Genomic DNA, 57,385 nt, shown 5'->3' with positions numbered 1-57,385 from the left:
ATCTTCGTGGATATGGACCGAGACTTGGATCATAACAGGTGATGATTTCTTCATCCGTAGCTTGAACCATCGATTGGCTCCATGGCGGCGTGGTCTCGCCTGGGCTGGCTGTGTTATTCGGTATGCGGATACCAAATCGACTTATTGTTTCAGACTCCACCGTCTCTGTTAATTGCTGCCCGAGTTGCAGACTTTGGCAAAACCATCCTTGCACGTTTGCATCGATTAACTGCTGTGCCTTAAGGGTACAGTTAGATCCTAGTAACGCAAGGAAGTATTCCTCTAATGGTTGACGTTCCTTTAATGCGATCTCCTCTAGGCTTTCAATAATCCCGGTAATATAGTGCAAAAAGAGCTCAGGGTGTTCGCTTGTGAAATATAGTAACTGTTTAAATACACGCGTTGCATATTTTGTGGCTTCTTGTGGTGCATAATCTGAACTTAGGTATTCGGAAGCGGAGTCGTGTGTCATGTACCGATGTTGGACAAACTCTGGTGGAACGGACAATGCACTCGCTGCAATTGGAATCGGAACATAGGGCGTAGTAACTGCTTGCGTGACAGCAACCCAAAGTGTTTGTAACTGTCGATGGGCATGTGGACGAATGTGGGCAACTTGACCGTAACCAGAATGGTCATTGGACCAGCGTGGATCCCGCACAAGTGCAAGCATATCCTCTAGACTAACGGGTGCCATTGCTTTGAGTTCTTCTTCACGTTCTGGTGGCACACGCCATGTTAAAAAGGGGTTCTCTTCTACGCTCACTCCCTCGCCCGGGAAAGGAGTTCCGTATACATCCTGTAGATTTAAAAAATCAGGGTTATCTCGATTTGGATCCCACCATCCTTGTTCCCTCGCAAATGAAACGATGTTATCGGATCCCAAATAATTGTTATTGTTCTTAAAATCAGCAGGGAACTGGTGAATGTAGCCGGGGTAGGAAACGCGTACCTCATCTGGTCCTAACCGTTCTGCTGCCCATAATCCCTGACCACCAGCATATTCAATCATTACCCATCCTTCATTTTTGTCAGCAAATAAATGCGAGTTACCTCCATAAGTTGTATAGCCATATTGGTTGATAAGATCCCCTATGATTTCAACGGCTTCACGAGCAGTTGTCGCACGTTCCATGGCAATACGAGCCAAGTCGCTGTAATTTGGCCCTCTCTGGGGTTCAGGAGTCATGCCCACTAGCTCCTGGCGTGAATCTGACCAAATATCACGTGCCCCAACCCCGTACTCATTCAAACCTCCATTGGTTAATGGTGGAGGAAAACCTTCAAATTCCGAGTAGGTGGAACTAATGTACTTAAATGTATGTGGAACCTGTGGTATTTCCATTAGTTCTCCGGGTATCACAGCGTCCTCCGTTGCCCCGACCGTTATGGTTGATCCTTGAGGATGATTTTGTGCTGGCACAATATCAACCCAGTGGCTGGAAGGCTCATGGCCAAATCCCCCTAATAAAGTTGAACCGTCCGCCGTTAAAGCATTGCCGACATAAAAACCGATACTCATTTCATCATTCCTTTACCCTATTTATTAGATTGATCCTTCTTCATTATATGGGCGGATAACGAGAATGTGATCGGCAGAAGAAGTTATCCATAAGATGATTGTTAGTTTGTCGTTTAGTATCAGGATAAGCAAAGGGTTCATTTGTAAAAAATTTCAACTATTTCTTTATTCGATTCTTTTTTGCTGCATGTTCCATTAACTGGTATAAGGTGTAAGCGTTATCAAATTCTGTCTAAAAATATTACAGATCTTCCGAACGAGAAAGCCCACTCCTTTAGGCGTGGGATGAGAGTGAGGTCGGGTACGGGATGCCAATGAAATCAGAATTTTTGTGGCACTTCAAGTATCCAAAAGTTTCTTTCTTTTAAATGATATATTTGTTGAATTTTATAACGGAAATTGATACAATTTGGATAAGAGCGAATATATGTTCCTGATTTTTGTCCTCCGTAGTAAATAGAAGGAGTGAAACCTATGCCAAGAAAGCGTACACCGACTTATACCATCGAATTTCCTCTGCATATCCCTATTTGGCAACAACACCGACTGGAAAAGAAATTCCATATCGCCCGCATGGTCTACAATGCTTGTCTGGGTGAAGCACTCAAACGGCATAAAACGGTGAAGGCGGATAAACGGTACCGCACATTGCTGCATGAACCCAAATCTAAAGAACGTAGCAAGGAGTTAATGGCTATTCGAACCAATCACGGCTTTTCCGAATATGGAATCCATCAGTTTGTCAAGGCAGTCCAACACAAATTCAAAGAACATATTGGCAGTTTTGAAGCTCAAAAACTGGCAACAAGGGCTTTTCAAACCGTGGAAAAGCTGCATTATGGAAAATCAAAAAGAGTACATTTCAAAAAATACAATGATGATATATCCGTAGAAAACAAATCAAATAAAACGGGCTTGAGATACATAGAAGGGACTATTATTTGGGGTGATAAACCAACCAAGAAAAATCCTAAACCGAAAAATCGGTTGTGCATGCCGATATCTCCTAAACCCGATGATGAATATGCACATGTGGCTTTATTGGACAAGACAAAGTATGTACGCATTTTAAAACGGGAGATTAGAGGGAAAATCCGTTATTTTGTTCAACTTATTCAGGAAGGCTATCCGCCTGAAAAAAGAAATCGCAACGTTGCTGATGAAGAAACAAAACGTATCGGATTAGACATAGGTACATCGACGATTGCGATCAGCAGTGAAAGTAAAGTGGAACTTCGTGAACTTGCCCCGGCGTGTCACCATGATGAAAAGGAAATAAGAAGCATTCAACGCAAAATGAACAGGTCTAAACGAAGTACCAACCCTACCAACTTTAAATCAAATGGAACCATCAAAAAAGGAAGATTAACTTGGAAATACTCCAAAAGATATGAAAGGCTGCGTCAAAAACGTAAAGAGCTCTACCGCAAAGTTGCTGTCGGGAGGAAAATGGCACATGAGAAACTAGCCAATGATATTCTTGCCCTGGGTTCCGATATACGAGTGGAAACGATGCGATTTCAATCGCTGCAAAAACGTGCAAAAAATACGAACCGAAACCATACCAACGGTAAAATCAATCGGAAAAAACGGTTTGGAAAATCAATCGCCAATCGAGCTCCCGCAATACTACTCACAATTATAGAGCGAAAACTGAATTATCAAGGCAAATCGATAAAGAAGATAGATACCTATGCCACAAAAGCTAGTCAGTTTAACCATATAACAGGAAAATACCATAAGAAACAGCTTTCAGAACGGTGGAATGATTTTGGGGAGTTTCGTATCCAACGTGATTTATATAGTGCCTTTTTAATAGCGAACACCAATGAAACCCTTAATTCTGTTGATATAGATTTATGCCATGCGAAATGGAATGACTTTATAGAACTGCACCATTGTGAAATTGCACGATTGAAACAGTCAACAAGTAAAACATTGCGTTGGTTTGTCGCGTGAAAACAAACCTGATTGGTCTTGATAACGCCCAAGAGAAGCGGAACGACAAGCACACAAGAGGTTCTTCAAGGGCTGGCTTGGAGAAGTGCCTTGCGATACGCAATACGTCCGTTAATGTTTTAAGAGAATATACACCAGTGTTTCAGTGGAAACTCTTTCTTCATAGAAAGATAAGGGCACTGTTAAGAAGTGTATGAGTACCTTGGAACCCCATTGCTTTAGCTGTGGGAGTTGTCAGAAGGACGATGTCACACCGCTTGCCGGGCGATTTGTCAAAGATTGTGATGTGGAAATTATCAAAATACTATCGAAGCAAAATCTCCTGTTTGATAAGGAGAAGTATCAACATAGTTATCCACACTGCTGGAGATGTGACAGTCCGCTGCTTTATTATGCGATGGAAGGTTGGTTTATTAAGACAATCGCAGTAAAAGAAAACATGCAATCCAATAATCAAGCGGTACAATGGTTCCCTTCCCACATGCAGGAGGGCAGGTTTGGAAACTTTTTGGATAACATGGTGGACTGGAATATTGGAAGAAACAGATATTGGGGAACACCGCTAAATGTATGGATTTGTCAAGATTGTGGGAAAGAAAAGGCTCCGCATTCCATTAACGAATTAAGAGAATTTGCTATTGAAGAATGGCCAGCAGATATCGAATTGCACAAGCCATATGTAGATAAGGTCCAGCTCCATTGCGCATGCGGCAGTACAATGACTCGAACAAGTGAAGTGATTGATGTATGGTTTGATAGTGGTGCCATGCCATTTGCACAGTATCATTATCCCTTTGAAAATAAAGATCTATTTCAGAAACAATTTCCGGCCGACGTAGTGATCGAGGGAGTTGACCAAACAAGAGGATGGTTCTACAGCTTATTAGCAGTTTCCACTCTGTTTACGGGGCAATCACCGTATAAACGCGTCCTTTCATTGGGGCATATTTTAGATGAAAATGGACATAAGATGTCAAAGAGCAAGGGAAATGCCTTGAATCCTACCGAACTTATTCATGAGTTTGGAGCTGATTCGTTAAGATGGGCGTTGTTAGCTGACAGTTCACCGTGGAATAATAAACGTTTTTCCAAAAAGACGGTCAGTCATGCCAAGTCTAAAGTGATGGATACGCTTTGGAACGTCTATTCTTTTTACTCGATGTATGCGGAAATCGATCAATTCCATCCAGATAATGATAGGGGTGGAGCGCAAACTACGCTTGATCAATGGATTCTTTCCAGGTTAAATACGGTAATTAGGGAAGTCATCCAAAGCTTAGAGGATTATGATATCACAAAAGGGGCAAGATCCATTGCCGCATTTGTTGATGAACTCAGTAATTGGTATGTAAGACGTTCTCGACAACGATTTTGGCGCAGTGGTATGACGGATGACAAAAAGGCTGCATTTAGCACTTTATTTGAGGTATTAAAGAAGTTATCACAGCTAATGGCTCCGTATACTCCTTTTATGACGGAAGAGATATACTCCAACTTAATGAAAGATAGTGTGCATGTATCTGATTATCCGCATCCGGATGGAGCACTGATTGATCAACGATTGGAAGAGGATATGGCTGCTGTTTTGCAAATCATAGAGCTGACCCGATCGCTGAGAAATACCGTTAGCATAAAAACAAAACAGCCATTAGCACAATTGGTGGTCGTCTCAACAGCAGAAATTAGTCTATCTTCGCTAGAAAAGTATGCGTCGATTATCAAAGAGGAAATGAATATCAAGGAAGTAACGTTCCAGAATGAAGTTCAAGGTTTGTTACAGTATGATTTTCAATTGAACTTTCCAGTAGCTGGACCAAAGTTAGGCAAATTAGTAGGCGAGGTAAAAAATAGGGTAGAGACGTTAAATGATGAGGAAAAGAATCAATTTCTTGATAACAGGGAAATACAGCTATTATTAAATACAGGAGAAACCACCACTCTTCATGCGGAGGATATTCTTGTTGAGAAGAAAGGGAAGAATGGTTTTGCCTTATTAGAAGGGAACCAGTTCACTGTCTTATTAGACACGAATTTGACGCAAGCGTTAAAAGAAGAAGGCGTCGTAAGGGAATTCATTCGAGCTGTTCAGACCTATCGGAAGGAATTAAATCTTCCAGTTGAATCACGCGTGGATCTGTTTGTTTATACGGATACGCAGCTTCAAAAAATATTGACGATATTTGATGATTTCGTGCAAAAAAATCTAATCCTCCGTAACATGTATTTTGCAAATAAAGCCGATATGACCAGCTTCCAAGTAGAAGGGTATGAGGTTCAATTATTTATTGAGTCGTGAGGGATGCACAAATACGATCGTTACCATGTAAATCACCTTGCTTATTTTCAAGTAAGGTGGTTTATATGGAGTCCTTTTATTGTAAGGGATGTTATGTAGCTTTTATTTACTTGTTAACAAAGATTGCATGGGAATAATTAGGTTGTTGTCAAGGGTTTTTAAAAAAGGAGGCGTACTCCATTTGCTCAAAGCAGTTATCTTCGACTTAGATGGCACGTTACTAAACAGAGATGCTTCGGTACAACAGTTCATAGGAAATCAATATGATAGATGGAAGGATGTACTCGGCTTTATCCCGAAAGAACACTACATATCAAGGTTTATTGAGCTAGATGCCCGAGGTTATGTCTGGAAGGATAAAGTGTACCAACAAATGGTTAAGGAATTCCACATTAGTGAACCCTCTTGGGAGCGGTTGCTGCAGGATTACATAGCAGAGTTTCACCATCGTTGTATTCCTTTTCCTCATCTAATCCACACCTTGGAAAGTTTAAGAACTCATTCCATTCGATTAGGCATGATCACCAACGGGAAAGGTTCGTTCCAAATGAATAATATCAGGGCTTTAGGGATTGAACATTTTTTTGATACCATTCTTGTGTCGGAATGGGAAGACATGAAAAAACCAGATCCTGACATTTTCAAAAAGGCCTTAAGTCAGCTGCAGGTTTCCGCAGAGGAGAGTATGTACGTAGGGGATCATCCTGAAAATGATGTCCAAGCTGCGAGGGATATAGGCATGTTTGGGGTGTGGAAAAAAGATGCACAATGGAGCCAGGTGGAAGCAGATTTCATTATCGAAGATTTGCAAGAACTACCTTTTATTATTCAAGCCATAAATTGAGCATTTCGTATTCATGCAGCCTACCATGGAAAGAAGCTGCTGCCTGATTATACAGACAACAGCTTTATCCGTCTTATCAAAAACACGTTAATTACTTAAAGAAAATGGATAATCTTCTTTGGCGTAGGTTCTTGGATGCGGCACAATACCTAAATCAAAGTGAAGCGTGCCACCTTTCATGATATCGGAATGCTTGAGGAAAAGCTTGGTATACGCTTCTTCATTCCGGTAAATTTGTTCGACAAATTGTTGTTGCGGATGATTAGGGCTGCTCGTTAATGTCAGTGTTTCCCCATTCGACAAATGCAACGCTGCTTTATCAAAGAGGGGAATCCCTAACACATATTCCTCGGTACCAGGTGTCACAGGATAAAAACCTAGGCTATTGAATAGATACCACCCCGACATACTTCCATTATCTTCATCGCCGGGGTATCCCATTGTACTTGCATGAAAGGTTTGTGTCATTAATTGTTTTAATAAGGGCTGTGCCATTTCAGGCTTGCCAATATAGCTGAACAAGAATGGGTAGTGAAAGCTTGGTTGGTTGGAAATGGCAAGCTGACCAAACTCCACCGCGGCCATTTCCGTCATTTCATGAATTTCAAAACCATAACCACCAACATCAAATATCGGTTTTTGATTACATAATTCAATTAACTTGCTTTCAAAGGCATTTGCTCCACCAAATTGCTGGATAAGGCCGCGAAAGTCTTGATATACAGCAAAACTACTTTGCCAAGCACTGCCTTCTGCGTAATCCCTTCCCCAGCGAATATCCAAGAAATCATTAATGAACTGACCATCTTTATCTTTGGCGACCATAAAGCCGAACTCTGGGTTGAAAATCGAACGATAATTTAATGCTTGTTTGCTATAGTATGCTTGATCATCGTCTTTGCCAAGCGTTTTCGCTACTTGACTGATGCAAAAGTCGCTGTATGCATAGTCCAATGTATGATTGACAGATTCATGGTAGTTGCTTGGTACATAGCCATACTTGAGATAGTCTAGTGTACCCTGGCGACCATAATTCGGATCCTCGCTTTGTGTCGTTGCTGCTGTTTTCATGGCTTCCAGAAATGGAGGCATTAAATCAGGACGAATATTTTTAACGGCTGCATCGGCAATGACGGCATCAATCAATGTTCCTGGCATTAGATTTCGTTCATCTGGAGACAACCATTTTGGCAAGAAGCCTGTTTCGTGATAGCTATTCAAGAATCCTTCTAACATTTCTTCGTATTTATCTTGAGCAATCAATGAAAACAATGGGTAAACGGTTTTGTACGTATCCCAAAAACCATTATTGGTATACAGCACACCAGGACGTACCTTCTTATTTAATGTATCATAATGGATCGCTTGATCATTTTCATCTCGTTCATAGAACGTCTGTGGGAATAAAAATAATCGATAAAAATTATGATAAAACGTCGCTATTTGTTCTTGGTCATGGTGTTCAATTTCAATTCGCGTCAGTAATTCATGCCATAATTGGCGGCTGTTTTCTAAATAATCGTCATAGGTTTGCGTTTTTTCTCGCTCCAAGTTTAATAAAGCTTGTGCGGGACTTATAAAGGAAGTGCCCATACGCACGATCTGCTTTTGCGTGTGAAAAGAAAGCAATATAGCACCATGTTCACCGGCTCCATTTTTTTCTGCTAATTCAAAAGCCGAATCAAAGGATAGAACGACATAGAAAGTAAAGTCAGGATCTTCGCAATCAGCGAAATTAATTATTTCAAGTGCTAACGTATGTTCATCCAAGGCTTTGTAGCTGTATCTCCCTGGTAAAGTCACTAAGAAACCGTTATTCGTTTGTTGATAATCAATGTCCATGATCCCACCATACATACTGGGCACCAATTTGGATTGTATTTGATAGCGTAATTGGTTAATAGAAAGATGCGTTGGGCGGAATTCACTATCTTCTGGCCGATAGCCACTTTGCGTGTGAAACAAGCTGGTTTCCGTTATATTTCCACTGACAGGTGTCAGCGTAAGGTAACTAAAGTCTCCCATCCAAGGACTTGGTTGATGGGTAATCCGATAGCCTTGGAATATCCGATCTTCGGGATGAAACCACCAGCTTCCTTTTTGATCAGTAGTTTGAGCAGCAAAATAGTTCATTCCAAAAGGAACCCCGGTATAGGGTAAGCAGTTTCCATTAGAAAAGCTATGTTGATTGGCCGTTCCATGGCGTGTGTCAATGGTTTGTGTAAGCATATGTCTTCTCCTTACTGTTTCACGTTTTTTGTAGATTCACGTTTGATAAAAGTGACAGGTACTTTGATATCCGATGGCATTTGGTCATTTTCAATCCATTCAATCAAGGTTTGACCAGCAATCTGACCAATTTTTTTAAAATCTTGTGCGACGGTTGTTAATGGTGGATCGACAAAACTAGAAGCTTGAATATTATCAAAACCAATAATGGAAAGATCTTCAGGGATAGTATAGTCAGCATGTTTCAACGAACGCATAGCTTCCATGGCGATTAAATCATTTTCACAAATGAATCCGGTCACTTGATGCTCCTTGATGTAACGCAAGAGAGCGCCGTCCTCGTTCTTAACATCTATTGCAGCCGTATAATCCGTTAGATCCGCGCGATGTAATGTCGTCAAATAACCGATATAACGATTGCGAACAGATTGAGGTAGATGGGAATGATTATATAAATAGGCAATGCGTGTATGTCCGTTGTCCATAAGAAATTGAGTGGCTAGCTGCCCGCCAGCAAAGTTATCGGATAGGATAGTTGGAAAATTTAATTCATAGTTTTTTTTATCCAAAGAAATGACAGGGTGTCCTTTTAATGATAATTCCACTAAGGAACTGAGGTATTGATCCGTATCCTCCGCATAATAAATCAAACCATCGTATTCCTCCATCAATTCATGTGGCTGTTTTTGTGTAAAGACCTCAAGTGTTCCCATTACCACTTCCATTTGGTGCTTTTGCATGACGGGTAATAAACCGTCGGTAAAGTTGCCAAGAGATAAATCATGTAAAAATGGGAGGAGGAATAAAATTCGCGACGTTTTTGTTGCATCCTTTTTGATGTTTGGAGAGGGCACTTCCTTAACGAAACTTCCTTTCCCACGAACACGATATATCAAATCTAAACGTTCTAATTCACTAAGTGCACGTTTGGATGTGATTCGACTTACTTTATATATCTCCGACAATTCTTTTTCCGTTGGTAACTGGCTATTTAGCGGTAAATTACCTGAAAAAATTTGCTTTTTTAAATCATCCAATATTTTTTTATATAGTGGTTCTTTCAATGTGTACCTCCTTGAAATGATATATCATATTATTGATAGTATCATAAGAGAACAGAAAAATAAATCGTTTTCTTAAAAAATATAGACATTTCAAACGAGAATAAGTATAATGATGAGTGTATAAGATATATCAAATAATCGGAGGTAAAAACAAATGGTTTATAATGATATACCAAATTCTGTTCAAAAGTTTATGGATGACATCACCAAAATGTGTGGAGAAAAGCATTCAGATTGGGCAAGAAATTTTAATGCAGCTTTTGCCAATACGTTATTAACGACGGTGAACCGTCACGAAGATGGTACAACGTTCTTATTAACCGGTGATATACCTGCCATGTGGTTGCGTGATTCAACCGCACAAGTACGACCTTATCTAGTAGTTGCAAAAGAAGACGAAGACTTAGCAGCGATGATTAGCGGCTTGGTCAAAAAGCAATTCTTCTATATTAATATTGATCCTTATGCAAACGCATTTAACGAAGAGGCGAATGGAGCTGGTCACCAGAATGACCATACCGAAATGAACGATTGGATTTGGGAGCGCAAATATGAAATCGATTCATTAGCTTATCCGGTTCAACTCGCTTACTTGTTATACAAAAATACAGGTCGTACCGATCAATTTAACGAAGATTTCGTTAACGGTGTGGAAAAAATCCTCCATGTCTTTCAAGTGGAGCAAGATCATAACCAATCAGCTTATCACTTTGTACGGGATACAAGTCGCAAAGAAGATACGTTAGTAAATGACGGTCGAGGTGTGGAGGTAGCGCCAACCGGAATGACTTGGTCAGGTTTCCGTCCAAGCGATGACGCATGTGAAGGTGGCGGTTATTTAGTTCCTTCCAATATGTTTGCGGTCGTTATCTTGGGTTACCTTGAAGAAATATTTCGTACTATCCTCGATGATGCCTCCATTGTCGCAAAAGCGAAACAATTACGCGAAGACATTCAAGCAGGAATTGAAAAACATGGTCGCACCAAAAATGAGGCCGGTGAAGATGTGTATGCCTATGAAGTAGACGGTTTAGGTAATGCCTCGTTAATGGATGATAGTAATGTGCCAAACTTGATTTCTGCTCCTTATTTAGGCTATGGATCGATGAATGACGAACGATACTTGCGTACAAGACAAACACTATTAAGTAATGAAAATCCTTACTTCTATGAAGGCAAGTTTGCGAAAGGGATTGGTTCTTCTCATACACCGGAAAACTATGTCTGGCCAATCGCAATGGCAATGGAAGGCATGACCACAGATGATAAGTCAGAAAAAGAACGTATTTTGAATCAATTGGTGGCAACGGATGCCGGCACCCATTTGATGCACGAAGGTTTTCATGTCGATGATCCGAACCAATACACACGTGAATGGTTCTCATGGGCGAATATGATGTTCTGTGAATTGGTGATGGATTATTTTGATATTCGTGTAGAAAAATAGAGGTTGTTCAAAAAGTCCACCGAACTTTTTGAACCCGTATAAAGCGTATTAAATAAAACATACAAGGAGGAGTTACGAATGAAGAAAAAAGTTTATATTATTTCGCATAGCCACTGGGATCGTGAATGGTATATCCCGTTTGAGAGACATCACATGCTGTTAGTGGAATTAATCGATGATTTATTAGAAATCTTTGCGTCAGATCCGGATTTTAATAGTTTTCATTTAGATGGCCAGACCATTTTATTGGATGATTATTTACAAGTACGTCCAGAAAAAAAGGAAGCTCTACAACAGGCAATTACGGATGGCAAATTACATATCGGTCCGTTTTATATCCTGCAGGACGATTTTCTCATTAGCTCTGAATCCAATGTTCGTAATATGTTAATTGGAATGGAAGAAAGTAAGAAATGGGGAAGTCCAGTTAAATTAGGTTACTTCCCAGATACATTTGGTAACATGGGGCAAGCACCACAAATGATGCAAAAAGCAGGTCTAGAAGCTGCTGCCTTTGGTCGTGGTGTGAAGCCAATCGGTTTCGATAACCAAGTATTAGAAGCGGAAACCTACTCTTCTCCTTATTCGGAAATGAGGTGGAAAGGGCCAGATCAATCGGAAATCTTCGGTCTATTATTTGCTAATTGGTACAGTAATGGGAATGAGATTCCAGCAGAAAAAGAAGCAGCAATCAAATTCTGGGACCAGAAATTAGCAGACGTGGAACAGTTTGCTTCTACCGATCATCTGTTATTTATGAATGGTTGTGATCATCAACCAGTGCAAAAAGATGTGACAAAAGCCATTGCCTTAGCAAATGAGCTGTATCCAGATTATGAATTCATCCACTCCAACTTTACCGATTATTTAGCTGCCGTGCAAAATGATTTGCCAGAAGATATAGGTACCGTTGAGGGTGAATTAACTAGTCAAGAGACAGATGGCTGGTATACATTAGCGAATACGTCATCTGCCCGTGTCTACTTAAAGCAGTGGAATACACGTGTGCAACGTCAATTAGAAAATATTGCAGAACCTTTAGCAAGCATGGCGTATGATATCACTGGAAAATATCCACATGATACACTCGATTATGCCTGGAAAACATTAATGCAAAATCATCCTCATGATAGTATTTGCGGCTGTTCCATCGATGATGTTCATCGTGGTATGATATCTCGTTTTGAGAGAGCTAATGAAGTGGGGCGTTATGTTGCAGAAGAGTCCGTGAATGCGTTGAAGACAGAGACGAATACCAAAATTTTCCCAGAAGATAGCTTTCCGTTTGTCGTCTTCAATACAAATGGTTTGGCAAAAAGCGGTGAAGCAGTCATCAATGTAGAATTAGAAAGAAAAACGTTTGCGGAAGGCTCTCCGGCCTCTTTATATCGCGATTTAGCAGCAAAAGAAGCAGGAAGCTATCACGTGGTAGATGAAAATGGTCGAGTTATCCCTGCTCAGATTTCTGCAGAAGCGGTTCATTATGATTATGATTTACCTAAAGATGGTTTTCGTGTGCCTCATATGAAACGTTATGTCACCATTCGCTTAACCTTACGTGATGTAGCAGCCTTCTCATGGCAAAGTTTTGCTTTGGTACCTGGGACGGCGCCGATTGAGCAAGATGGGTTGGCAAATGCAGATGGTACGGTTTTAGAGAATGACTTAGTGAAGGTGGAAATCGCGGAGAACGGCACATTAGCCATCACGGATAAAGAGAACCAGACAACGGTAGATGGCTTGTTGAACTTCGAAGACACTGGCGACATTGCCAACGAATATATCTACAAGCAACCAGAAGGTGATCAAGCCATTTTATCCAGTGATACAAAAGCTACCGTAGAATTGCTGGAAAACCATGCAGAAAAAGCCGTGGTAAAACTAACCCATAGCATAGATATTCCTGTTTCTGCAGACGATTTATTAGATGAAGAGCAACAAATGGTGATTGAATTCAGGGCGCGTAAAGCAGGACGTTCACAGGAAACAGCACCATTAACGATCGAAACAACGGTTGCTCTCGCGAAAAATAGTAAAAAAGTGGACCTTGAAACAACGTTGGACAACCAAATGAAAGACCACCGCCTGCGCGTTTTGTTCCCAACCGGATTAAAAGTGGAAGCACATGAAGCGGACAGCATTTATGAAGTGGTCAAACGTCCTAACACAGTTTCTGCAAGCTGGAAAAACCCAACCAACCCACAGCATCAACATGCATTCGCTAATTTACATGATGATATTCGCGGTGTGACGGTTGGTAACTATGGCTTAAACGAATACGAAATTGTCGATAGTGAAACCATTGCGGTCACCTTATTGCGCTGTGTGAGGGAAATGGGGGATTGGGGTTATTTCCCAACACCAGAAGCACAGTGTTTGGGTGAGCATACCTTCAACTATAGCGTAGAAGTTCACGGTGCACCAGAAACTCGCTATGAAACATACAAACATGCTTATACCGCACAAGTACCATTTACCGTGGCACAAGTTCCGGTTCAAGAAGGCAAATTACCGGCGACGAAACAATTTGTTGAAGTAACCGGTAATACGTTTGTTCCAACTGCCTTAAAGCGACGTAAGCATGATAAAGCTCTCGTACTACGTGGTTATAATATGGATGAGAATGAGCAGGAGCTTGTATTAGAAAAAGCAGAAGAAACACCTGTGTTATTAAACTTGTTAGAAGAACCAATGGATGAAACCTATACTACCAAGCTAGCTGGTTATGAGATTAGGACGGTCGGATTTGTTAATGATTAAGAGGATGTCATATGTTCTTTAACTAAATAGATATGGAAAAATACCCAACACTCGGATAAACTATCTTTAAGGAAGGTTAACCGATGTGTTGGGTGTTTTTATAAGTGAATTAGGTGCTCTTGCTTCATTTACACGAATGGAGCAAACGAAGTATTATCAGGAAATCATTCGAGCGAAGGCTTGCTTGTCACAGGTTTTTGCTACATTTATACGTATTAAAAAGAACCTATACCTTAATACCGTACTTAGAAGAAAATAATTAGATGGAATCAATCGTCTTACCTTCTATCATTATTTGAATAGCTTTTTCCCTTTATATACAATGATAAGATAACATTATCGGAGGAGGATTGTTAAAATCATGAAAAATTACACAATTATTGTTCCGGAAGAATTGAATTTTTTAGTTTTTTTGAATAATGTTCATCAGCAAAAGAGATTCCCGCACATTGATTTTTTCCCTGTTGATTATTTTCATCCTGAGTTTGAAACGCGTATAGTTCAGGTATGGAATGCTTGTTTAGAAGAAATGTTTATAGATGGTAACCACATACAAAGGGGATGGGAATATTATAAAAAACATCTAAGAAGTCTCTTTGTTGCATACGATAATAATCAACCATTAGATAGATTATTTCAGTATTTTGAATCTTGGTGGTTTCATCAAGCACCAAGAGGTAATCAGTATTTACTAGAAGCACTATTTTGGGGGACTATTAGTTATCAGGAACTTGACTATAAAATGAAAAAGGAAGCAGCGCACAAGTTGTTTGTTGTATTTGACACCCCGCCAAAAGGATGTAGAACGATAGATGATAGTAAGAAAATTTTAATAAAATCCATTGATTATTTTTTGGAATGAAATGTTAACTTTTAGAGTGGCAACTCATAAAAAAGTGAATGATCAGACGCTAATCAATATCTTGCAAATTTCTGAGATGTTTTTAAATGAGTGACTGATAACGAAAGTTCACGAAATGAGTACAAAAGGGTAGCAGGCAAATACCTGCTAAAAGAAATGGGGGATGAACATGCCAATCAGAAATTCGGCAAAAGCGATCATTATGCAGGATGACCGATTGTTAGCAATTAAGAAGCAGGATGAAGACAGCTACTATTATCTTTTACCTGGTGGCGGTCAAGAGCACGGAGAAAATCTTCATCAAACCTTGAAGAGAGAATGTATAGAAGAAATAAATGCGAGTGTAGAAATTGGTGACCTCCTCTTTATTCGGGAATACATTGGGAAAAATCATGAGCATGTTGCATTCGATGCAGAAGTACACCAAACGGAGTATATGTTTTTATGTAAAATGAAGGAGGGAAGCAGCGATATAGGTAATGGAACCGTTCCAGATGAGGGGCAAATTGGTGTGGAATGGTTGCCGTTATCAGAATTATTGAGCTATCGGTTGTATCCTCAGACAATGCGGGAGTGTATCATGGAGCATGTTGCTGGGAAGGTGTTGCCAGTTTATTTGGGGGATATCAATTAATGCCATTATTTGCGATAAAAGAATAACGAGAATAAATAGGTATGGAAGGTTGGATTCGTTTGCAAACCCATTTATATTTTGTTCGACATGCCCATTCGACATATACACCAGATGAGTTAGGCAGACCTTTGTCGGAACAAGGATTTGCTGATGCAAGCATGGTAACGGCATTGCTAAAAAAAGAAGCTATTGATGAGGTATATGCCAGTCCATACGAACGCGCTATTCAAACCGTGGAAGGGATTGCAGAATATATAGATAAAGAAATGAAGCTAGTAGAGGGACTGAAAGAACGTACATTGGCGGAAAAAACGGTGGAAGATTTTCAGCAAGCTATTATAAAGGTTTGGCAAGATGATGATTTTGCATGGAAAGGTGGCGAGTCCAACAGGGCTGCTCAAAAAAGAGGTGTTCATGCTGTTTTATAAGTAAAGCTGGATTATCGACGGGAATTACGGGGAACAATGGAAATTCGCTTGCATAAAGCAGACACGATTATTTTTCTCGATATCTCTCGTACTATTTGTACTTATCGCGTCATCAAGCGGTGGATTCAATATAGAAATAAGACCCGACCTGATATGGGGGAAGGGTGTGAAGAAAGGATTTCGCTGGAGTTTCTACAATGGGTATGGAAATATCGAAGCACAAAGAGACCTATTATTTTGGAAAAATTGAATTCGCTTTCAAACGAAAAAGAGGTTATTATCTTAACGTCTCCAAAAGAAGTTAGGCAATTCTTGGAGCGAATAAAGACTACGATTTTTCAAAAAACTTGAAAGTAGGTGTTTGGTATATGTATGCACCTCGGAGCATACTTAGCGTATGGAGGAAATTTGATGAATTCCCAATGGAAAGATTAACGAAATGTTGGTTTTATCATCAGAATAGTTTTCATCCGATTAAAAGATAACTAATACAAAAACTCCGTGCAGATTGGCTATATAATTACTATGTGATAAAATAAAAAGGAATGAGAGATAAATGAAACATACTTATTACTCAAATGAACGATAGATCTCCAATATGGGAAGGAGTTAAAAAATGAGTCTACCCAAAAATAAAACCATTACCTTAGAAGAATTCTACCAATTGCGCGAGGAATCAGAACAATTAATCGAGTATGTGGATGGTTTAGTTTATATGTCTCCATCGCCATCTACCAAACATCAAAGAATATCATCAAGGTTGCACGCACAGCTCTTCAGACGTCTGGAAGGTTCGGAGTGTGAAGTTTTTCATGCTCCATTCGATATAGAACTCAAAGATAAAGGAATGGAAGGAACAAAAATAGTGATCCCGGATTTGTCTGTCATATGCGATAAAAGTGGTTTTGAGGAAAATAAATATGTTGGCGTTCCAACGATTATTTTTGAGATCATTAGCCCTTCCAATCAATCACATGATTTAGTGTTTAAACTGAATTTATACATGCAGTATGGTGTTAGAGAGTACTGGATGGTAAATCCTCTTTTGCAAACCGTGCAAGTGTATGTCCTTGACGAACCAGGACAATACCGTCAACAGGCAGTTGCAAAAGAAAAAGGGAATGTGCAGTCCACGATACTGCCAAACTTCGAAGTAGACATGGAGCAATTATTTGCATAACCTCAAGCAGTGCACTTTGGAACATCTCAACTTGAATTATATATAAATTTGTGTATAATGGATATCACATTAGACGAAGTAAAGGTTTTCTAGGGTTCCGCAACTCGAATGTTGGACTGGACCGAGAGAAAACACACAGTGAATCGCTGTGCCACGGAGGGATAAAAGCCTGGGAGAAACTGTATTTACAGTTATCTCTCTGGGCTTTTTATTTTGCTTTATAATCAAAAATGGGATGCAGTGAAGAAAATAGGAGGTATTTTCAATGAATCGACACTGGATGCGAGTATTTATTGCAGCTTTTTTGGAAATCTTTTGGGTAATTGGACTGACACACGCCTATGATATCTGGACATGGATTGGCACCGTGATTGCCATCATCGTTAGTAATTATTTAATGATTTCAGCGGCGCAAGAACTTCCAGCTGGAACGGTCTATGCGGTCTTTGTCGGCTTGGGGACGGCTGGTACGGTGATTGCCGGAATTATTTTCTTTGGAGAAGCATTCAAATGGGAGAAAATCATTCTTATAACAACCTTATTATGCGGAGTAATTGGTTTGAAGCTAGTCACACCAGATCATCAAACAGAGGAAGGGGCTGAATCCTAATGGCTTGGTTTATTCTAATTTTAGCCGGATTATTGGAAACTTTTGGTGTAGATATGATTAATCAACTCGCTGTAAAGAAGAATTGGCAGACGGCCGTATTGCTGGTTTTGGGATTGGGATCCAGTCTTGCTTTACTGAGTTATGCCTTGCAATTCATTCCGATGGGAACAGGTTATGCGATTTGGACAGGAATTGGAGTTGTTGGCGGCGCATTAACAGGTATGATATTCTATGGTGAATCAAAAGATGGGAAGCGGATGGTGTGTATAGCCATTGTTTTAGGTTCCGTGATTGGACTTAAAATGATCACTTGATAATATCGTTAATCTGCTTATAACTGCATGTTGACTAAAATAGTGCAAAGGGGATCGAATATGAAAAGAATAGATGTAGCTTATGTGTTGCTTCTTGAGACTCCCACGACTAAAGTCACAAGCCCTAAACCTTATGGTTTAACGGGTGGGATTCTTGAATGACTAAACGTTCGCAGTCCATTTCTGTTTTGAACAGCCTTCAAGATGAGGGTATCTCATTACCCTTCCTAAGACAGTGCATATAGCATCTTAGGCTGATTGACTGTTACCATCAATCACAGGTGCATAACGAATATTCATAGCACCGACTAAATCACGATGTTTTTTGAATCCACATTTACACGTATATTTTCGATCTTGTGCCTTATTCTTTTCAAAACATGTAGGGCATGTTTGACTTGTGTATGCAGGATTCACATATTCCACTTTAATACCTTCTAAATTCGCTTTGTATTCCATGAATTGAGATAGACGATAGAATGACCAGCTGTGCAGGTTCTTTTCGTTTTTACGGCTTGTTCTTGCCGTCTGTCTAATATTCGCTAATTGTTCTAAACGAATGACAGAAACCCTATGATCTTTTGCAAAATTTACGATGGCACGACTAACCTGATGGTCTTGGTCTTTCATCCATCGTTGTTCCTTGTCCTTTGAATTGCGAATAGCATTTAACTTTTTTCTTTTGCCTAATGCTTTGCGTTCAGAACGGAATTTTCGTTTCACGTATTTATTTTGTCTGCCATTACCAAAGAAGCGTACCTTTTCATCATCTGTTACAGCAACAGCAGGTACTTTTAAACCTAAGTCTACACCCATGACTTTTAAACCTGTTCCTTGAACGGTAGGTATAGTGACAGAAATTTGTGCCATCCATTTATTCGCTTTCTTTGTGATACGAAGTGTGCCTAGTTTGTGTTTCAGCAAATCCATGTTACGGTTATCCTTATCCATGAATAAGGCACGTATAGGTATTTTCTTCGCTTTCCCATCCATCATAATCGGCATGGAAATGTGCGTAGAATCAAAAGAATAGTTTTGGTTATTCCAAACACATACAGTTTTTTTGAGTATAGGAATAACTTTGTACTTACTCTTCTTCCCTTTTTTAAATACGCTTTTAGCATCTTTGATTGCTTGATTTTTAACCGCACTCGGCAAAGATACAGAAATATCTTTACTTGACTTCTTTGTGCTTTTCTTTTCATCAACCATTTCAGAAACGAGCGTATTGATTACAGAAATATACGTTTTACTCATTTCCGACAAAATAGAAGCTTGTTCTTTTGTAGGTATCAATTTAACTTTTATCGTTATTGTCTGTGACACATCATTCACCCCCTTGTTTTTTGTTGTTCAACATAACGCTTCATCGTTTCACTTGATACATTTCCTGCGGTAGATACCAAATAGGAACGCGTCCAAAGACTTGGCAAGTGTTGAAGATGAGGAAATTCCTCTCTCAACTTTTTAGAAGTCACTCCTTTGATTTTTGCCATAATAGCAGCAGGGCTAAATGTTGGTAGTGAGTTCAGAAACATGTGGGTATGGTCTTTGTCACATTCTAAAGCGACAATAACGATTTTTAATTCTTCACATATTTCTTGGACTAATTGTTTGAATCGTTCCTCTACATCAGTACGAAGGAATATTTTCCTTCTATACCGGGGACAAAAAACAAAATGATAGTTGATTAATGATACGGTTGTGTTTGTTCTTCTGTATTCGTTCATATACACATTGTATCAGTTTCGTTTACAAACTACAACGGATATACCATAAATATAGAGTGAAATTTTCAGATACTTGAAGCACCACAAAACCTTATGGTTTTTAGTGGCACTCCGTATCTGACCTCACTCTCATCCCACCCCTAAAGGGGGTGCTGTCGCACCGTAGTGGGCTTTCCCGTTCGGAAAATCTGTAAAGGGAATGAGATTCTAATGGTTTATAATCATGGTGGAGACTGGTCTCTTCCCGGCGGGGCAGTCGAACAGGGAGAGACATTAGAGCAGGCAGCTATTCGAGAAGTAAAAGAGGAGACCGGTTTAACCGTGCGAGTTGAGAAAATTGCTGCAGTGAATGAAGCTGTGTTTATGGAAAAAGGCCATCATGCCATCTTTTTTACGTTTACAGCAAAAATAATAGATGGAATTCCTTTGATTCAAGATGAAGAGGAAATATCGGAAATCCGATGGGTGGATGTGCAAACCGCAAATAAGTTCATGCCTTACCATCCTGATGGGGTAGAAAGTTTACTTGAAGCGTCTTCTCCATATACATTTCAGGGCTGATTTAACGGAGGCTGTTCTTGTATAAGCAGGGGTACAAGTAACCCCTTTTTATTGATTAAAGATATTTAAGCGTTATAAAAAATTAAACGGTCGTCTTCGGCTAGAAAAAACTCTCTATTTTTGATATAGAAGGTTTTTTATGTGGTTTGATGATAGTCTAATAATTGGACATACCAAATGGGGATTTTTATACTAAATATAATAATCTCTAGGAGTGTCTAACATGGCAAAACGATATGATAAAGAATTTAAAGTATATGCAGTAAAATTAGTAGTGGAAGATGGAAGGAAAGCAGCCGAAGTGGCAAGAGAATTAGACTTAGTTCCCCAGACGCTGCAAAAATGGGTAGCTAGGTACAAGGAGGACCAAGAGAATAGCTTTGTAGGAAGCGGTAATCGCAGTCCCAAAGATCAAGCTGGGTATGAAAAAGATAAACGGATTCGTGATTTGGAAGAGGAGGTAGCTATTTTAAAAAAGGCTATGGGCATCTTCGCAAAAAAGCCGAAGTAATCTATGGATTTATTCAAGAACACCACCACGAATTTCGTGTAGAGAAGATGTGCCAAGTATTAGGTGTTTCTAAGAGTGGCTATTATGAGTGGAGAGATCGCCCTGTCAGCGATCAATCTAAACGTAAACAAAAGCTAACAGCTCAAATCAAACGCATATTTATCGCATCCAAAAAAAGATATGGCAGTCCTAAAATCACACAGGTTTTACGCAATGAAGGGGTACCTGTTTCTCCAAAAACAGTGTCTCGTATCATGAAGGAAAATGGTTTACGTTCGAAAACAATGAAGAAATATAAGGCGACAACGAACTCCAAACATTCGCATCCTGTCTATCCGAATTTATTAAATCAAGATTTCCGGGCAGATAAACCAGGACAAGTATGGGTAAGCGATATCACGTACATTTGGACCAGAGAGGGATGGTTGTACTTAGCGACCATCATGGATTTGTTTTCCAGAAGGATTATTGGTTGGGCCATGAGTCATCGAATGACCAAAGAATTAACACTCACCGCTTTAAGACGAGCCATTAATCAGCAAACGCCGCAAAAAGGATTAATTCACCATTCCGATAGAGGTAGCCAATATGCGGCTAAAGAGTATCAAGCGCTTTTAAGAAAACATCATATCACCACAAGCATGAGCCGGAAAGGCAACTGTTACGATAATGCATGTATCGAGTCGTTTCATAGCGTGATCAAGAAGGAATTAATCTTTCATGAAGATTATCAAAGCCGAGAAGAAGCAAAGCGTAGTATCTTTTCTTACATCATGACATTTTATAATTCCAAGCGAATTCACTCCACCATTGGATATATGTCACCAATGGCGTATGAAAAAATGTATCTACGTAAAATAGCTTCATAGAAAAGCGTAATTAGCCTCTGTGTTAAAGGAAGGGGCGAACTTCCCCTTCTTTTAACACAGAGGGAAGCAAACGGAGTGCGGTAGGAATTTGAAGAAATTCACCATTTCTAGTGTCCAATTTCTTGACATAGATCCAGTTTTCTATCATTAAAAGTTAATTACGTAATAGTAAAAGTGCTTAGAAGCAAAAGTCTTAAAATCCATGTCTTTCAGGATCGTTATTCTTTTTATGAATAATCCCTTTTTGATAAGTGTGCTCAAGCTTATTTGAGAACCATTCAATTTGATTCATCACTTCAGCAAAACTAATGCTTTCAATATAAGGATTACTCTCGACAAAAGTTGCCCATAATGCTTTTTGATTATTCGACTCTCTTAAATAGTCAATAATCTCATCATAATTTCCGATTTCAATGAAGGTTTTACGCTGCTTCATCGTTTTGTTAAGTCCAGATAAAACCTTTCCTGAATCGATCTCATCATTCCTTTTTGTTAACATATATAAATCATAGTAATCTTTCATCCTGGAGTTGGTATCATCAAGTTCACCATAAGCTAATAAAGTATAGAATTTATCAATAATTATTTGTTCTGGAGAATAACTACTTAAGATGTACTCTTCATCAGAAAAAATTGATTTAAAGTTTTTCTTATCAGTTACACCAATTAAATCCTCCCCTGTTGTAAGATCGATATTTATTGGGATCTTTGTACTTCCATTGTAATAATCAATCTTTAAATTATATCCATTATACTCAAAGTCTTCTCTTGTTTCACTCATACTACTAACTTTAAAATATTCATTACTATTGTCTTCTGTAAAATTAATCACATCAATTAATTCGTTCAATGTATCTTTGGAAAGGATAGCATCCCTAAGTGTAAAATCTAAATCCCTAGTTGCTCTCATGCAAATACCAAGATCTGTAGTTAAAAGAAAACCACCTTTAACAATTAAATGATCAGCGTAGGAAGACTTGCTCAATTTCAGAATTAATCGATCCATTGCATATAATCCATATAACTGTTGTACAGGCAGTTTTGATTCTTTAGATTTTTGCCTTATTAAATTTTTCATTTTTTGTTGGCTTAACAAACGGCAAAATCCTCTCTCTTATAATATTTAAAACATTAAAACGAACGCCGTAATCAATCAACTTTTCCAAATTCTTATCATTTCTAGTAATATAATCGTTAATCATTTCATCAATAATACCTGGCATCGGCTTTTTATGTCGCAGCATATCCACAACTGTTTTTTCTAAATTTGTTACTCTTAATGGGTTGGAATCCCAACTATCCATTAGTTCAACATATTCATCGTTCCATTCTTTTTTTGAAACGTAGTAGGGTTTGATATGTTGCTCTTCCGCAGTGGTTAAATGGTAACCTCTTAAAAAGGACACATGATACACAAATGGTGAATAAGAAGACAATGTATGCAACATAACAGCTGTTTCATGTGAGTATACAGCTCCAGGGTATTGCAATTGGAGAATGTACAAATCATCAAAATAAACGTTGTCCAACAAATAAATACCTCTTGAATGCTTTTGGATATCTTTTCGCTCAATTGCTTTTCTAAGAGTGGAATCATTGATGCCATAATCTTTTGCCATCTGCGTAGTTAAGATGCCGTTATTAACTTCAAATACACTTTTTAATCTTTGTTGAATCATGCGACTCACCTCAATATCATTATACCATAATTCACGTTCAATACAACATTCGATAGCAGAATTTTTCATCATTCTTGGATTTTTCTTTTAATATGTGCAATAAGCATCTTTATATCCTGCATTCTTGAATAATTATTACAAGGACATAACGGAGACCCTTGACACACAAGGTTTTTCTTTATCAGATCTTAGGAGAAAAAATCTTCGTGATAATTTGTTGCAAAAACATCAAGGCAAGCGGTTATTCGAGAAGTAAAAGAGGAGACAGGTTTAACCGTGCGAGTTGAGAAAATTGCTGCAGTGAATGAAGCTGTTTTTATAGAAAAGGGCCATCATGCCATCTTTTTTACGTTTACAGCCAAAATAATAGATGGAACTCCTTTGATTCAAGATGAAGAGGAAATATCGGAGATCCGATGGGTGGATGTGCAAACCGCAAATAAGTTCATGCCTTACCATCCTGATGGGGTAGAAAGTATACTTGAAGCGTCTTCTCCATATACATTTCAGGGCTGATTTAACGGAGGCTGTTCTTGCATAAGAAATATTTTTCATCATTAAAGAATTGCGATAAAATAAAGCGGAACATGGAGAGGGGAGCAACAGTAATGCAACCAATGTCGATAGAAGATTATGTAAAAAAACATTGCAAAGGAAATCCTGATACAGATCCAAAACAATTAAGAAAAAGCTTGAAACAGGCAGTTCAAGATAAGAAAAACGGAGAAAAATGCAGGAGATGTGGTCAGGAAATCTGGGCGATTGGTAGTGCGGTTGCCTACCAAAGCTGTTTTGCGTGTTTAACAGGGGAGGCAGATTCCTCGGAAGACTATGAGATCAAGGAAGTCTGCTGGTCATAGAGATAGTTGTTCATGCTTATTGCACTTCCTAGTCATATTATCATATGATTAACACTTTGAGAAGAGGTGATACCATGGGTGAAGATATTAGGCCGTCAGCAGATCTTCGAAATCATTATAATAAGATATCTAATTATTGCAAAAATTCTAGAAATGCCGTAATTATGATCGTAAAAGGAAGAGGTGATACAGCAGTTCTAGGTTTGCAGGATTATTATCAAATGAAAGCGGAGTTAGAACTACTTCGAACACTTGCAGATGCTGAAGAAGATGTGAAAAATGAACGTGTAGCACCAATGCAGCATTCATTTGATGATCTTCGTACATCTTTATTGGAAAGGAAAACAAATGGAGTATAAAATACTAAGAACGGATAAGGCAGAAGATCAACTCCGTGATATTATCTTTTATATTGCTGATGATTCTGGAAATGAAGATATCGCACTAGCATATTTGGATAAAATCGAAGGCGCTATTCATTGCCTTCGAAAATTTCCTAAGTCGGGTAGTGAGCCGAGGTATTCGGTTTTAAAAAAGCATGGGTATAGAGTAGTAATTGTAGAGCGGCCTCTTGTCTTTTATAAGATTAATGATACAGAACAGACCATTATTATTTATGCCATAGTTGACGGAAGAAGAGAATACCACAATTTGCTTTAATAGTTTTAGCTATACCATATTTATACATAAAAATAAATTACTTTACACTTCTATTTTTTATAGAAAAATAGAAGTGTAATGTCATTAGTTAGATTATTCGTCATGATTAACGCCAGTGCAATAACCTTTTCAAAGATCACAACACAAAATTTATAATGAACAAAAGGAACCACTGCTAGGCTTAATAAAGCTAGCGGTGGTTATTTTTATAGTTAACTGACAATGTTAGAAAAGCTACTTGCCTTATGTATCAATAAATGATATAGCGAAGGAGGAAAGACATGGCTCGTTCAGATGCTTTGGAATCAGGTGAATTAACGGATACAGCCTTTTACATTTTATTATCTGTGTTGGAAGCGAAGCATGGCTATCTGATTATGAAGAATATTGAAACATTAACAGATAATCAATTTACTGTAGGCCCAGCTTCGATGTATACCACACTAAAGAAACTCGAAAAAGCAAGATTGATTGTGCAATCAGAGGATTCCACTCCCCAGCGCAAGACATATATAGCGACAGAATCAGGTGTTGCCTTACTGGAAAAAGCGATCGAGCATAGGCGCCAGATGGTAGCACACGGTGAAGAGGTTTTAAGTCAAAGGAAAGAGAAAAAGCGTGAATACAAAATGGATACTCCTGCGACTTCTTCGTTTGATCCTGCTTATAAGCCGGAGTAAGCCGTTAGAAGGAACGAATATACAGCAAGCTAACAAGGGAGCGTAAAGACATGACAAAATATAAATATATGCCAAGTGAAGGATTGGCCTTTGGCGAAGAAAAAGATATGGAACGATTGAGTGATTATGCGAAGCAAGGATGGATTTTAACAGGGAATCAGTTTTTAGGGTACCGCTTGAGAAAAGGGGAACCTCAAGACCTTATCTATTCGGTTGATACGCAGCAAGATGCGGATGAAGACTACTTTTTGATTTTCAAAGAGGCAGGCTGGACTCATCTTTATTCCATGGGGGATATCCATTATTTCTCCGCGCCTTCAGGTACAAAACCAATTTACTCAGATAAGGATAGTTTGCGTGAACGTTTTGAACAGGATAAACGATTTTGTGGCAAGTATGCCGTGCATTTTTTTACCATTGTCCTGGGAAGTGTGTTACTACTTGCCTTGGCAGAATATTTTGCGCTACTTCATTTTATTAGTGTGATATTAGCTGTTATTTTTGGAATGACGCTTATTCCTCTAGTGTTTACCAGCATGCCTTACTTTGCCTATCGTAAAAAACTGAGGGAGCTAGCCTAAAAGAGAAATGAAGGCTACAAAAGCAAGCAGTGACGCGAGGAGGATACCATGTATACCATTGGCAAGTCACTACATTTTTAGGTGTATCTCGAGATACATTGAAGTTTTACGAAGAAAAGGAATTAGTAAATCTGAAGCAGGAGGAGGAAAATGGCTATAGAAAATACAGTCATTTCGATATATATGATGTGATCACCGTAAATTTCTATCGAGAGCTAAATTTAAACATAAAATCAAATTCTCTGTGATTGTTATAGCCATAGTGATTCAAATTATTCTATGCTTGATGGTTTTACTGCTGGTATCTAGGGATAGTGAAGCCCACTCTGTTTTTACTATTTCTTCAGGGGGAATGTTGTTTTATTTCTTTATGACAAACCTTCTGGCAGGACCACTAGGAGAAGAACTAGGCTGGAGAGGCTTTGCCCAAATCGAGCTTCAAAAGAAATATTCGTCCTTAATGGCATCCATCATCATAGGATTCTGGTGGGGAATGTGGCATCTGCCTATCTGGTTTACTACCGGATTTATGGGTGTGGAGTTGATTCAATATATTCTATGTTTTATGGTGGCGATTATAGCGACTAAGATCGTCATGACCGCCTTCTATAACTTAAATCAGAATTTAATGGTCCCCATTATGATCCATCAGTTGTTTAATTTCTTTGCTGGTATCATAAATTGGGCCGTGATTGATATCATGATGTATAATGCGATTTTTTATGCAGTAACCGCCGTTGTCCTCATGCTTATTAATCCGAAGGCATGTTTTGTATGAAAGAGAGTTAGTGACTGCAGAAGATCAATAGGTTATGTATCTGCTGAAGGAGGAGGAACATTAATGGATAATCAATTTTTTGTGGGCTGGGGCACTCTGTCGCTGATCAATGCGGCACTTGCACAAGGGAAAAACAGGACAGGATTAAACTGGTTTTTATTATCTCTTGTATTAGGCCCTGTCGCCACATTTATCTTGTTATTTGTGGAGAAGAGAGGGCAGGAATAGAATGGTGTGTTAAGGAAAGTTATAGATTTTTAATATTTCCTGCAATTATCTAGGTTTTGTAGCCGATTTGAAATATCTTGTTATGGTATGGGGTATTTGATACTCGTATAATACCACATGCCTTCCATATCTTACTAAATAAGCCTCAAGGCCTAGCCTACAATACTGCTGAAGTCCATTATTAATTAGTCACGCATACGATATGATAGCTATAAGGTGTTGGAGACCAACTAATTGCAGTAAGAGAATGGGAGGAGTTGCATGCAAAAGGAATTGCTTTTTGCAGAGAAATTGCTGATTGGAGGATATACCGCAATATTGTTATTTATGATTGTTCAGGACTTGGTGCCTTTAGGGCGGTTAAATGATGTGGCAGCTATTACTTCGGAGCGATCCATGAATGAAATATTAATCGTTACCCTGATTGGTGTTGTTCAAATTGTGCTTTTAATGGCAGGCCTCCTCTTTTTTGCAGGGAAAAAATATCCTATTTGGGCGAGAATTTGGCTGATCGTTCATCCCTCATGTATCTTGCTAGGAGCGGTTATGTCGTGGTGGATTCCGTATTTATTTGGTATTGGTGCAGAGGAAAAAGTAGAAGGATATACCGCGATGTTTGGCAATACCCATGCTTTTTTACCGGTTATAAACGGAATCGTACCGAATACACTCCATACGATGTTTCACTTGTTATTATTAGTTTGTATCCTGTTAACAGTTTATCTTGTTGTTACAAAACGCAAAAGGATTAGCGCTATTTCAACCAATTGATAACGATTTACAAACTACTTTTAAAATGAATGGACAAATTAAAAAAGATAAGGAGATTTTGTATGCAATGGTTACAAGAAGTGCCGAAGATTAAGGGTGAAAAAAATGGGAATTATTTTGGGCTTGATTTTTCGATAAACAAACTAACCCTATGTAATGAACCAAAAGAAACAATCGTCACCCATTTTTTCTTGCGTATGACAAAAAATCAAATAAACGGGCTTATGTATATACCAATTACTGATGAAGTTATTTTAGAACAAGTTAAAACGGAATTAGCGCCTTTTTTTCATGAAGTGAAACTGGTATCTAGTAAAGGGAAGGTAGGCCTGGAGAAAATATGGACATGGGGAAAGTAGCGAAAATCTTTATTGCATTTTGGATAGAGCATATCGACTTTATCACCATGATTCGGAAAAATGATGTAGACAGTTTGCTTTTGAAAACGTTTAATAAACATTTGCCTTCTATTCATCGCATGACTAAAGACAAATTCACCTATTCTATAAGCGAAGAAAACATGGAATTTGCTTTAGCTTTTAATGCTGGTGGAATGTGGAATATTCTGATGAAATGGATAGATAGTGACTTTACATACTCTTATGATGATTTACTTCAAGCTTTTGAAGAAATAAGCCGGTTTAACTATTTTAGATAATTTTGTTGAAATATAGGAGGTTGGAACAGAATAAGAGGGAGTGCCTTTCTGTGTGAAATATTTAGACAATCGATTGATTTTTTTAAAAAAATGAATGGTAATCTAAATGTTGAAGTAAAAGGTTGCCTTAAAGTCAACTCTAACTTATATACTGGGGAGAAATATGGGAAAGGGGGTTTAAATGGGAGGTATGGAAAAGAAATGCTGGGAGCATAAGAAGAAATTAGACCATAAACTGCAATGCATTAAGAAAGAGGAGGATGAACATGAATAAACCTTATGTTATTATACACACACATACATCGATAGACGGTAACTTGGATATAATGAATTTGCGGGAATTTGAAGAAGCAAGTCGACAATATCAAGAACTTTCTTTAGATCCTGAAAAACAACAGTTTGGCATACAAGGTTATCTGAACGGTAAAACGACGACACAAGATAATATTACTCACTACAAAGAACCAGAGCTAGACGAGAAAGCAGCTCCTGTACCGGAGGGTGATTATATAGCGAATACGGATGCTGCTATGTATTATTTTTCTATCGATCCACGTGGAGAATTAGGCTTTGAAGAAAACACTTTTGGTTACGGTAGTATCTCTTCTCATATTGTAGAAGTCTTAACGGAGCAAGCCTCCAATGCTTATAAAGATTTTCTCAGAAGAAAAGAAATCTCCTATATTATTGCGGGCCAAGAACAAATTGATTATGAAGTGATGTTGGATAAATTCTATAATCTCTTCCATGTCGAACGAATGATGGTGGGCGGAGGCGGAACCATGAACTGGTCCTTCGTTCAAAACGGATTGGCGGATGAAATCAGTGTCATTTTGGCTCCTATCGCGAATGCTGATCCAGCTGGTCACCGATTCTTTGCCGCAAAAGAACCCTATTCCAACATTAAAGAAACAGCTTTTCAACTTGAATCCGTTAAGGAATTGGAACACGATACATTATGGATTCGCTATTCTGTAAAAGAGAAATAAAGCAGTGATGGAGAATTCGTGTTGCGACAGAAGTGTTCAACAAGTATTTTTAAGTATCATAAAACGCATCGAACCAATTGTTCGATGCGTTCATTTTATTTGCAGTGGAATGTTCACTTCTAGAAATAAGGTTTGTACACTTATTTGACAAAAGCAGGCTTATCTCCCTCCGTGTTGGGCTTATTGACACCCAAACTACGGTGGATTTCCATTTCCGGTGATTCAGCTAGTTTGACAACTAAGGCAGCGACACTCTTGCGTGAAACCTCAGTTCCTTTAAAAACTTCTTCTTTTTGGGTGGTTTCATAGTCGATTTCATCGTTATTCGTTAGCCAAGCTGGTCTTAAAATCGTATAATCCAAATCAGAGGCTTCTATAACGTCCGCGGCTTTTCGATCTATTACTAATATTTCTCCCAGTGTGTTCTTATGCCACTCACCGAATTTTCCGGGTACTTCATCGTAAATGCCCAGACTGCTAATGAAAATAATTCGCTTCTTATTGGCTGCATGCATCGCTTCCACAATGCTTTCAGCTTGTTGTACAAAATCTGAACCACCTAGATTTGCGTAGATTACATCTTGACCTACCATCGCTTCTTTCAATTTTTCAATGTCTGTTACGTCTCCTTCAATGACGTGTTCTCGATCTGGATTGCTGATGTTTAGTCTGCTTGCATTGCGAAGGAAAAGCGTTAAATTTGCCTCCGTTGTGTCAAGAAATAAATTAATGGCTTCTCGGGCAATTTGACCGTTTGCTCCTAAAATTAAAACATTACTCAATGATAATCTCTCCTTTTGTCGTTATTGATTAAGTGGTGTTCCTTTTTCATTAGGATACACTTTCTTAAACCGTTCACACACCACTAACATGTCAGGTGAAAATTCCATATTGTATGCCGCTAATGATGCAGTGAAAAATGTTTCATGTGCTTGCCACCAATACGAATAATCCCCTTCGCCCTCTGCTAGAGCAAATTCCTCGGATACTTCATTCATAGGAACTACTTCAACGGATTGGATTTGAATAATAGCTGCTGGTTCTTCCTGTCCATCTAAAATGATGTAATATTCATCAGGTTTAGGCAAGACTTCTTTTTCTAATTCATAAAACACAAAACCGGAAGATGTCGCTATTTTCTTTCCTTCCATAACTAAATCCGCTAGCCAATCAGCAGAAGTACCGAATGAAAAGGCACCGGTAAATTCAAGCCCTTCTTGGTGAGTGACTGCGCAAAAATCATCCCAAAATAGTTGTACCTTGTTATTCATAAAACCTCATCCTCTAAGATAAAAATATGTTATTATGGAGTCGATGTCAAGAAATGAGGAATTGTTCAAAAAGTCAGTAAAATCTTATCTAGCGGATGGGAGGGATAGCGTGAAGTTTATCATCCAGGTGGTTGTTGTTTTATGTTCTAGTTTTTTTGTAACCACTTGTTTAATGGCTGATTCTACAGATACGATTACTTTTGACAGTGGAGAAACGGTACAGGTTATTCTTACGAAGTTATCTGATGGTTATAAATACGAAGTCGAATTTGAAAATGGTCATTCCAATTCTGAGGACCACACGGAAGGAGGCGGACCAGGGTTTTGGTCTCATTCTTTATCAGAAGAAGAGATACATTTAGCTGGAGAGACTGTTAATAGATATGAAAAAATACATGGAGATCCTTCTGAAGGTGCCTCCATCAATCTAGCAGGTATAATCCTTATTATAGTAGGTGTGATTGGGGCGATATTTCCTTATGTTATGTGGTATTTAGAAATTGGCTGGAAGTTGAAAGAGGCGGAACCTAGTGATTTGGCCATATGGATGAATCGCGCAGGGGGTATCATTGTCGTTATCGTTGGTGTGTTTGTATTATTTTCTTGAGATACAAGGAGTCATACTTGGACACTGCTGCTGTTCACAGGCTGAAAGGTTGGCTGAAGGATTCGGAATAGCGATCCACAGCGAATGTGATAACATTAAGAAAGAAAAACACACTGAAAAGGACATATTTTTCAAAATACAGGAGGAGAGGCAGTATGAAACATGTGTTAGTTGCTGGGGCTACAGGGTATTTAGGAAGATATGTGGTAAAAGAGCTGAAGAAACAAGGGTTTTATACCAAGGTATTAGTGAGAGATCCGGACAAGTTGAACCAAGTCGGGAATGCTTTTGCTCCTTCAATTGCCGAAGAGGTAGATGAAGTAGTCATCGGCGATATCACCAAGCCGGAAACATTAACCAATATATGTGACCATATGGATTATGTTTTTTCAACCGTTGGCATGACAAGAGAGAGAAATGGCCTTACTTTTCATGATGTGGATTACCAAGGGAATCTGAATTTGTTGAAAGAGGCAGAGCGCAGTCATGCTGCCAAATTTATCTATGTACACGTGTATCGTACGGATGATTGGAAGGAACCGGGACCTTTAATTGAAGCGAAAGAAAAATTCGTGGAGGTTTTAACAGCGTCAAGTATCGATCATATGATCATTAGACCGACTGGCTATTTTTCAGATATAGCTTCATTGTTGGGGATGGCGCAAAATGGCAGAGTGTTCTTGATTGGGGATGGAAGAGCAAGGATGAATCCAATCCATGGGGAAGATTTAGCCCAATACTGTATCCGATCTTTTGCTAAATCAAATCAAACCCTTGATGTCGGTGGACCTGAGACCTTTAGTTATCAGCAAATGGCTCAGCTCGCTTTTGATTTGCTGAACAAAAGGAAGCGTATGACACGTATTCCAACGGCCCTTTTTAACCTGATTTCCAAGCTGTTGAAGTGGTCTGGCAATCACAATTATGGTTTATTCCGTTTCTTTTTTAATGTGATGACCCATGATTTGACGGCACCAAGTTATGGTGATCATCGGATTCGTGCTTTTTTTAAAGAGATGATGGAGGAAGAGCATCATGAAATCACACGATGACATTTGCTCCTCTTTCTTATTTTTTAAATGGTGAGTAGGATAACTTCCTCCACAAGTACTCAAGCGGTCCAGTGCCTATATACTTTACAAAAAATTCTGCAGCGCCCATCATCACTATGGTTAGGAGGATCCAAAGTAGTATGACAACATAAGCAGAAGACAAGGGAGCCACACTGAGTCCCCAGCCGTAAAAGATAATAGATGTCAGGATGTTTTGTAAGATATAACAACTTAATGCCGTTTTTCCGATGGATTCAAATCGCTTGATTAGCCAAGGAGCCCATGCTTTTTGCAGTACCCAAGCGAATAAGCCAATATAGCCTAATGCCAAAATCGGGGCAAATACATAACGAGATGCAATATCGAAAAATCCGCCAGGAACTAATGTCAGTAAATTTAATGGTATTCCTATCCCGAGACCGTATATCATTAATTTTTTTCTAATGCGTTGTGCCTTGTCATTATTTGAAAAAGCGCCGGCACGAAAAAGACGAATGCCTAAAATATATAAGGTTATATTCATAAAGATGATCAGAATCGCTTCTATTCTCAACCCCCAAAAGTCATTCATTCTAAATTGTATTTGCTGACAATAACTTTGGTTAGCGTATAATTGTGTTGTTTCATGAGACATTCTGGCCATTTCAGATAGAAATACTTCGTCTTTTATTAAGAAGACCCATCCGATAGAAACTAGTATGATTCCCGTAAAATGAATCATTGCTGATACGATCATTGATCGCTTGATTATCTCTTCACGGTAGCGAATGATGAATGCAACGATCATTCCTGTTAGGGCATAACTCATTAATATGTCGTATTCAAATACGAAAATAAAATGTAATAACCCATCTAAAAGTAATAAAAGCATCGTCCAAAGATACATACGAATCCACGGCAGGCCTTCTCTCATAGCTTTACGGTATTTTAATTCCAGACCAATCCCAAACAGGATGGTCAATAAGCTTAAAAACTTGCCATTAACAAATACGGATAGGAAAGCTGTTAGGAAAGAGGCGAAGCTTTCCCACCAATTCTCATTTGAAAAAACACCCATAATATTTCCAGGTTGAGCAAATAACCAAATATTCGTTCCTAAAGTGCCAATAATAGCAAAACCTCTTAATACATCTAATAACCTTATCCGATTCTTTTGCTGCTTCATGGCATATACTCCTTTTGCTTTTCTAAATAGGTTCTATATTCGATCTTTTTAGTTCAACTGAGTTAAAAAAAGATTTTATCATAGCGTTTAGTAGTGCGCAACCTTTTTCTGCTCACGCGAGTGATAAAATTTATTTTTTCTTATTTCTCTGTTATAATCGTCCTATGCCAAAAATAGTTGATCATCACAAACGTCGGGAATTGATAGCAAAATCTACATGGGACATTATCTCTCAAAAGGGAATTGAACAGGCGACGACACGAAGAATAGCAGAAGAAACGGGGATCTCTCAATCTGCTCTTAGGTATTATTTTCCTACACGCAAAGAATTGCTTACTTTTGCGATGGATTTATTAAAGGATAAGGTGGAGAGCCGGCTGAAAATAATATGGGAGAAGGATATTCCTGTTTTAGAGAAGGTGGTTCAACTGCTTATGGAGATAACCCCTTATAGTGAAATTTCAAGAAAGGAAATGGAAGTTTGGTTTGCTTTTATTACACATTGTCGGAAAGAGGAGGGGTTTGACCTTAGTTACGATGATGTTATCAAAGTTATTGAACTAGCTTTAACGATGCTAGAAGAGAATGATTTATTGAGACAAGAGGTTTCAAGAGATATGGAATTAGAGAAATTGTATAGTGTGATCGATGGGTTAGCTATCCACGCCTTGTTTCATCCAGAGCGCTATAGCCCGTCCTATATCCGAAGCATTATTGAAAACCATCTTATGTCAATGGTTGACATAGATGAACAATGATCTGTAAATGATAAGACTGTTTTCTTTAATGTTTTGTACGAGTATACCCCTCTATAGCAGTCAGAGAAATGATGGAAATTATAAAGGGTTATTTTAAAAAATGATTCCATTAGATCGCTGTCCTTAAATAAAAACTCCGAAGTGACAGGAAAGCGAGGGATGATATGAATCGTCCATCATTAATAAAAAAATTTGATAAGCAGGCAGCAAAGTACGATAAGCGACGAGACAGTGATCCATTATATAAGTTTCGTCAACGAATTTTTCCAGAAGCAAGAGGGAAGGTGTTAGAGGTTGCTATTGGTTCAGGACTTAATTTTCCCTGTTACCGTAGTGATATTGAATTAATTGGGTTAGATTTTAGTCAAGAAATGTTGAAAAAGGCAGAGCGTGCCGCAAAAGATTATCCTTTTTCAACGACTTTGCTCCAAAAAGATGTCGAAACCATGGTATTTGATGAGAATAGCTTTGACACGATTATATCTTCTACTAGCTTGTGCGCCTATCAAAAGCCTGTCGATGTGCTCAACAGTTTTCAAAAGTGGTGTAAGCCAGAAGGAAAAATACTGCTGTTGGAACATGGCATTTGTACCAACAAGTTTTGGGCAGGGATGCAAAAAATGATTGATCCATTGGCCGTAAGGGTTGTGGGGTGTCATCAGAACAGAAATATTTCGGCTATGATAAAGCAATCGGAACTGAAATTGATTAGAGAAGAGCGTTATTTGTCCGGTTTGTTGTACATGATATGGGCGAAAAAAGGTAGTCAAAAAGACAGCAATTGAGAAGAAATACTACAGGGATAACCATGATAATATAAAAGAAGTCCAACATAAAGGAGGAAAAAGAATGACAGCAAAAGTTATCCCTTATCTCATGATGGATGGCAATGCGCAAGAAGCCATTCAGTTTTATGAAGAAGCCTTAGAGGCCCAAGTTGTCACGAACATATCATACGAGGAAGTACCAGATCTTCCCTCTGACGAATTGAAACATCTAGTGGCACATGCGAAGTTGAGAATTGGTGCTTCGGAGCTGATGATTTCCGATAGCCCAAGTACGTTGCCTGTTGTACAGGGCAATCAAGTCACGATTTGTATTTCAACAAAGGATGTCTCACAGTCTAGAAGATTTTTCGAAGCTTTAGAAAAGGAAGGTAAAGTGAAGATGCCTTTCCAAGAAACTTCATTTAGTGCTGCTTATGGGAGCTTAACAGATAAATTTGGTGTTACTTTTCTTATTGATACGGAAAGGGAAGGTTGATATAAACAAAGGGTGCAGATCCGAGAGGATAGCACCCTTTGTTGGTCCAAATGATATAATTGGAATGAATGCCTCTCTCATAGATTAGGTTATAAATGTAAACAAAAAAGATGAAGTCGACATTAGATTTAAACAAATAGATATTAAAAACACGGGAAAATATGTTATTATTTTTCAGTGAACAAACGATGGCCATCACTAACGAAGGAGCATATCTGTATGAGCAAAACCGTTAACCGCCTCACCTTGCTGGGGATTGTTTTGAATATGGTCCAATGGATCGCTATATTCATCCTATTCCAAAAAATCCTGGCTCAATTTGATGGGTACACCATTCTTAATCCGAATGTGACGAATGGTACGATGACGTCTTTCTCTTTTATAGATTGGTTACAGTCGATGATTTATTCTGGCGTCCCATTTAACTATATTGTTTTTGCCGCTATTGTGGCTTGCTTATTGTACCTTATACCAACGGCCGTTTTTATTATTCTGGAGATCATCGCCTATTTTGTAATCAGGAAAAACCCCCAATCGGCCTGGTGTATGTTTATCTTAGCAATGGGCTATAAGAATATAGTTTTCGATCTGTCCGGTGTACCTTTTCTGATGGCAGGTTTAATGATGTATAAGCGAAAGTAGATAAAAGCATCCAAATTTCAACACTTATAAACAACGTATATTGGGTATACGCTGTTTATAAGTGTTTTTGTGTGTCATTTTTTAAAAATAAAAAAGTATAGAATTCTGAGTATGATAGGATGTGGACCGATTTTGATCTTGAACGAATGGTGGTACCGATAAGATAGATGATGTTAAGTAGCCAAACCATTTATTCCATGTAGTAAAGTTGATTGTTTGTCAGTGCTAGACAGCGCTCCGGAAATAGGTTCCGCTTTCCGCGAGACAAGGCTTTAGCCTCCTGATATGAACGAAACTGTCAAGCCTCCCACTCTGCACTAAGTTTTAATCTATTTTTGACAAACTTTAAGAAGAGAAGCGATTTTTGGCTTCTTTACTTTCTGGGTGTTATATGTGCAGCCTACTGGCTAGACTAGCTTCTTCTTTAACTTAGCGATCACTTCTCACCTCTTTTTAGTTAAAGAAGGAATCATCTTACCTCCTTCATCATTTTTGGAATAGATGGATAAGAACACGGCACGAAGGCAAAAATCTCTACTGCGGTTTGCATTCTGATATTCGTGGGTTTTCACATTTTATCTTTCCGTATAAAGGACTTTTCCACTAACTCGTGACGTGCGTTATTCTATACAGAAATGGCACAGAGGAGGCACGTGGGTTTTCCTTTCCGGTTTTTTTCTTTGCCTTCGGGCCCTATTCTCATTCTTCTATTTTTATTCATAAAACGTGTATGCTGGCTTCTATCATTTATTAGAGATTAGACGTAGGAACATCCTCCATTTCTTGCGTAATTGCCCATATAAAACCTGCTAATTCCCTCGCTACTGCGGTAATCGCTTTACCACTTTCTTTTCCTCTGGATAATAATCGATAATATTTTTTGTGTAACCGGTTTTGTGCTTTCCAAGATATTGCTTGAACACTGGCACTCTGACCTTCTTGCCTTTTCTTCAGCTGCCCTTTTACGGCCGGTTGATAACGATAACTCCAAGCGGATTCTATTAATAGACGACGCACATGTCGATTTCCTGTTTTGGTAACATTCCCTTGATTTCTTCTGTCACCACTTGAATCCTCACTTGGAATTAATCCAACATAAGCCATGAAGTGTTTGGGGTGAACAAATCTTTTGAATGATCCAATCTCAGCTACGAGGCTTGTAGCTGTAATTAAAGCCACCCCTCTCAAAGCCTGTAGTGCCTGAATTTTTTGGGCATGTACACCTTCCGTTGCTTGTGTTTTTATCTCTTCTTCATACCTTTTTACACGCTGTTCAATCTCCTGTAATTGATGAAAAGATTCCTGAAAGACAGTGCTTGAAGCAGACCGTTCGAATGTCAAAGTACTTAACCACTCCCGATACTTATAGGTCCACGTTCTTACCCCTTCTGGAGGATAGATATGGTGCCGTAACAGAAATTTGGTTAACCGATGTTTTGCCCTTGACTCATCTTCTTTTGCATCTTCCCTTGCCCGAACTAAATCACGAAGAGCTTCATCATCTTCGGTCGGCACATAAATAGATGTTAATTCGCCGGCACGAAATAGTTGAGCGAGTCTAACAGCATCCCTTTTATCCGTTTTGATTCTCTCACCAGGCTTTTGGGGAATAAGAGAGGGAGCAATGACATCACATTCTATTCCAAGACTAAGAAAGAATCTGTGCAGTTTGTAGCCTGTTGGCCCCGCTTCATAACAAATTCGAAGGGATGTAGGATCGCCTAATTTCTTTACTAACCTTCTAATGCTTTCATACTTGTGAGGGACGACTCCCCAATATCTTGGTTTTTCTCGCCCTTCCTCTGCAATAGCAACTGAAATTTTTCCCTTGTGCACGTCTAATCCAACGTATTTAGTGGTATCCTTCATAATAACTAGCTCCTTTCGTAATGTAGCTCTCATTTGGTTTTGTTTCTTTAGTAGTCAGTCTAACCAGATTAACCTACGAAATTACAAGTAAGGAGCTAGTTTCGTTCATGATAACTCGTCAGCAAAGATCGCTTCCTGCGGGGTCTTCACACTGCGCTATTCTCTGTCTGGCTACAAGCGTCAAAAACTAGACAACTTCCCGACAGCGCCCTACGATAAGTCATCATCGGTTCGTCCCTCACCGTGATTCCTTTATCTCGGTCGCTTCGGTCCAGTTGTTACGTTTTTGCCCGACGCTTTCCGCCTTTCTTACAGGAGTCTCCACCTATTTCCTCCGCTGGGTAGTAGCACTACAATCGAATGGCTGCGAAGATGAAGTGTTCTAGACACTATATTTCTGCCAATAAGCAAACCGCATAACCTTTTTCTGAGAACGGTTTGATCCTACGTTATGATTTTATATTTGTACCACATGATCCATTACGTAGACGAAGAATCAGCTGACGATTTTCTCCTTTTGGCTCAACAGTGTCTAGGTACCTAGAATGCTTCATCCTTGCAGTGATAACCATTGTTGTACGCCAATCTAGCGGAGGGAATATGCGGAGACTCCTGTGGGACCAGGACGAGCTGAAGATCCACTTGTAAAAGTGCTCTTCTTTTGCAAGTTAGCTGAAGCCGGCCCCACGGAAAGCGCAGCATATTCCCGGAGCGCTCGCCTAGCATAAAAAAAACGGGCAAACTCACCACTAAAGAAAGCAAACTACTTTACATCATCCATCTTATCGGCAGTTCAGTGGCTACTTTTAGTTATTCGTAAAGGACCGGACGAATTTTGCCCAGTTTTTCTTATGAGCTAGTACAAAAAAATGACCACTGCAACGGTCACATATCAGTGAAACGTTTTCGCTAATTGGCGTTACAATAAAAATAACAAGGAGGGGTGGCTGTGAGTTCCCAAGATCGTGAACAAAAACTGTTACTGTTTCTTTCCAAAAATCAAGATTACGTAACTTCTGAGGATCTAACCGAGATACTGCATGCTTCACAAAAAACAGTATATCGTTTAATCAAGAAAATAAACGATGAATACGAGGATAGTCCACTTATTTTATCGGAAAAAGGGAGAGGGTACAAGCTAGATTACGAAAAATTTATTAACTATCAAAAAAGTCATAAGCTCGATAAAGAAAACGGCTTTTCTCCTCACGAAAGACGGAAACGTATTATGGAGGAATTATTGCTGTCTTCGCCTAAACCGATCAATATCTATCACTTATTTAGCAGCTATTTTGTTGGAGACTCGGTTATTTTTAACGATGAACAGATCATGGGGGAAGAGTTAAAAAAGTATGACCTGGTTTTAGAGCGGAAAAACCGCACACTAGCTATCTTAGGAGAAGAGATAAATATTAGGAAGGCGATTAAAGATATTATTGAAATATTCAACATCATTGATATTGATGATTTGAAAAGCAATAAAGAGCTGAATTTTAATAAGTATGATGTCTTGTTTATATTGGATCAATTACGACATATTGAAAAAGACTTGGATATCACGATTCCCTATCCATATAATGTAAACATTTTCTCCCATCTTTATATACTGTTAAGTCGCTCAAGAAAAATCTCTGCAGACCTCTTTACTGATACCATTTCTAAAGAAGAAATGATCAGTATGAAAAGGGACTTCGCTTTATATCAAGTGGCAAAAGTGGTTGTGAATAATATTGAAAAGTATTTGCATAGTTCATTACCAGATATCGAGGTTTATTTTCTTTATCAGTATTTGGTTTCATCCAGAATGCAGGGTTCTTTTGCAAAGTCAAATACCTTTTCATCCGAAGTGATCCAGGTGACGAAAGTGTATATTGAAGAAATGAGTAGTAAGTTAGGAATCGATATAGAAAACCAGTCTATTTTTATGGATCTTGCTACCCATATTAAACCAATGCTAAATCGATTAGAGCACAAAATTCGCATAAAAAACAGCTTATTAAGTCAAATTAAGATCACGTATGAAGATATATTTATGGGTGTAGCCAATGTATCTAAATTGGTAAGTGAAACATTCAACTTGCCGGTGATAAACGACGATGAAAATGGCTTTATCACCCTCTATTTTGCAAAAATCATAGAAACAAACCAACATCAACGACCGATCAAAACATTGATTATGTGTACAACTGGGGTAGGAACTTCCGAGCTTCTCAGGGCAAAAATATCAAAAAAATTTCCCGAATTAGAAATTGTTGATGTGATTGCTACCCGAAATATGCGGATGATTCAAGAGAAATATCCCGATGTGGAGTTGATTTTGAGTACGGTTCAGATAGAAGAGCAAATGCCGATTCATTTTTTATTAGTGAGTGCGATGTTTACCGTTGATGATCAGAAGAGACTTCAGCGCAAGATAGAGGAGGTTTATCATGGACAGTAAGTTATCCTATCACGTTTATTTCCATTGTGAATTAGCGACAAAAGAAGAGGTACATGCCTTTATTTCTGAGATGGTAAGCCCGAATGACGCTTCTCAGCAAGATAAAATCGTTCAACGGCTGAATAAAAGAGAGCAGGCAGGCAGCACCCTAATCGCGGAACATGTGATGCTGCCTCATATTGAAAGCAGTCAAATCAAGCAAAGTCAAATTATTTTTATCCGTTTAGCCGATCCGATCCTGTCATGGGATGATCAGGCGCAAGATATTCGCTTATTGATTGTGATTTTATTAAAGGAAAATGAGTCAGAGCAAATCAAGAAACAGATTTCTCTATTTACCAGAACATTGGCAGATGAGGAGTATTTGAACCGATTGTTGAAAGCACAGAAAAAGGAAATATTTGAACAAGAAATCAAAAAAATCTAGGAGGAATTAGTTATGAAAATTGTAGGAGTAGCAGCGTGTACCGTAGGAATTGCCCACACATACATTGCACAGGAAAAATTGGAGAATGCCGCAAAAAAAGCGGGACATGAGATTGCGATGGAAACACAAGGAACGATTGGAACAGAGAATGATTTAACAGAAGAACAAATCAAGGAAGCTGATATTGTTATTTTGGCGATCGATGTAAAAATATCGGATCGGGAACGCTTTGAGGGCAAACGCATTATTGAAGTTCCAACTGAAATAGCAGTTAAATCACCTAATAAATTGATTCAAAAAGCGGAAGAAGTCCTCAACCAGAATAAATAACGTGCAAAACGAGGGGAGAGATACAGCATGGAAATAAGTAACATTATAGATTTAGAAACAATCACAACCGATTTGCAAGCAAAAAATAAAGAGGAGGCATTATCAGAGTTAGCTGAACTATTATTGCAAAATGGCTATATTAGTGAGATCGATGGCTTTATGAAGGATATTTATGCCCGTGAGGCAGAGGGACAGACTGGAATTGGTAATTACATTGCGATCCCTCATGGAAAAAGTGATTTCGTTAATAAAATTGGGGTTGCCATCGGGGTTATGGACGAAGAAATCCCGTGGGAAACACTAGATGGAAATGGCGTAAAAGGCATTATCCTTTTTGCAGTAGGTAATGATAATGAGGGCGCGCAAAATCATTTGAAATTATTATCCTTGTTTGCAAGAAAATTAGGCAATGATGAAGTCGTAGAGCAATTGTTACAGTCGAAAAATGAAGAAGAGGTAAAAGCGGCTTTTGTTCAATAAAGAAATAAGGAAACAAAATAAACGAGAACGTGTCTAGAGGAGGGAAAAATAATGAAATTTTTAAAAGAGTTAAACCTGAAGGGTCATTTATTGACGGCGATTTCCTATCTCATTCCAATTGTCTGTGGTGCTGGTTTTCTTATTGCGATTGGAATGGGCTTTGGCGGTGAAAGTCAAGATATCTTAACCCAAGGTGAGTTTTCTTTTTGGGATGCATTGGCTACCATGGGTGGCGCTGGTTTAGGTTTATTACCAGTTGTGATATCGACAGGTATTTCTTATTCGATTGCAGGAAAACCAGGGATTGCTCCAGGTTTTATTATTGGTTTAACAGCGAATGCTATTGAGGCTGGGTTCATCGGTGGTATTTTAGGTGGTTTCATTTCAGGTTATCTTGCCGTAGCTGTGTTGAAATATTTGAAAATTCCTCAGTGGGCGAAAGGTTTAATGCCAACATTAATTATTCCATTTTTCACTTCCATTATTGGTGGGTTAATCATGGTTTACATTATTGGTTCTCCTATTGCAGCCCTTACTTCACTATTAACCGATGCATTAAACAGTTTAGGGTCTTCTTCCTTATTAGTATTTGGTGGAGTAGTTGGTTTATTAAGTGGTGTGGACTTTGGCGGTCCGATTAATAAGACGGTATTTGCCTTTGTTTTAACCATGCAAGCAGAAGGTATCAACGGACCAATTACGGCATTACAACTCGTCAATACGGCAACACCAGTTGCCTTTGGTTTAGCCTATTTCATCGCGAAATTGTTTGGGAAAAACATTTACAATACGATGGAAAGAGAGACATTAAAATCAGCAGTGCCGATGGGTGTTATTAATATTGTGGAAGGTGTTATCCCTATCGTCATGAATGATATTATTCGCTGTGTAGTGGCCGTAGCTATTGGTGGCGCTGCCGGTGGTGCCGTATCCATGGTATTAGGCGCAGATGCGACCGTACCGTTTGGTGGGGTATTGATGTTACCGACGATGACGAATCCATGGACAGGCGTAGCAGCACTTGTCGTCAATATTATAGTAACAGGACTAGCTTTGGCCTTAATCAAGAAGCATAAGGAACCAGAACAAATGGATGAGCAAACTGAAGCAGAAGAGGACGATATTGATTTAGATGACATTAAGATTTATTAAATAGGAATGAACACGGCTAGCCTGGCATGTCTGGGCAGTCGATGGGCCGGACACAATATATTTTAAATAGAAGGAGAGTCAATCGAGTCATGAAAAAAGTAGAATTCTCCCCATCCTTGATGACGATGGACTTGGATAAATTTAAGGAACAGATTACGTTTTTAAACGATCATGTCGATTCTTATCATATTGATATTATGGATGGACATTATGTTCCGAATATTACCTTATCCCCATGGTTTATCGAGGAAGTACGGAAAATAAGTGATTTACCTATGTCTGTTCACCTGATGGTAACGGAGCCAAGTTTTTGGGTGCAGCAATTAGTGGATATGAAGTGTGAATGGATTTGCATACATGCCGAGGTGCTGGATGGTTTGGCGTTTCGTTTGATTGATCAGATCCATGATGCAGGTCTCAAAGCGGGAGTTGTCTTAAATCCTGAAACACCGATTGAAACGATATTCCCTTATATTGATTTAGTCGATAAAATCACGATTATGACCGTTGATCCAGGCTTCGCAGGCCAGCGTTTTATTGATGGCACCCTGGATAAGATTGTCGAATTAAGAGAACTACGCGAAGAAAAAGGTTACCAATACGTTATTGAAATGGACGGATCATCTAATCGAAAATCATTCAAGAAAATCGACGCAGCCGGTCCCGATATTTATATCGTAGGTCGCAGCGGGTTATTTGGATTAGATGAAGACATCGAGAAATCATGGGAAATCATGAAGAAAGATTATAAGGATATGACTGGGAAAGAAATATCTTAACATGGAAAGAGGCCGATACGGGGATCTCATCGTAGGTTGTCTGAAGGCCTCTTTTCTTGTAAGATGAGTTTATTGCAGTATGTTGGATTCTCTCTTTAAGAGTAGCTAAGGCATGAAGATTTTATAGATTAAACAGCTAATAATGGCCACATGGTTCAACTAACATTGAAAACCCCTATTGAACAAAGTTTCACTTGATCTGACTGCTTTTAACTGGAGGTATGGATACACATGAAAATAGATTCCAAGACGTCTGCCATTTTTTTTGATTTAGATGATACGTTATATGATTTAATGGCACCATTTACAAGCGCATTGCAAAAAGAACTGCCTCATGTAGCGAACGCACTTGGCAGTGATGTAGACCGTTTCTTTTCGGCTACTCGGCATTATATTGACGGGCTGTGGAAAGCGTATCTCAGAGGAGAAAAGGCGCTCGAAGCGATCAGAATCGAGAGATATCAACTAGCTGCCCGGGATTTTCAGTTAACGATTTCCATGGATGAGGGCAAGCGTCTGCAAGAACAATATGAGGTGGAACAAGGGAATATTTCCCCTCCAACTGTTGTAGAAGAATTTTTAAGTGAATTGAGTAACAAGTATGTATGCATGGGACTTATCACCAATGGAACCACGGAAGGACAAAAGAACAAGATAGCGACGTTACAATTAGACCGATATTTTTCGACGGATCGCATGTTTATATCTGATGAAATCGGTCTGGCCAAACCAAATCCTGCTATATTCGATTTCGTCCATCAACAATGCCAATTGGACAATTATCAGTGTTATTATATTGGTGACTCTTGGAATCTGGATGTGGAAGGGGCACTCCCTGCGAATTGGCATCCTATTTGGTTTAACCACCGCAAACGCGAGCCACAACGTCAAACGGAAGGTTATACGGAGATTACGAGTCTTAAGCAATTAAGTATCGTATAGCTAGAGTCTGTCCGAGAAACGGGTAGAAGTGACAGTCCATGGTTTTAATCAATAAAAAAAGAAAAAACCCGCACTTTATGATGCGGGTTTTTTGTATTCATTCCTTTACTTCTTTGAACTCCCGATTGTTCCTCAAGAACATATAAAGTGAGGCGCCAAAGATGGCGATATACCCGAGAATACTCCAAAGGTCCGGGATTTGTCCAAACAATACGATACTAAAGATGCCAGAGTATACGACGGTAGAGTAGAAAAAGATGGATATTTCTTTTGCCGGTGCAAACTTATAGGCAACGGTAATGCCGAATTGTCCGACGGTGGCAAACACCCCTGCAGCCAGTAAATAAATCCATTGCTGCATCGTCATCGGCTGATAGAAAAAGAGCACGATTGGTAATAAAATCACGGTGGAAAAGGCCGAAAAGTAAAAAACAACCGTATAAAATTGTTCTTTATTCCCAAGTACACGCAAAACGGTGTAAGCGCCCCCGGCAAAAACAGCGGATAAAATCCCTGCTATATAGGGAATCATATCAAGGTCGAAGACTGGTTTGATAATAAACAAGGTTCCCAGGAAAGCAATAATCACCGAAACGACCTGAAAACGCAACACATATTCTTTTAAGAAAACGGCAGCGAAAATGATCGTGATGAATGGGCTCATCTTATTGAGCATGTCCGCATCGGAAAGGACAAGGTGATCGATCGCATAATAATTCAATAATACACCCATCATGCCAAGTGCTGAGCGAAGCAGTAAATGCTTTTGGTTTTCTTTTTTACCCAAAAGGCGTTCCTTGTGATAAACGACAAATCCGAACGCAATAACCATCGATACGGCATTGCGAAATAATGTTTTTTGTATAGTTGGCACCTCGCCTGACAGCTTAACAAACACAGCCATCAAGGAGAAGCCTAATGCAGATAGTAATAATAATAATATTCCTTTATTTCTGTCACTCATGTAGTCACCTTTCTTCTCGTTATTCCATTGTTCCACACTTTTATTATCTTAATACAAAGGGGAGAGAAATGTAAATAAAGAGGATTATAGGTCGGAAATTGGTTATTATGCTTATTATATGGCGAGTGGTGTTTTTTATGTGATAGTAAATGTTCCTAGTAAACGTTAAACAAACCGAGGTACCGATAAGGTGGATGATATAAAGTAGTTAATCTATTCCATGTAGTAAAATAAATTGTTTGTCAGCGCTCGCTTAGCATAAAAAATCGGGCAAAGTCAATTGCCTATAAAAGGAGTCTACTTAACATATTCCACCTTATCGGCAGTCCAGTGACTGCTTGGAGTGGTAAGCAAAGGACCGGGCGAATTTTTCCTGGTTTATCTAAAATGATGTATTTTCACTTTTAAAACGGATTAGGTGCGTACTTACTAAGTATTCTGTTATGATTCAAATAGCAGATAAACGCAATGAAAGGGTGCAGAATATGGAGCAATACCGCATCGATCCAAAAAAAGGATTAGAATTTGGTATCTATACATTAGGTGATCACTTACCAAACCCCGCAACGGGAGGGAGGATATCCGCGGCGCAGCGATTGGAAGAGATTGTCGAGCTGGCCAAGCTGGCAGAAGAGGCTGACATTGATTTCTTTAGTGTAGGAGAGAGCCACCAAGATTATTTCACGACCCAAGCACATTCGGTGGTTTTAGCAGCCATCGCCCAAGCGACGGAGAAAATCAAGATAGCTAGCTCTTCTACAATTATTAGTACGTTGGATCCAGTCAGGGTATTTGAGGACTTTGCCACGATTGATCTCCTATCGAAAGGAAGAACAGAACTGGTAGCCGGACGAGCCTCTCGTGTAGGGAATTTTGAATTATTAGGCTATGATTTACAAGACTATGAGGAATTATATGAAGAGAAATTTGATCTGCTCTTACAAATTAATCGGGAGGAGTATGTAAACTGGGAAGGAAATTATCGTGCCCCGCTCCGTGATGCTCATGTGTTACCCAGACCGTATCATGGTTCGCTGCCGATCTGGCGTGCGGTTGGCGGACATCCGTCTAGCGCGATAAAAGCAGGCTATGCCGGTGTTCCGATGTTTTTAGCCACGTTAGGCGGACCTGTGTCGATTTTTAAACGAACGGTGGATGCCTATCGAGGTGCGTTGGAAGAAGCCGGACATAACCCCGCTCAATTCCCGGTTGCTATTGCAGGCTTTTTCTACTTGGCAGAAACGACACAACAAGCACAGCGGGAAATCTATCCCTCGATCAATGAAGGGATGCAGAAAACCAATGGGCGAGGTTATCCGAAGCAGCACTTTGCACAGGGAGCAAGTCCGCGTGATGTGATGAATATTGGCAGTCCGCAAGAAGTTATCGAGAAGATCCTTTATCAACATGAAATGTATGGTCATCAGCGTTATATTGCTCAAATGGATTTTGGTGGGATGCCTTTTGAACAGTTACGTAAAAACATTGAATTAATAGGTAATGAAGTATTGCCAGCCATTCGTAAACACACATCAAAGTAGGGAGGTGATTGGATGAATATTGTAGCCATCGCAGGTTCCGTGGTAGGATCGAAAACGAAAACAGCGATCCAACAAACGGTGAAAATACTAGAGCAAAAATATCCTGATCATGAGGTGATGCTATTAGATCTGGCCGCATACGATATTCCCTTTAGTGACGGCAGAAATTATTTGGATTATCAAGGGGATGCCAAATATGTGACCGAACAAATCATGAAAGCGGATGTGTTAATGATTGGCACACCGATTTTTCAGGCGTCCATTCCCGGCACATTAAAGAATCTATTTGATCTACTGCCGACAAGTGCCTTCGAGGGCAAGGTGGCTAGTATGGTGGTAACGGCAGGATCGCAGCGTCATTACCTTATTCCAGAGCAGCAGCTAAAGCCGATTCTGACATATATGAAGGCACAAGTGTTACAGCAATATCTGTTTATCGAAGATGTCGATTTCTATCGTCAGGAAATTACCAATGATGATGTGTTCTATCGCATGGAACGATTGGTAGATGATACGATGACGCTGGCAAAGACATACCAACAGATGCAACAGGAGAAAGATGCAGAGTATGGTTTTTGAAAGGGAATAGAATCGGTTGCTAGACATTTTTGAGGGCCTGCTTTCCTTATGGCAGGCTTCTTTTATTGAGGAGAGAGCATCGAGTTATTTTGGATATAATTTGTCTTGTTGTAAATTCTTCATTCACCCTTTTGTTCCCTATTCTGTTATGTATTCGTTATTTTGTAAATCTGCATGTGCAAAGGAAAGCAGCGACATGACGAAAGTAACTTTCTTTTCTCATATGGTCACTTCTTCCGTTAAATAGGTTCCAAATGTGAATTAGTCTTGGTAGAATGAAAGGGCTTAATTTCATGGCATTTCACATTACGTACTATATTATGACTGATAATGGAGGCGAAATGGTGGAAAAGAGATTGGAAAATGTTTTGTTGGATCACGAATGGATCGGATTAATAAAAGAGGCCAAAAAACAAGGGTTGTCGTTAAAGGATGTTCGCCAGTTTTTGAACCATGCTAATAAACAATCAAAGGTTGAATAGTGATTTTCCGACAAACAGTGGAGAAGGGTGATCTAACGTGTCCAACTTACAAGCCTGCTTAATGTGACATATTGGTGCTCTTTAGCTTGTTAGGCTTCCCTTTTGCCTGTTCTGCTACTCATACTTTCAACAATTGATGGAGGTAGGAAACCAATTCTGCCCGATTGTTCATCTCTAATTTATCATAAAGTCTACTGCAATAATTCTTGACCGTACCAACGGATAGATAAATGGTATCCGCTATCCGCTGATTCGTATAGCCCAATGCTAACAAAGATAAAATTTCTTCTTCTCTGTCAGTAATCGTTATCTGTTTTTCTAATAATTTCTCTTTCAAACGGATGTTAGTATTCTGCTGTTGACTTAACACATCTATTAATTTTTGTTTGACAGATTCGGGAAATACCATATAGCCATTTAACACCTTTTTCATTTCCGATAATAGCCTTTCTATCTCCATGTCTTTTAATACGTAGCCTGATGCACCTAGGCGCATCGCTTCTAAAATGTAGTGATCATCAGAAAAAATAGTCAACATCAGTACTGGTGCTGTGATTTCCATGTTTTTCAGTTCTTTTAATGTTTGCAGGCCGTTCATTTTAGGCATATCAATATCTAATAAAATAAAATCAACGGGAAAAGAATCGACATACTCGATCAGGTCCAACCCATGACGCGCTCGAACAACTACCTCGAATGCCTCATCGAGATCAATCATGGTAGCCAGTCCCTCCCTAATAATCGACTGATCATCCACTACGGCTACTTTTATGCTGCCTTCCATCTGTTTTCCCCCTTTCCTTTTCTACCGGTAGCTTGCAAATAAGTGATGTCCCTTCTGAAGGAATCGATTCAATGTGCAAGTCCCCTCCACTTGCTTCAATTCTTTCCTTCATTGCATGCAGTCCAAAACCTTCCTCTCTCCCTGCTTCAAAACCGCCCCCATTATCTTCAAGACGAATCACTACCGTTTGGTTATCTGTCATGATGACGCAATGGAAATGATCTGCTTTGCCATGCCGCAAGCCATTTGTTAATCCTTCTTGCAGCATGTGGTAAACGGCCATTTTTGCGTCAGGTGACTGTATCGGGATGGAAGAGGGGATATCCTTGTGGATCTGAATTCCTGTTTTTTCTTCTGTGCTTACAAGCAAATGAATAATTGCTTGACGATAGTTTGTAAATGTGTCCTGATGTTTCATTTCATGTACAATATTGCGGACTTCTTCCAAGCTGTGTTGGGCGGAGGCTTGGATGGAATCCAAAAGCACGAAGGCATTTTTGGAATTTTTATGGAACACTTTTTTGGCTGTTTCGATGCCGATGATGGTACTGGTCAAGGTATGGCCCACAGAGTCATGAATGTCTTTGGAGATGCGAATGCGTTCATTTTCCATCAATAACCGATCTACTTCTTTAGAGGATTCATCGAGTTTCTGATAGGCTTGTGACAATTCTTCTTTCTGATCTTTGGTTATCTTGACAAAGTAGAAAGCAATATAAATTACTGCAAATTCAAGCATACGTGGAATAATAAAGCTCCATTCATGAAACGTTGGGAAATCCAGTACAATCAGCCTGCTAAGTGCATATAAAAGATACGCTGCAGTCGTGTACAGCAAGCTTTGTCGCATACGATAGGTCAAGGCCATTTCAGCAATTAAAAAATATAAAAAAATAGAAGACAGGAAAGACAAATCAAAACAAGTTATAAGAAAAGCAATCCCTAAATGCAACCACATAAACATCAAATGTAAAGTAGGCTGATTGTCCTTATTCACGACTAGCATTCTGAAAAAATCGAACAAGATAAATAAACAGCTCGCTCCTATTATTTCCATCGACCATCCATTTTCGTATATAAGAAATGGAATGATGGCGATTGGCATTAAACTGATGAAGTATATGCCCCATTTGCTCTGAAATGTCACTATATCCCCTACCTCCTGATAAATGTGGTAGTTTCTTGGTGGGTTAAAAGACTTTATGACTATAATGATACCACATTTATCAAGATAATAATGAATGATCAACCAAAAATGACATATCATAGCTACATTTGTCTCGGGATATACAAAGCCCAATCAATTTACTCCAGTTGAAGAAAAATATCTTCCAGCGATGGTTCTTCTACTTCCAATCGAAACACATCCACATCCTGCTCGACAAACCATTTATTGACCTGGGGAATGGATTCTTGCTCCTGAACAGTAATTTCTGAACTGGTTCCCCTAATCTGCACGTTTGCAGCTAATGGAGCTAAAGCCGTCTGTAATGATGCTTGCTCCGGTTCCGTGATTCGGCGATGTCGTATATAAATAATGATCTCCTGTTGATATTGCTCCTGCAGCTGCTTCATCGTACCTTGTGTTTGAATCTTACCTTTATTCATAATGGCGATTTCATCACACAGCTTTTCTACTTCATTTAAATTGTGGGAAGTTAAGAAAATGGTCGTCCCGTTGGCAGCAATTTCTCGAATCAAGGAATGAATGTTTAAAACGGCATTGGCATCGACACCGGAAGTAGGCTCATCAAGAAAAAGCAGTTTTGGCTGATTGATAATACTTTGGGCAATTCCTAATTTCTTTTTCATGCCAAACGAGAAGTTTTTGACTTTGATATGGGCGGCGTCTGCTAATCCGACCCGTTCCAAAATGCGCAGGAGATCTTCCTTGGAAAGTGATAATTTAAATAATTTTTGAAAGTAGTTTAAATGTCCCAATGCAGTTAAATCGTCATAAAATGTCGAGTAATCTGGTAAGACACCGATCTCGTTTTGTATCGCTGTTAGTTTTTTTGCCGAATGCCCCAGCATTTCAAAGGAGCCAGAGCTAGGATTTATCAGACCGGTTACCATATTAATCAAGGTGGATTTGCCTGCTCCGTTTTTACCTAAGAAACCAAAGATACTTCCTTGGGGGATTTGTAAATCAACCGAATCGACGACCGTTGTCTTGCCATATTTTTTGGTTAATTGATCTGTTTGCAATGCTTGCATTATAAATCCCTCTTTCTAAATATAAATAAACTGAACAGCATAAATAAAATAGGAAAGATCACCACGAAATAACTGTAATAGGCTTCTTCCTGTGTGTAATAAAAATAAGGAGTGACATAACCGATCGCTTCCATATAGAATTTGTCTGTTCCTGTACTCCATAAGCCGAGCACCGGGAAAGCAATTGCTAGAATAATACCTAAAAACATCGTTAAGGCTGGTTTGGAGATCACTGTCGAAAGTAATAATGTCCAGCCAATAAAATAAGCGACAAAGATAATCGATTGGATCAGATCTAAGAACGAGAATGTCTTCGAAAATGGGACAATCAGTAATAAAGCGACGGATATGCACACACTCCAAAACAATAAATTTCCAATGAATTTTCCTAAGATAATCTGATCGCGGCTTGTTTTGGTCGCCAAAAATCGAATCGTTCTTGTATCGATTTCTTTATTGACGGCGTTGTGCGATAGACTGGTGACAAATAATGGGGACGCCAAGAGTAATACGAGCATCAACCCCATCGCATAGGCGTCTTGCCCCAGCCCCAATTCCTGAAGTTGCACCTCGAATTGGCGAACCAAACTGGCAGCACCAACCGTTACACCAAATAATACGGAGATAATCACAATCGAGCGAATACTCGTCATTAAGCTTTTGAATTCTCTAAATCCTACAGTAAACATAAAGATTACACTCCTTCTCCTGTTATGTACGAACGCTGGCGAATCACAACCCTCACACCAGCGATTAAATAAATAAGGCTGCTGAAAATGCCGAATCCTACTGTTGATAAGGTACCAAATATGGCAGCTATCACGAGCAAGCATCCCGCTGTTTGTACCCTGTATGCCTTTTTTAGTAGTAGAACAGCAGCAATGCCACAGAGTACCCAAACCCCTGATATGGCAGACAAATAAATAAAAAAGTGATTGGATAAATGGTGAGACTGGCTAAATGTATCGGCAAATGCTAATCTTTCTGGACTTCCTTCCAGACTAAACATCCAGATACTGCTTGCGAGTAAGGCGACAAATAGTAGCACACCGATGATCGATACCATTATTTCTGTTTGATGTTTCATTTTCTTCTCTCCTTCTTCTTTGCTGGTTCCACTTTACTAAATACAGTTGTCCTTGGCTTGAACAGCACCTAACCAATCGATTAAAAAAAACTTGATTTGTTCAACTGTTGGTAAACTTGCTGTGTTACGATGCCTATGGAGGTGTGAGAAGTGGGGAGTCAAACGAATATTTTAATTGTCGATGATGAAACAGCCATTGTGAGTATGTTGGAAATGATGCTGAAGAAAGAAGGATTCCAGAGCATCGATAAAGCATATACCGGGCAGGAAGCCATGGATATAATAAAAGAACATCAGACGGATATTATTATCTTGGATGTAATGCTGCCAGATGGGAGTGGATTTGATTTTTGTCCAAAGATTCGCGAGCTGACGAATGCGTATATTCTCTTTCTGACAGCGAAAGTATCGGATTTAGATGTGTTGACCGGCTTTGCGACAGGTGGGGATGATTATGTGACCAAACCATTTAACCCGTTGGAAGTCGCAGCAAGAATCAAGGCCTATCTGAGGAGATCCAGCCACAGTGAAGCCGGATATACTTATGAAAAATCGACCGTCTATGATTTTGAACGGTTTCGTTTGGATGAAAGTGCGGGTGAGCTAATGGTTAATGGCAACATCGTTCCATGTCCAACGCAGGTGTATTTACTGCTGCTCTTTTTCTGTAAGCATCCCAACCGCGTTTTCTCCAAAGCCGATTTATTAGAGGCGGTTTGGGGATTTGATCACTATGCCGATGAAAATACTGTAGCGGTGCATATCCGAAGAATTAGAGAACGAATCGAAGAAAATCCGAGTAAGCCAGAACTGCTACTCACAGCACGAGGGTTAGGCTATAAATTGGTAAAAGGTCAGAGCATATGAAAAAGCTGCGCGGACGTTTGTTTGTCAACTTTTCGATCCAGTTTGGTTTTATTTCATTGTTGATGATTTGTGTGGTTACTCTTACGTTTTTTATTGGCTTATTGTATATTGCCAACGCGGATAGAGAAGCCGATTATTATCAAGCGAAATTAGATGAATTAGCAATTGAATTGTACGAGCCAGCCGAATACGAGGACTCTGGAAGAAGTATAACGGAAGTACTGCCGGAAGGTACATGGCTGCAAGTGATTAATCAGGCGGGGGAAGTGGTCGAATCAGAAAATACACCACCTGATTTGCAAGAGCGCTATAGCAGCATGGATATATTGCAAATAAAAGAGAGAGAACAGTTAGGGGACTATACCCTGAAATATACGATGGAATATACGGTGCCGCTGAAAAACGAGCCTGCAGAGCCGTATCTATATGTGCTGGGCTATAAAGAACAAGCAGCTTTGCTGATGAATGAACTAACGGAAAATAACAATCACCAAGGTATGATTGATGAAGCCGATCAGCCGGAAATAGAAGCGAAATTAAATGAGCTGGAGGCAAGCCTGGAGATTTATGATCAAGAAGGAAATATCGTGCAACAGTTTGGCGATGATGAAGAAAAGCAGCTTCAGCCATTAGAACTAATGGAAAAAGAGGTTTCACCAGATAATTATTCGGTGAAGCAATATACTTTTTTAGATAGGCCGTCGGGTCATGCGTGGGTTCTTTCTGCTCCTAATCAGGAAAAGATGGAGATGCCGTTAACGACCTATCGAGACATTGTCATCGGGATTGTGATGATTGCCGGAATTATTTTATTGATCACGTTGCTTATTTCCTTTTGGAATAGCTTTCGTTATGGTAAACCGTTGTTCATTTTCACCAATTGGCTCAATCGGATGGGGAGCGGTAATTATGAAGAAGTTTTAACCGATCGTGAGAAGAAACAGGTGTATCGAAAGAATGGTAAAGTCAAGCGGAGATATAAATTGTATAAAGAAGTATTCGCTGCCTTCTACGATATGGCGGAGCAACTGGATGCTTCCCGCAAAGAAAGGGAACAGCTGGAGAAAAGCAGGGAGGAATGGGTAGCTGGGATTTCTCATGACCTGCGTACCCCGCTGACTACGATGGAAGGGTATGGGAGAATGCTGGAGAATGAGGATTATGACTGGTCGAAACAGGAGCTTCAGGCCATCGGGAAAACCATCTCTGAAAAGAGTGATTACATGGTGGATTTAATGGAGGATTTTATGCTTAGTTTTCAATTGAAAAATGATGCGATGAATATTCCATTTTATCAGGTAAATCTCCCTGCCTATCTGGAGCAAATTCTTGCAAAATTCCAGATGGATATATCGTTTAGAGACTATCCGATTACGGTGGATTCTACGAGACCGGATCTGGAAATAGCGATTAATAAGCGATTATTGGAAAGAATGATAGATAATCTGATCTATAATGCGTGGAAACACAATCCTCCTGGCACGGCGATTCATATGGAGGTAAAGGAAGCAGTGAATGAGAAAGGATTGAAAATCACCATTGAAGATAATGGGGTAGGGATTGATGAAGACATGCAGCAGCACTTGTTCAGCCGCTATTACCGTGGCACCAATACAGACGAGAAAAAAGAGGGGAGCGGACTTGGTATGAATATTGCCTTGCAAATTGCCAAAGTCCATCATGGCGATATCACGGTGACATCACAAAAGGATAAAGGGACAACGGTTGCCGTTTATTTGCCGTATGTATCCAATTCTGCTTTGAAATCATGATTAAAGCATAGATACGCTGTATGTGATGATAGGATTCGTGAAATAGTGGTATAATAAAAAAACAAGTATTGAAAAAGGCGGTGAGGTCATGTTATCACAACAAGAAATTCTTGATGAATTGTCTAAAAAACTAAATATCTGGAAAGAAAAATATGGTGTGAAACGGATTGGCTTGTTTGGTTCGTATAGTCGCGGGGAACAAAATGAATCAAGTGATATTGATATCATAGTGGAATTTCATGTAACATCTTTGTCTTTTGATAATTATATGGATTTGAAATTTCAACTGGAGGATCATTTTCAAAAGTCAGTCGACCTTGTCATAGTAAATGATATTAAACCAGCGTTAAAACCTAGTATAATGAGGGATGCTATTTATGCAGAGGGAGCCTAAGGTATTTTTTGAAGATATTTTAAATGCTGCAATAAAAATAGAGGAATTTACAAGAGGAGAATCCTATGATGAATTTTTAGATAATGATTTGGTTGTAGATGCGGTGATTAAGAATATTTTAGTTATTGGAGAAGCTGCTAAAAACATTCCGTTAGAAATGCGAAGGCAGCATCCCGAAATGGAGTGGAGAAAGATGGCTGGGATGAGAGATATGATGATTCATGGCTATTTTTCGATTAATTATCAAATTGTCTGGGATGTGGTGCAAAATAAAATTCCTGAATTAAAACAGCAAGTAGAGCAACTATTAATAGAAATGGAGTAATTAAAGGATATTGGTCAAGGTTTCGTTCAAAGTGATACTAGATCACTTTGATTGATGACCTTGGTGTAGTAACTCCAAACCATATGATAAAAATTAGGACCATTTTTAAGTGTTATATTATCGTTTTTGTGTATGATGGCAGGATTGTTTTTAAAAGAAAAAGACCTCTATCATAAATGTATGATCCCATATAAAGCATACATCTTATGATAGATGGTCATTTTGTTTGCGTAAAAAAATTAATAGGAATTCCTCGTAATCCACCCTTGCTTTTCAAGGAACTGTAAAATGGTGGCGACGCCTTCCTCAACCGATTGCTGCTCGGTGTCGATGATTAACTCTGGGCTTTCTGGTTCCTCATAAGGGGCATCAATCCCAGTGAAGCCCTTGATTTCTCCGGCTCGTGCTTTTTGATACAGTCCTTTAGGGTCGCGTGCCTCACAGCCGTCGAGGCTGCATTTGACATATATCTCAATAAATTCTTGACCGTTTAGCAGGCTTCGTACATTATCGCGATCTTCCTTGTAAGGTGAAATAAAGGCAGTCAAGGTAATCAGTCCGGCATCGTTTAATAATTTGGCAACTTCGCCGATGCGACGGATGTTTTCTTTGCGATCCTCGGGACTGAAGCCAAGATTGTTATTTAATCCATGACGGATATTGTCGCCATCCAAACGGTAAGATCGAACACCACGTTCATGCAGAGCCTTTTCTAATGCTACGGTGAGCGTGGATTTACCGGAACCAGACAGCCCTGTGAACCACAATACAGGACTGTGATGGTTATTTTGATCAAGTCGGTGCTGTTTCGTCACGATGGAATCATGCCAAACAATATGATTCGTTGCTGTCATACTAATTACTCCTTTTTAATCCTTTCATCAGGACTTCTGCTACTTCCGGGCGGGAGAATTCTTTTGGTAATGATTTCCCGGCTCGGAGCAATTCTCTTACCTTGGTACCACTTAAGTGGACATGCTCTGACTTGTCGTGCGGGCATGTTTTTTGCGTGGTCATATTTTCGCATTTTTTGCAGTAGAAGGCATGCTCGAATTTGAAGATATGAATGCCTAATTCTGCCTCATATTCACTAATCAGCTCCTGTGCTTCATAGGTACCATAATAGTCGCCTACCCCAGCATGATCTCTTCCGACAATAAAATGGGTACATCCATAGTTTTTGCGAACAAGGGCATGCAGGATCGCCTCACGAGGACCGGCATAGCGCATCGCTGCAGGATAGATGACAAGCCTAGCACGGTCTGCTGGAAAATAGTGTTTTAAAATCACCTGATAGCTTTCCATGCGAATATCGGCAGGAATGTCGTCAGACTTTGTTTCGCCGACTAGTGGGTTAAGCAACAGTCCGTCGACCGATTCTAAGGCGATTTTTTGGATATATTCATGGGCGCGGTGGACCGGATTTCTTGTTTGGAAACCGACGATCGTTTTCCAGCCAAGATCCTGGAATAGCTGCCTTGTTTCCTTAGGG

Annotated in this window: 61 protein-coding genes, 5 pseudogenes and 1 riboswitch (2 of these 67 cut by a window edge); of the genes and pseudogenes, 47 read left to right on the top strand and 19 right to left on the bottom strand. The window is 39.3% G+C overall.

Translation table 11 applies throughout. From position 1 onward, the window contains the following. Positions 1-1,522, bottom strand: partial view of a C69 family dipeptidase gene (locus BN6556_RS06965; protein ID WP_066188843.1) — the 5' portion only. It extends 65 nt beyond the left edge of the window; only the first 1,522 of its 1,587 coding nucleotides appear in the window; it begins with the start codon at positions 1,520-1,522; the stop codon falls past the left edge of the window. A gap of 474 nt (positions 1,523-1,996) precedes the next feature. Between BN6556_RS06965 and BN6556_RS06960 the strand changes: the two genes are divergently transcribed. The 3 genes and pseudogenes from BN6556_RS06960 (at position 1,997) to BN6556_RS06950 (ending at position 6,621) form a co-directional block, all read left to right on the top strand. After that, a complete protein-coding gene (locus BN6556_RS06960) occupies positions 1,997-3,481 on the top strand; it encodes a hypothetical protein (protein WP_066188840.1) in 1,485 nt (494 codons plus the stop codon). 238 nt (positions 3,482-3,719) lie between these two features. Next, positions 3,720-5,777, top strand: a pseudogene (locus BN6556_RS06955) (class I tRNA ligase family protein); the annotation flags it as partial. A gap of 181 nt (positions 5,778-5,958) precedes the next feature. Then, positions 5,959-6,621, top strand: coding sequence for an HAD family hydrolase (locus BN6556_RS06950; RefSeq protein WP_066188833.1), 663 nt, complete (start codon positions 5,959-5,961; stop codon positions 6,619-6,621). A gap of 87 nt (positions 6,622-6,708) precedes the next feature. Here BN6556_RS06950 and BN6556_RS06945 read toward each other — a convergent pair whose 3' ends face one another. Further along, on the bottom strand, positions 6,709-8,850 hold the full coding sequence (locus BN6556_RS06945) for a GH92 family glycosyl hydrolase (RefSeq protein WP_066188830.1): 2,142 nt from the start codon (positions 8,848-8,850) through the stop codon (positions 6,709-6,711). Positions 8,851-8,861: 11 nt separating this feature from the next. Beyond that, the gene (locus tag BN6556_RS06940; protein WP_066188827.1) at positions 8,862-9,914 is read right to left on the bottom strand and encodes a GntR family transcriptional regulator; all 1,053 of its coding nucleotides are present in this window, start codon (positions 9,912-9,914) and stop codon (positions 8,862-8,864) included. A gap of 154 nt (positions 9,915-10,068) precedes the next feature. Between BN6556_RS06940 and BN6556_RS06935 the strand changes: the two genes are divergently transcribed. The 9 genes and pseudogenes from BN6556_RS06935 (at position 10,069) to BN6556_RS06895 (ending at position 18,149) form a co-directional block, all read left to right on the top strand. After that, positions 10,069-11,361 (top strand): glycoside hydrolase family 125 protein, encoded by a 1,293-nt coding sequence (locus tag BN6556_RS06935; protein WP_066188825.1) that lies wholly within the window; start codon positions 10,069-10,071, stop codon positions 11,359-11,361. A gap of 78 nt (positions 11,362-11,439) precedes the next feature. After that, positions 11,440-14,121, top strand: coding sequence for an alpha-mannosidase (locus BN6556_RS06930; RefSeq protein ID WP_066188823.1), 2,682 nt, complete (start codon positions 11,440-11,442; stop codon positions 14,119-14,121). A 361-nt stretch (positions 14,122-14,482) separates the two neighbouring features. Continuing rightward, positions 14,483-14,983: a hypothetical protein gene (locus tag BN6556_RS06925; protein ID WP_066188821.1), complete on the top strand. Its 501-nt coding sequence runs from the start codon at positions 14,483-14,485 to the stop codon at positions 14,981-14,983. A gap of 169 nt (positions 14,984-15,152) precedes the next feature. Beyond that, complete coding sequence (locus BN6556_RS06920) at positions 15,153-15,617, top strand: NUDIX domain-containing protein (RefSeq protein ID WP_066188818.1); 465 nt, start codon at positions 15,153-15,155, stop codon at positions 15,615-15,617. Positions 15,618-15,658: 41 nt separating this feature from the next. After that, positions 15,659-16,045, top strand: coding sequence for a histidine phosphatase family protein (locus tag BN6556_RS06915; RefSeq protein ID WP_066188815.1), 387 nt, complete (start codon positions 15,659-15,661; stop codon positions 16,043-16,045). A gap of 7 nt (positions 16,046-16,052) precedes the next feature. After that, a pseudogene (locus BN6556_RS22470) lies at positions 16,053-16,396 on the top strand (topology modulation protein); the annotation flags it as partial. Positions 16,397-16,661: 265 nt separating this feature from the next. After that, the gene (locus tag BN6556_RS06905; RefSeq protein WP_066188812.1) at positions 16,662-17,225 is read left to right on the top strand and encodes a Uma2 family endonuclease; all 564 of its coding nucleotides are present in this window, start codon (positions 16,662-16,664) and stop codon (positions 17,223-17,225) included. 78 nt (positions 17,226-17,303) lie between these two features. After that, positions 17,304-17,403, top strand: a riboswitch (guanidine-I (ykkC/yxkD leader). Positions 17,404-17,490: 87 nt separating this feature from the next. Next, positions 17,491-17,835: a DMT family transporter gene (locus tag BN6556_RS06900; protein ID WP_066188810.1), complete on the top strand. Its 345-nt coding sequence runs from the start codon at positions 17,491-17,493 to the stop codon at positions 17,833-17,835. After that, complete coding sequence (locus BN6556_RS06895) at positions 17,835-18,149, top strand: DMT family transporter (RefSeq protein ID WP_066188808.1); 315 nt, start codon at positions 17,835-17,837, stop codon at positions 18,147-18,149. Before BN6556_RS06900 ends, BN6556_RS06895 begins: the two co-directional genes overlap by 1 nt. 249 nt (positions 18,150-18,398) lie before the next feature. Here the strand turns inward: BN6556_RS06895 and BN6556_RS06890 are convergent, their stop codons facing one another. After that, positions 18,399-19,475: an RNA-guided endonuclease InsQ/TnpB family protein gene (locus tag BN6556_RS06890; RefSeq protein ID WP_066188806.1), complete on the bottom strand. Its 1,077-nt coding sequence runs from the start codon at positions 19,473-19,475 to the stop codon at positions 18,399-18,401. Between the two features lie 5 nt (positions 19,476-19,480). After that, entirely contained in the window at positions 19,481-19,879 is a 399-nt protein-coding gene (gene tnpA / locus BN6556_RS21530; RefSeq protein WP_078059975.1) for an IS200/IS605 family transposase, read from the bottom strand. A 165-nt stretch (positions 19,880-20,044) separates the two neighbouring features. Between tnpA and BN6556_RS06885 the strand changes: the two genes are divergently transcribed. Together BN6556_RS06885 and BN6556_RS06875 are read left to right on the top strand one after the other, a co-directional pair. Further along, positions 20,045-20,440 (top strand): NUDIX hydrolase, encoded by a 396-nt coding sequence (locus BN6556_RS06885; protein ID WP_392388586.1) that lies wholly within the window; start codon positions 20,045-20,047, stop codon positions 20,438-20,440. Positions 20,441-20,663: 223 nt separating this feature from the next. Continuing rightward, positions 20,664-21,820 (top strand): IS3 family transposase gene (locus BN6556_RS06875; protein ID WP_205410313.1). Its coding sequence is split into 2 segments (ribosomal slippage): positions 20,664-20,922 and positions 20,922-21,820, totalling 1,158 coding nucleotides; the frame shifts between segments, so codons are not numbered across the junction. A gap of 193 nt (positions 21,821-22,013) precedes the next feature. Here the strand turns inward: BN6556_RS06875 and BN6556_RS06870 are convergent. Both BN6556_RS06870 and BN6556_RS06865 read right to left on the bottom strand, forming a co-directional pair. After that, a complete protein-coding gene (locus tag BN6556_RS06870) occupies positions 22,014-22,916 on the bottom strand; it encodes a nucleotidyl transferase AbiEii/AbiGii toxin family protein (protein WP_066188797.1) in 903 nt (300 codons plus the stop codon). Continuing rightward, positions 22,870-23,571, bottom strand: coding sequence for a type IV toxin-antitoxin system AbiEi family antitoxin domain-containing protein (locus BN6556_RS06865; RefSeq protein WP_066188796.1), 702 nt, complete (start codon positions 23,569-23,571; stop codon positions 22,870-22,872). The genes BN6556_RS06870 and BN6556_RS06865 overlap by 47 nt, the downstream gene beginning before the upstream one ends. A 168-nt stretch (positions 23,572-23,739) precedes the next feature. On the opposite strand from BN6556_RS06865, the pseudogene BN6556_RS06860 reads away from it, so the two are divergent. The 13 genes and pseudogenes from BN6556_RS06860 to BN6556_RS06810 all read left to right on the top strand — a co-directional run. Continuing rightward, positions 23,740-24,015: pseudogene (locus tag BN6556_RS06860) on the top strand (NUDIX hydrolase); the annotation flags it as partial. Positions 24,016-24,107: 92 nt separating this feature from the next. Further along, positions 24,108-24,359, top strand: a complete 252-nt coding sequence (locus BN6556_RS06855; RefSeq protein ID WP_066188792.1) for a hypothetical protein — start codon at positions 24,108-24,110, stop codon at positions 24,357-24,359. A gap of 74 nt (positions 24,360-24,433) precedes the next feature. After that, positions 24,434-24,718, top strand: a complete 285-nt coding sequence (locus tag BN6556_RS06850; RefSeq protein ID WP_066188790.1) for a prevent-host-death protein — start codon at positions 24,434-24,436, stop codon at positions 24,716-24,718. Further along, complete coding sequence (locus BN6556_RS06845) at positions 24,708-25,019, top strand: type II toxin-antitoxin system RelE/ParE family toxin (protein ID WP_066188787.1); 312 nt, start codon at positions 24,708-24,710, stop codon at positions 25,017-25,019. Before BN6556_RS06850 ends, BN6556_RS06845 begins: the two co-directional genes overlap by 11 nt. A 281-nt stretch (positions 25,020-25,300) precedes the next feature. Next, positions 25,301-25,699 carry a PadR family transcriptional regulator gene (locus BN6556_RS06840; RefSeq protein ID WP_066188783.1) on the top strand — a complete coding sequence of 133 codons (399 nt, stop codon included), beginning with the start codon at positions 25,301-25,303 and terminating at the stop codon, positions 25,697-25,699. 50 nt (positions 25,700-25,749) lie between these two features. Next, positions 25,750-26,280: a DUF2812 domain-containing protein gene (locus tag BN6556_RS06835; RefSeq protein ID WP_066188780.1), complete on the top strand. Its 531-nt coding sequence runs from the start codon at positions 25,750-25,752 to the stop codon at positions 26,278-26,280. 48 nt (positions 26,281-26,328) lie between these two features. Continuing rightward, positions 26,329-26,513 (top strand): annotated as a pseudogene (locus tag BN6556_RS21525) (MerR family transcriptional regulator); the annotation flags it as partial. Further along, positions 26,498-27,058, top strand: a pseudogene (locus tag BN6556_RS06830) (CPBP family intramembrane glutamic endopeptidase); the annotation flags it as partial. The pseudogenes BN6556_RS21525 and BN6556_RS06830, both read left to right, overlap by 16 nt. A 63-nt stretch (positions 27,059-27,121) precedes the next feature. Further along, positions 27,122-27,286 carry a hypothetical protein gene (locus tag BN6556_RS22275; protein WP_162840589.1) on the top strand — a complete coding sequence of 55 codons (165 nt, stop codon included), beginning with the start codon at positions 27,122-27,124 and terminating at the stop codon, positions 27,284-27,286. Positions 27,287-27,547: 261 nt separating this feature from the next. Beyond that, positions 27,548-28,057 carry a hypothetical protein gene (locus BN6556_RS06825; protein WP_066188777.1) on the top strand — a complete coding sequence of 170 codons (510 nt, stop codon included), beginning with the start codon at positions 27,548-27,550 and terminating at the stop codon, positions 28,055-28,057. A gap of 62 nt (positions 28,058-28,119) precedes the next feature. Next, entirely contained in the window at positions 28,120-28,416 is a 297-nt protein-coding gene (locus BN6556_RS06820; RefSeq protein WP_066188773.1) for a hypothetical protein, read from the top strand. Then, positions 28,404-28,715, top strand: coding sequence for a hypothetical protein (locus BN6556_RS06815; RefSeq protein ID WP_066188771.1), 312 nt, complete (start codon positions 28,404-28,406; stop codon positions 28,713-28,715). Before BN6556_RS06820 ends, BN6556_RS06815 begins: the two co-directional genes overlap by 13 nt. A gap of 266 nt (positions 28,716-28,981) precedes the next feature. Next, the gene (locus tag BN6556_RS06810) at positions 28,982-29,704 is read left to right on the top strand and encodes a dihydrofolate reductase family protein (RefSeq protein ID WP_066188768.1); all 723 of its coding nucleotides are present in this window, start codon (positions 28,982-28,984) and stop codon (positions 29,702-29,704) included. A gap of 140 nt (positions 29,705-29,844) precedes the next feature. On the opposite strand, the gene BN6556_RS06805 is transcribed toward BN6556_RS06810, so the two are convergent. Then, complete coding sequence (locus BN6556_RS06805; RefSeq protein WP_066188765.1) at positions 29,845-30,486, bottom strand: SDR family oxidoreductase; 642 nt, start codon at positions 30,484-30,486, stop codon at positions 29,845-29,847. Between the two features lie 21 nt (positions 30,487-30,507). Beyond that, positions 30,508-30,975, bottom strand: coding sequence for an ASCH domain-containing protein (locus BN6556_RS06800; protein WP_066188762.1), 468 nt, complete (start codon positions 30,973-30,975; stop codon positions 30,508-30,510). 109 nt (positions 30,976-31,084) lie between these two features. On the opposite strand from BN6556_RS06800, the gene BN6556_RS21520 reads away from it, so the two are divergent. Next, entirely contained in the window at positions 31,085-31,582 is a 498-nt protein-coding gene (locus tag BN6556_RS21520) for a DUF6199 family natural product biosynthesis protein (RefSeq protein WP_078059959.1), read from the top strand. A gap of 155 nt (positions 31,583-31,737) precedes the next feature. Continuing rightward, positions 31,738-32,634 (top strand): SDR family oxidoreductase, encoded by an 897-nt coding sequence (locus BN6556_RS06790; protein WP_066188759.1) that lies wholly within the window; start codon positions 31,738-31,740, stop codon positions 32,632-32,634. Positions 32,635-32,650: 16 nt separating this feature from the next. On the opposite strand, the gene BN6556_RS06785 is transcribed toward BN6556_RS06790, so the two are convergent. Continuing rightward, on the bottom strand, positions 32,651-33,799 hold the full coding sequence (locus tag BN6556_RS06785; RefSeq protein ID WP_066188756.1) for a DUF418 domain-containing protein: 1,149 nt from the start codon (positions 33,797-33,799) through the stop codon (positions 32,651-32,653). 164 nt (positions 33,800-33,963) lie between these two features. Between BN6556_RS06785 and BN6556_RS06780 the strand changes: the two genes are divergently transcribed. The 4 genes from BN6556_RS06780 (at position 33,964) to BN6556_RS06765 (ending at position 36,462) form a co-directional block, all read left to right on the top strand. After that, positions 33,964-34,557, top strand: coding sequence for a TetR/AcrR family transcriptional regulator (locus BN6556_RS06780; RefSeq protein WP_066188753.1), 594 nt, complete (start codon positions 33,964-33,966; stop codon positions 34,555-34,557). A 164-nt stretch (positions 34,558-34,721) separates the two neighbouring features. Further along, a complete protein-coding gene (locus BN6556_RS06775; RefSeq protein ID WP_066188749.1) occupies positions 34,722-35,342 on the top strand; it encodes a class I SAM-dependent methyltransferase in 621 nt (206 codons plus the stop codon). Positions 35,343-35,406: 64 nt separating this feature from the next. Further along, positions 35,407-35,820, top strand: coding sequence for a VOC family protein (locus BN6556_RS06770; RefSeq protein WP_066188746.1), 414 nt, complete (start codon positions 35,407-35,409; stop codon positions 35,818-35,820). Between the two features lie 219 nt (positions 35,821-36,039). Beyond that, on the top strand, positions 36,040-36,462 hold the full coding sequence (locus tag BN6556_RS06765) for a hypothetical protein (protein ID WP_066188743.1): 423 nt from the start codon (positions 36,040-36,042) through the stop codon (positions 36,460-36,462). Positions 36,463-37,212: 750 nt separating this feature from the next. On the opposite strand, the gene BN6556_RS06760 is transcribed toward BN6556_RS06765, so the two are convergent. Next, complete coding sequence (locus BN6556_RS06760; RefSeq protein ID WP_066188741.1) at positions 37,213-38,331, bottom strand: IS110 family RNA-guided transposase; 1,119 nt, start codon at positions 38,329-38,331, stop codon at positions 37,213-37,215. A gap of 949 nt (positions 38,332-39,280) precedes the next feature. On the opposite strand from BN6556_RS06760, the gene BN6556_RS06755 reads away from it, so the two are divergent. The 7 genes from BN6556_RS06755 (at position 39,281) to BN6556_RS06725 (ending at position 44,881) form a co-directional block, all read left to right on the top strand. Continuing rightward, positions 39,281-40,771: a BglG family transcription antiterminator gene (locus BN6556_RS06755; protein WP_205410312.1), complete on the top strand. Its 1,491-nt coding sequence runs from the start codon at positions 39,281-39,283 to the stop codon at positions 40,769-40,771. After that, positions 40,761-41,198 (top strand): PTS sugar transporter subunit IIA, encoded by a 438-nt coding sequence (locus tag BN6556_RS22380; RefSeq protein ID WP_066188735.1) that lies wholly within the window; start codon positions 40,761-40,763, stop codon positions 41,196-41,198. Before BN6556_RS06755 ends, BN6556_RS22380 begins: the two co-directional genes overlap by 11 nt. Before the next feature lie 12 nt (positions 41,199-41,210). Further along, positions 41,211-41,528, top strand: a complete 318-nt coding sequence (locus BN6556_RS22375; RefSeq protein WP_066188729.1) for a PTS fructose transporter subunit IIB — start codon at positions 41,211-41,213, stop codon at positions 41,526-41,528. 27 nt (positions 41,529-41,555) lie between these two features. After that, complete coding sequence (locus BN6556_RS06740) at positions 41,556-42,008, top strand: PTS sugar transporter subunit IIA (RefSeq protein ID WP_066188726.1); 453 nt, start codon at positions 41,556-41,558, stop codon at positions 42,006-42,008. Between the two features lie 51 nt (positions 42,009-42,059). After that, positions 42,060-43,160 carry a PTS fructose transporter subunit IIC gene (locus BN6556_RS06735; protein WP_066188723.1) on the top strand — a complete coding sequence of 367 codons (1,101 nt, stop codon included), beginning with the start codon at positions 42,060-42,062 and terminating at the stop codon, positions 43,158-43,160. An 89-nt stretch (positions 43,161-43,249) separates the two neighbouring features. Then, positions 43,250-43,939, top strand: coding sequence for a D-allulose 6-phosphate 3-epimerase (gene alsE, locus BN6556_RS06730; RefSeq protein ID WP_066188721.1), 690 nt, complete (start codon positions 43,250-43,252; stop codon positions 43,937-43,939). Positions 43,940-44,170: 231 nt separating this feature from the next. Then, positions 44,171-44,881, top strand: coding sequence for an HAD family hydrolase (locus BN6556_RS06725; RefSeq protein ID WP_066188720.1), 711 nt, complete (start codon positions 44,171-44,173; stop codon positions 44,879-44,881). Between the two features lie 97 nt (positions 44,882-44,978). On the opposite strand, the gene BN6556_RS06720 is transcribed toward BN6556_RS06725, so the two are convergent. Beyond that, the gene (locus tag BN6556_RS06720; RefSeq protein WP_066188717.1) at positions 44,979-45,845 is read right to left on the bottom strand and encodes a DMT family transporter; all 867 of its coding nucleotides are present in this window, start codon (positions 45,843-45,845) and stop codon (positions 44,979-44,981) included. Positions 45,846-46,330: 485 nt separating this feature from the next. On the opposite strand from BN6556_RS06720, the gene BN6556_RS06715 reads away from it, so the two are divergent. From BN6556_RS06715 to BN6556_RS06705, 3 genes are all read left to right on the top strand, one after another. Next, positions 46,331-47,386: an LLM class flavin-dependent oxidoreductase gene (locus BN6556_RS06715; protein WP_066188713.1), complete on the top strand. Its 1,056-nt coding sequence runs from the start codon at positions 46,331-46,333 to the stop codon at positions 47,384-47,386. A 12-nt stretch (positions 47,387-47,398) separates the two neighbouring features. After that, complete coding sequence (locus BN6556_RS06710; protein WP_066188711.1) at positions 47,399-47,965, top strand: NADPH-dependent FMN reductase; 567 nt, start codon at positions 47,399-47,401, stop codon at positions 47,963-47,965. Between the two features lie 293 nt (positions 47,966-48,258). Beyond that, a complete protein-coding gene (locus tag BN6556_RS06705; RefSeq protein WP_066188708.1) occupies positions 48,259-48,447 on the top strand; it encodes an anti-repressor SinI family protein in 189 nt (62 codons plus the stop codon). A 118-nt stretch (positions 48,448-48,565) separates the two neighbouring features. On the opposite strand, the gene BN6556_RS06700 is transcribed toward BN6556_RS06705, so the two are convergent. From BN6556_RS06700 to BN6556_RS06680, 5 genes are all read right to left on the bottom strand, one after another. Beyond that, on the bottom strand, positions 48,566-49,231 hold the full coding sequence (locus BN6556_RS06700) for a response regulator (RefSeq protein WP_066188705.1): 666 nt from the start codon (positions 49,229-49,231) through the stop codon (positions 48,566-48,568). Continuing rightward, complete coding sequence (locus tag BN6556_RS06695) at positions 49,197-50,378, bottom strand: sensor histidine kinase (protein ID WP_066188702.1); 1,182 nt, start codon at positions 50,376-50,378, stop codon at positions 49,197-49,199. Before BN6556_RS06695 ends, BN6556_RS06700 begins: the two co-directional genes overlap by 35 nt. A gap of 158 nt (positions 50,379-50,536) precedes the next feature. Then, a complete protein-coding gene (locus BN6556_RS06690) occupies positions 50,537-51,448 on the bottom strand; it encodes an ABC transporter ATP-binding protein (protein WP_066188699.1) in 912 nt (303 codons plus the stop codon). Continuing rightward, complete coding sequence (locus tag BN6556_RS06685; RefSeq protein WP_066188698.1) at positions 51,448-52,137, bottom strand: ABC transporter permease; 690 nt, start codon at positions 52,135-52,137, stop codon at positions 51,448-51,450. The genes BN6556_RS06690 and BN6556_RS06685 overlap by 1 nt, the downstream gene beginning before the upstream one ends. Before the next feature lie 5 nt (positions 52,138-52,142). Beyond that, positions 52,143-52,535, bottom strand: coding sequence for a DUF4064 domain-containing protein (locus BN6556_RS06680; protein WP_066188693.1), 393 nt, complete (start codon positions 52,533-52,535; stop codon positions 52,143-52,145). Between the two features lie 150 nt (positions 52,536-52,685). Here BN6556_RS06680 and BN6556_RS06675 point away from each other — a divergent pair, with 150 nt between their 5' ends. The 4 genes from BN6556_RS06675 to BN6556_RS06660 all read left to right on the top strand — a co-directional run bounded on the left by BN6556_RS06675 (position 52,686) and on the right by BN6556_RS06660 (position 55,893). Next, a complete protein-coding gene (locus BN6556_RS06675; protein ID WP_262361280.1) occupies positions 52,686-53,402 on the top strand; it encodes a response regulator transcription factor in 717 nt (238 codons plus the stop codon). Then, the gene (locus tag BN6556_RS06670; RefSeq protein WP_066188691.1) at positions 53,399-55,174 is read left to right on the top strand and encodes a sensor histidine kinase; all 1,776 of its coding nucleotides are present in this window, start codon (positions 53,399-53,401) and stop codon (positions 55,172-55,174) included. Before BN6556_RS06675 ends, BN6556_RS06670 begins: the two co-directional genes overlap by 4 nt. An 88-nt stretch (positions 55,175-55,262) precedes the next feature. Continuing rightward, entirely contained in the window at positions 55,263-55,568 is a 306-nt protein-coding gene (locus tag BN6556_RS06665; RefSeq protein ID WP_066188687.1) for a nucleotidyltransferase family protein, read from the top strand. Further along, positions 55,552-55,893 carry a HepT-like ribonuclease domain-containing protein gene (locus BN6556_RS06660; protein WP_066188684.1) on the top strand — a complete coding sequence of 114 codons (342 nt, stop codon included), beginning with the start codon at positions 55,552-55,554 and terminating at the stop codon, positions 55,891-55,893. Before BN6556_RS06665 ends, BN6556_RS06660 begins: the two co-directional genes overlap by 17 nt. 239 nt (positions 55,894-56,132) lie before the next feature. On the opposite strand, the gene cysC is transcribed toward BN6556_RS06660, so the two are convergent. Both cysC and sat read right to left on the bottom strand, forming a co-directional pair. Then, positions 56,133-56,747 carry an adenylyl-sulfate kinase gene (gene cysC / locus BN6556_RS06655; RefSeq protein ID WP_066188681.1) on the bottom strand — a complete coding sequence of 205 codons (615 nt, stop codon included), beginning with the start codon at positions 56,745-56,747 and terminating at the stop codon, positions 56,133-56,135. Position 56,748: 1 nt separating this feature from the next. Continuing rightward, positions 56,749-57,385, bottom strand: the 3' portion of a protein-coding gene (gene sat, locus BN6556_RS06650; protein ID WP_392388585.1) for a sulfate adenylyltransferase. It continues 548 nt past the right edge of the window; only the last 637 of its 1,185 coding nucleotides appear in the window; its start codon lies beyond the right edge, outside the window — the gene reads right to left on this strand; it ends in the stop codon at positions 56,749-56,751.

Origin of the sequence: Gracilibacillus timonensis (assembly GCF_900086715.1) — a bacterium.
GTDB classification, from domain to species: domain Bacteria; phylum Bacillota; class Bacilli; order Bacillales; family Amphibacillaceae; genus Gracilibacillus; species Gracilibacillus timonensis.
The sequence above is the reverse complement of the archived record's forward strand: the minus strand, read 5'-3'. Positions and strand labels throughout refer to the sequence as shown.

Bases quoted from the DNA above. Each gene is read 5' to 3' on its own strand.
- BN6556_RS06935 (WP_066188825.1), top strand. From the start codon at position 10,069: ATGGTTTATAATGATATACCAAATTCTGTTCAAAAGTTTATGGATGAC.
- BN6556_RS06895 (WP_066188808.1), top strand. From the start codon at position 17,835: ATGGCTTGGTTTATTCTAATTTTAGCCGGATTATTGGAAACTTTTGGT.
- BN6556_RS06715 (WP_066188713.1), top strand. From the start codon at position 46,331: ATGGAGCAATACCGCATCGATCCAAAAAAAGGATTAGAATTTGGTATC.
- BN6556_RS06850 (WP_066188790.1), top strand. From the start codon at position 24,434: ATGGGTGAAGATATTAGGCCGTCAGCAGATCTTCGAAATCATTATAAT.
- BN6556_RS06685 (WP_066188698.1), bottom strand. From the start codon at position 52,137: ATGTTTACTGTAGGATTTAGAGAATTCAAAAGCTTAATGACGAGTATT.
- BN6556_RS06820 (WP_066188773.1), top strand. From the start codon at position 28,120: ATGCAATGGTTACAAGAAGTGCCGAAGATTAAGGGTGAAAAAAATGGG.
- cysC (WP_066188681.1), bottom strand. From the start codon at position 56,747: ATGACAGCAACGAATCATATTGTTTGGCATGATTCCATCGTGACGAAA.
- BN6556_RS06660 (WP_066188684.1), top strand. From the start codon at position 55,552: ATGCAGAGGGAGCCTAAGGTATTTTTTGAAGATATTTTAAATGCTGCA.
- BN6556_RS06690 (WP_066188699.1), bottom strand. From the start codon at position 51,448: ATGCAAGCATTGCAAACAGATCAATTAACCAAAAAATATGGCAAGACA.
- BN6556_RS06925 (WP_066188821.1), top strand. From the start codon at position 14,483: ATGAAAAATTACACAATTATTGTTCCGGAAGAATTGAATTTTTTAGTT.
- BN6556_RS06945 (WP_066188830.1), bottom strand. From the start codon at position 8,850: ATGCTTACACAAACCATTGACACACGCCATGGAACGGCCAATCAACAT.
- BN6556_RS06960 (WP_066188840.1), top strand. From the start codon at position 1,997: ATGCCAAGAAAGCGTACACCGACTTATACCATCGAATTTCCTCTGCAT.
- BN6556_RS06705 (WP_066188708.1), top strand. From the start codon at position 48,259: ATGGCATTTCACATTACGTACTATATTATGACTGATAATGGAGGCGAA.
- BN6556_RS06720 (WP_066188717.1), bottom strand. From the start codon at position 45,845: ATGAGTGACAGAAATAAAGGAATATTATTATTATTACTATCTGCATTA.
- BN6556_RS06670 (WP_066188691.1), top strand. From the start codon at position 53,399: ATGAAAAAGCTGCGCGGACGTTTGTTTGTCAACTTTTCGATCCAGTTT.
- BN6556_RS06665 (WP_066188687.1), top strand. From the start codon at position 55,263: ATGTTATCACAACAAGAAATTCTTGATGAATTGTCTAAAAAACTAAAT.
- BN6556_RS06915 (WP_066188815.1), top strand. From the start codon at position 15,659: ATGGAAGGTTGGATTCGTTTGCAAACCCATTTATATTTTGTTCGACAT.
- BN6556_RS06900 (WP_066188810.1), top strand. From the start codon at position 17,491: ATGAATCGACACTGGATGCGAGTATTTATTGCAGCTTTTTTGGAAATC.
- BN6556_RS06710 (WP_066188711.1), top strand. From the start codon at position 47,399: ATGAATATTGTAGCCATCGCAGGTTCCGTGGTAGGATCGAAAACGAAA.
- BN6556_RS22375 (WP_066188729.1), top strand. From the start codon at position 41,211: ATGAAAATTGTAGGAGTAGCAGCGTGTACCGTAGGAATTGCCCACACA.
- BN6556_RS06800 (WP_066188762.1), bottom strand. From the start codon at position 30,975: ATGAATAACAAGGTACAACTATTTTGGGATGATTTTTGCGCAGTCACT.
- BN6556_RS06825 (WP_066188777.1), top strand. From the start codon at position 27,548: ATGCAAAAGGAATTGCTTTTTGCAGAGAAATTGCTGATTGGAGGATAT.
- alsE (WP_066188721.1), top strand. From the start codon at position 43,250: ATGAAAAAAGTAGAATTCTCCCCATCCTTGATGACGATGGACTTGGAT.
- BN6556_RS06845 (WP_066188787.1), top strand. From the start codon at position 24,708: ATGGAGTATAAAATACTAAGAACGGATAAGGCAGAAGATCAACTCCGT.
- BN6556_RS06790 (WP_066188759.1), top strand. From the start codon at position 31,738: ATGAAACATGTGTTAGTTGCTGGGGCTACAGGGTATTTAGGAAGATAT.
- BN6556_RS06930 (WP_066188823.1), top strand. From the start codon at position 11,440: ATGAAGAAAAAAGTTTATATTATTTCGCATAGCCACTGGGATCGTGAA.
- BN6556_RS06785 (WP_066188756.1), bottom strand. From the start codon at position 33,799: ATGAAGCAGCAAAAGAATCGGATAAGGTTATTAGATGTATTAAGAGGT.
- BN6556_RS06770 (WP_066188746.1), top strand. From the start codon at position 35,407: ATGACAGCAAAAGTTATCCCTTATCTCATGATGGATGGCAATGCGCAA.
- BN6556_RS06740 (WP_066188726.1), top strand. From the start codon at position 41,556: ATGGAAATAAGTAACATTATAGATTTAGAAACAATCACAACCGATTTG.
- BN6556_RS06920 (WP_066188818.1), top strand. From the start codon at position 15,153: ATGCCAATCAGAAATTCGGCAAAAGCGATCATTATGCAGGATGACCGA.
- BN6556_RS06840 (WP_066188783.1), top strand. From the start codon at position 25,301: ATGGCTCGTTCAGATGCTTTGGAATCAGGTGAATTAACGGATACAGCC.
- BN6556_RS06735 (WP_066188723.1), top strand. From the start codon at position 42,060: ATGAAATTTTTAAAAGAGTTAAACCTGAAGGGTCATTTATTGACGGCG.
- BN6556_RS06700 (WP_066188705.1), bottom strand. From the start codon at position 49,231: ATGGAAGGCAGCATAAAAGTAGCCGTAGTGGATGATCAGTCGATTATT.
- BN6556_RS06775 (WP_066188749.1), top strand. From the start codon at position 34,722: ATGAATCGTCCATCATTAATAAAAAAATTTGATAAGCAGGCAGCAAAG.
- BN6556_RS22275 (WP_162840589.1), top strand. From the start codon at position 27,122: ATGGATAATCAATTTTTTGTGGGCTGGGGCACTCTGTCGCTGATCAAT.
- BN6556_RS06810 (WP_066188768.1), top strand. From the start codon at position 28,982: ATGAATAAACCTTATGTTATTATACACACACATACATCGATAGACGGT.
- BN6556_RS06765 (WP_066188743.1), top strand. From the start codon at position 36,040: ATGAGCAAAACCGTTAACCGCCTCACCTTGCTGGGGATTGTTTTGAAT.
- BN6556_RS06865 (WP_066188796.1), bottom strand. From the start codon at position 23,571: ATGATGAAAAATTCTGCTATCGAATGTTGTATTGAACGTGAATTATGG.
- BN6556_RS06680 (WP_066188693.1), bottom strand. From the start codon at position 52,535: ATGAAACATCAAACAGAAATAATGGTATCGATCATCGGTGTGCTACTA.
- tnpA (WP_078059975.1), bottom strand. From the start codon at position 19,879: ATGAACGAATACAGAAGAACAAACACAACCGTATCATTAATCAACTAT.
- BN6556_RS06855 (WP_066188792.1), top strand. From the start codon at position 24,108: ATGCAACCAATGTCGATAGAAGATTATGTAAAAAAACATTGCAAAGGA.
- BN6556_RS06780 (WP_066188753.1), top strand. From the start codon at position 33,964: ATGCCAAAAATAGTTGATCATCACAAACGTCGGGAATTGATAGCAAAA.
- BN6556_RS06835 (WP_066188780.1), top strand. From the start codon at position 25,750: ATGACAAAATATAAATATATGCCAAGTGAAGGATTGGCCTTTGGCGAA.
- BN6556_RS06760 (WP_066188741.1), bottom strand. From the start codon at position 38,331: ATGAAGGATACCACTAAATACGTTGGATTAGACGTGCACAAGGGAAAA.
- BN6556_RS06815 (WP_066188771.1), top strand. From the start codon at position 28,404: ATGGGGAAAGTAGCGAAAATCTTTATTGCATTTTGGATAGAGCATATC.
- BN6556_RS06725 (WP_066188720.1), top strand. From the start codon at position 44,171: ATGAAAATAGATTCCAAGACGTCTGCCATTTTTTTTGATTTAGATGAT.
- BN6556_RS06905 (WP_066188812.1), top strand. From the start codon at position 16,662: ATGAGTCTACCCAAAAATAAAACCATTACCTTAGAAGAATTCTACCAA.
- BN6556_RS22380 (WP_066188735.1), top strand. From the start codon at position 40,761: ATGGACAGTAAGTTATCCTATCACGTTTATTTCCATTGTGAATTAGCG.